The organism is Fusobacterium mortiferum ATCC 9817 (assembly GCF_000158195.2).
Taxonomy (GTDB): Bacteria; Fusobacteriota; Fusobacteriia; order Fusobacteriales; family Fusobacteriaceae; genus Fusobacterium_A; species Fusobacterium_A mortiferum.
In genome coordinates this window covers 662,975-705,746 of the sequence record NZ_GL987988.1, presented here as the reverse complement: position 1 = coordinate 705,746, position 42,772 = coordinate 662,975, and the positions used below count along the sequence as shown (strand labels likewise).

Genomic DNA, 42,772 nt, shown 5'->3' with positions numbered 1-42,772 from the left:
TATTTATTCTAGAAATATAAAAAAAGAACTTAAATTTATTATCTCTAAAATAAAAAAATATAAATTACAATATACTAAAACTACATTTTATCAACTAGAAATCTGGAAAACATTTGGAATAAATCCTTTCTATTGTTTTAATTGTAAAATTAAAATGAAAGTAAGAAGAATTTCATATTTTAATATATCAAAAGGCTCCATTTGTTGGAAAGAATATTGTTGGTAGCGCTGATTAAAATCAGCTTTTTTGTGTTACAAAAATATTTATTTTTTCTTATTTTATTAAACTTCTAATAGAAATATTAACTAATTCCTTATTTTTCTCTTAAAAAGTCAAATTATAATTTCCTTATGTATAAAAAAGTACCTGCTTTTACACAGGTACTAAAAATTCTTATTTAATTTTTTATGCTATTAGGATAAAACTAGAATGCTACGTTGAATCCTAATGCAGCATATGGTTGCCATCTCCAGTTAGTAGCATCATGTTCAGCTGTAACTGCAAAGTTTCCATACTCTGCTCCTAAAGTTCCATAAACTGAAACAAATTCAGTTGCTTGATATGTAGCAGTAATCCATTGGTCAGCTTTTAAATAATAAGCTCTATCATGAGTTCTCTTATTATAAGCATTATATGGATCATATCCCCACTCAGTTCCTAAATCAACACTCCATTTATCTTGAGTATATAAATTTGCATTATAATGTAAGTATAACTCTACATCAGTTTCTATATTATCTTTGTATGTATCAGGAGCTGTTCCTTGAGATGTTCCATAAGCTAAATAAGTATTATAAATATTTAACTCAATATCAAATCCATATGGGAATAAGTGTTTAGTTTCAATATCAAATCCATATCTTTGACTATAATCAGCATCATTTCCTTGTCCCCATCTATATCCAACTTTTGGAGCAACTATAAAATAATCTGTTTTAATAAAATCATTATCAAATAAATATGCTCCAAAATCAAATCTTGCTTGATATTCTACTCTTTGATCATTATCAGTATAATCAAAATACTCAACTCTTGATGCTAAATCAACTTTAGAATCTCCAATTAATCCATGATTATAATAGTATCTTAATCTTGTTTCAGTTCCAGTTTTTTCTTGATTTGGTCTAACTGGATTTGATGATGCATCTTGTAAATCATTGTAATCTCTTACTCTGAATTCAAATCTTTGGTTTTCAGTCATATTAACTGCTCCAGCAAGTTGTAATCTTGAATATTTATTTGCACCATTCCATGCACCATTATCTTTAGTTTCATTTAAATCATAATCTTGCCCTTCAGTTTCACCATAATATTTGTACTCTAATCCAATATTTCCATTTGGTCTGAATCCTTCTTCTTTATCTCTGTATACGATTACTTCTTTCTCTACTATTTGAACTGGAGCTTCCTCTACTACTACTGGAGCTGGTACAACTTCTTTAGCTGAAGCAGCTGCAGTTACTACTAATAAAGAACCTAATAAAAGTGCTAATCTTTTCATAATTATCTCTCCTTTTTTCATAAATTTTTCTCAAACCCATCACATAATGTGTCTGATATTCTCCCGTTGATATAAATATACCTTATTTTCCTTGATTTGTAAATAGTTTTTTTTATTATTTTATTTTTCAAACACTGATTTTTTCAATATTTTTAATCTAACTACCCTTTCAAATCCTTATTTATAGCCAATTTTGTCAAGTTTATTTTTTTTATTAAGTTGAAAAAACTTTTTTATTTTTTTATTATATGTTTCATTTTTAATTAATACTTATTTTATTTTACTAAATAAAAACAGGGATTGACCTATGTTAAGTCATATAGCCAATCCCTTTTTCATTTTTTTATATATTTTATACCATTTTATTAGTTTTTTAAATTTATTAAGAACTTTTTATAAAATTTCTTCAATTTTTTATGGTATATTTTTAATTTTAAATCCCACTAATTATTTTTTAGATTATTTTATAACTAGAAATTATAAGTCCATCCAATTCCAAAATCTGTATAATTTTCTTTAGAGTGATCATCTGTATATCCATTTTCTGTTTTCCATTCTCTAAATTCATATCCATAGTATCCATAAACTGTTAAAGCATCTGATACTTTATATGATGGTTTAATATAAAGTCTATTTCTTCCAAATTCATCATAATGTCTATAAGCTGGTTCTTTTCCTTCAAAACCATAATCAGCAGAAAGTGTGAATCTTCCTTCGAAATTTAATGTTAATTTTTCTCCTTTATATAAAGGGAAATATGCTCTAATTTGATGCTCTATATACTCATCATTTTTTGCTCCATTAACTTCGTCTGTATTTCCTACTGTAAAGTTATAGTTTAAGAAATATCCAACTTTTAAATTTCCAAATTTTACTCCTATTGGGAATACTTCTGTTTTTATCCAATCATTTTTTCCTGTATTTCCATCTTGGTTAGTTGCTTCATACCAAACATCTCCTGATGACCAGAACCAATTATTTGAATAATCCCATCTTACATAATGTCTATCATACTCATCTTGTGCTCTTAATCTATACCCAATTTTAAAATTATCTGCTACTTTTTTCCATACATCTATTTGTAATCTAGCATTAGTAGAATCTAATCCTCCACCATGACCATCATATGACCAGAATTTTCCTCCAGTAACTCCAAATGTATAATCACCATATTTTAATCCAACAGTATTTCCAAAGAAAATACTATCTAAATCAGGTCCACTTGCTTCATTTTCTATTTCTATCTCTTGATTAAAATGAGTTACTTCTAATTTTGGTGTTTCTGCCATAGCTCCTACTGAAATAATTCCCATAGCTGCTAATAATAATGCTAATCTTTTCATAATTTTATCCTCCCAAATTTTCTTTGAAATATTCTATGAAGAATTTATGTCTCCCAACTCATATTTTCCTCACAAATTAATCATAAACTATTTTTTTTAAAAAATCAAGTATTTTTTTTATTTTTTTTGTTTTTTTTACAATCATTTTACATTTTTTTTACACTATTTTAACTATATAACCTTTGTTATACTTATATTTATCTAATACAAGTCATTTGTTCATAATTTTCTATTTCACAGCTATAGTGTGTGTGTAATATAATCTTCTTGTACTAATTCTACTTGTATTATTTTCCTTCAGCTTTTTGCTTATAGCCCCTATATTTTTTTATCGAGAGTCTCTCAATAATTTTGTTAGCTTCCTCTCCATATTTTCTTTTGCCCTCTCCTCTTTTTTGAATTATTCCTACAAAAAAAGATGAGTCCACAAGAATTTTTAGACTCATCTCAAAAATTTTTATTCCTATCTTAATTTTATTTTTTATACCCTATCACTTTAAAATTTCTTTGATAGAATGACATTCCTACTAAGATAATATTTTCTATTCCTTTATCTCTTAACTCCACATCATATTTTTTACTCTCTATCTGTGCTAAGGCTTCTTCGCTTACTCTTACTAACTCTTCCTCATTTTCTGCTACCTTGAGCTCTATTATCAAGGCATTCTTTTCTTTGCTCTTATCTCGTGGTTCTATCATCAAATCATATCTTCCTCTCCTGCTCTCCCTATTTGAACGTACATAATATTTTCTTCTTAATCCCAACAACATTCCCAAGATAAATACATGATAATGGCTCTCCTTTGAACTTGAGTTAAAATCAAAACAACTTACATTTGTCAGCATAATATTTTCCAACTCATAGCTAAACTCTTCTAGATTTCCCTCTAATAGATACTCTAATGCCTTATCAAATCCATCTATACTTCCTAAAAAATTACTAATAAAATCTCTCTCAAAGAAATAGTGTACCTCTTCATTTGGTATCTTGATACTGTACTTTCCAAAATCTACCTCTTCTACTGGGGTTAAATATCCTGCATTTGTCAATAGATACCATATTTGCTCTGGATTTTTCAACTCATCAAAGTTTGAATATATATCTATTGTTTTATTTATAGTTTCTCTCTGAAATAGCTTTGATAACTCATCAAATATTAAACTATTTACTTCTCTTAAAACTTTATTTATCAAGCTATTACTTGAAGTATTTACCCAGTATGGCATTATCCTCTTTCTATCCAAAAAATTAGTTATACTAAAGGGATTATACACTCTTACTCCCCCAAAGTTATATCCATTATACCACTTTTGTACCTCTGGCAATCTCTCTTCTAGTTGATATTCCCTCAGAGAATTCTCTACCTCTTTCTCTGTTATCCCAAAATACTCTGCAAAATTTTCCTCCAGTATTGAGTTTACTTTGACATTATTCAATCCAGAAAATATATTTTCCTTAGATATTCTCATTATTCCAGTGAGTACCGCCTTCTTTAGAAAAGGATTTTCTTTCAAAGCACTCCCAAACAGTCCTGTAAAAAAATTCTTTACCTCATCATAATATCCACCCTCATAAGCTGATACCATTGGTGTGTCATATTCATCTATCAACAAAATCACATCTTGTTTGTAATACTCTTTTAAACATTTTGATAAAAAAATTAATGAACTACTGTAATCCTCTTCTTCTCTTTTCCAAATCCTATCAAAAATCTCTATGTTTCTCTCATCTAGACTCTCTCTAATATATTTATATTTCTCAAATAAGTCTGAAATAACTGACTTTATACATACAAACATCTTTTCAACATTGTCTGCCTTAATATCCTTAAAAGATAAAAATATTACTGGATATTTCCCTTGCTCCTCTATTACTGAAGAATTTTCTATATACAAACCTTCAAAAAGTTTTCTATTATTTTCTTTGTTCTCTATATCAAAAAAATATTTTAACATTGACATATTTAATGTCTTTCCAAATCTTCGTGGTCTTGTTATCAATTGAACTTTTGTTATATCTTTTACTATATCTTCTATAAATTTTGTCTTATCTACATAAAAACTCTTCTCTGTTATCAGCTCTTTAAAATCTGATAATCCTATACCTATCCCTCTCATTTTTCTCCCTCCTTCTCCCATATCCAACTATATTATATCATTTTCTCCCAAAAATAAAAAGATGTTAAAGAGTTTCATCTCCTTAACATCTTCTGTATTTTATTGTGATTTCTAATCACATACTAGGGTTTCTATATTATCAAATTAGAAAGTATATCTCCATCCAACTAAGATATCTTGATAGTTTTCTTTTCCTGCTCCAGCATAGAACTCTCTCTTATCTCCTTCTTGATAGTCGAAATCTCTCCACTCATAAGCATATTGTCCATAAACATTTAAGCTTTCTGTAACTTTATAATCAAATTTTACATAAAGTCTTGTTCTTCCAAAAGAATCATATTCTCTATATCCTGCATGCTTATCTGCTCTATCTTTTCCATCATTATTCCAATCTTGTTCTTCAGCTATTGTAAATCTACCTTCAAAAGATAATCCTAATTTTTCTCCTTGATATAGTGGTGCATATAATCTAATTTGATGTTCCATCTCTGATTCATAATGATTATCTGTTGCTTCTGAACTTCCTAAAGCTCCATAATATTGGAAATAATATCCAACTTTAACTGGTCCTACTTTAACTCCAATAGGTAAAGTTTCTGCTTTTATATAATCAGGTGTTCCATTTTTTCTTCCTACATCAGAATCATCATTATTTGATTCATACCATACATCTCCCCAAGAGAAGAACATGTTGTTGCTTCCATTGTAATCCCATCTTGCATAGTATCTATCATAATCATCTTGAAGTCTTAATCTTGTTCCTAATTTTAAATCTGGAGTTACTTTTTTCCACACATCCATTTGAAGTCTTCCATTATCACTGTGAGCTCCATCTCCATCAAAATCTACTGACCATTGTTTTCCTGCTGTTAATCCAAATTGCCAATCTCCATATTCTAAGTTTACATTATTCCATAGCCATACATCATCAAATGTTTGATTTCCATTTTCGTTTTCTATTTCGATTTCTTGTCCAATGCTTGTTACTTTTAATGTTGGTGCTTCCGCCATAGCTCCTACTGAAACTATTCCCATTGCTGCTAATAATAATGCTAATCTTTTCATATTATTCCCTCCATAATTCTTTCATTGCTTCCCAGCTAAGCCAATTTTATGAAATAAATGTGATAATAAATTACAATTTTTATGTTAAAATATTATTTTTTTGAACTTAATTTCAACATATTTTTTTCACTAAAGTATTTCTACCCTATATTTTTTCTATATTTTCATCACTATATTTACAAATTATTTTCCCTTAATTTTTTTATATAAAATGTACTTTTTTTAAAATAATTGTTGACTTACAAAATAAAATGAGGTATCATAATATTGTAAAAAGTAATGTTCACGAGTACAAAAATGTTTTTATTTGATGGAGGGGTATCATGAAAAAAATTTTATTTGCTGCAATAGTATCATCACTTATCTTAGCTGGATGTTCATCTACAAATGTTGTTGAGAGAAAAAATGTAGATAGAAAAATCACTTGGGAAGTAGGAGGACATTTACCAGCACAAAAAGGATATGAAAAAAATATAGGTACAGCTGGTGTACTATATGGTTCTCTTGAAGGAAAATACATAGTTGTTGGTGGAGGAGCTAATTTCCCTATAAAACCTGTTGCTCAAGGTGGACCTAAATTTTTATACTCAGATGTTTATGTATTAACAGAAAATAATGGAGAGGTTACAGTTGTAGAGCACACTAACCTACCTCACGAAATAGGATACGGAGCTTCTGTTACTACTCCTACAGGAATTTACTATATAGGTGGAGCAGCTAATGCTGAGCAAGATAACGATATCTGGTTCTTATCGATGAAAGATGGAAAATTAGATATGAAAAAAGTTGGAGATTTACCTTTCACATTCCAAAATGGTGGAGCTGTTGAAAAAGATGGAAAACTTTATGTACATACAGGTAAACAAGCTGGACAGGCTTCTAATAAATTCTACTCTTATGATTTAACTACTCAAGAAGTTAAAGAATTAGCTCCAGTTCCTGGAGAAACTAGAACTCAATCTGTTTCTCAATTATTAAATGGAGAGCTATATGTATTTGGTGGAGGAAACTCTAAAGCATTTGTAGATGGATACAAATATAATTTTGAAACTAATACTTGGACAGAAGTTGCTCCAGTTATAATCAATGGAAAAGAAGTATCAGTATTAGGAGCTAACTCTGTAAAATTAAATGAAAGTGAAATGATGGTAATTGGTGGATTTGAAAAACAACTTTGGAATGACGCTAACTACTATTTAGGAAACTTAAAAGGTGACGAATTAGCTAATTATAAAGCTGGATATTTCGGAGCTGATCCTTATGAGTTTGGATGGAATAGAGATGTATTAGTTTACAATGCTGATACTAATACTTGGAAAACTATTGGTGAAATTCCATTTGATGCACCTTGTGGAGAAGGGCTAGTTTTATTAGGAAATAAAATATTCTCTATCAATGGAGAAATCAAACCAGGAGTAAGAACTGACAGAGTATTTACTGGAACAATTATAGCTAAATAGGATTATTTTTTTATAAATCTCTCGTGAAAATAACTAGTTATTGTTAATCAATAGCTAGTTATTTTTTATTTTTTCAAATTTTATTCTTGTCTTTTTTTCATATTTAAATACTTATTTTTTCTTAGAAAAGAAAAAGAGATAGAGTTGACAACTAGGGTAATCAACTCTATCTCTGGGGGAGAGATTTTTATGTCTTTATATATTAATGTTATTATTAGCGTTTTTCCCTCTTGGGAGAGAGGGAATATATTTTATTGGGGAAAGTTTATGAAAAAATTATCATTATTATTATACTATTTAGACTTTATTAGTTATAAAAAAGTTTAAATATTTTTTATTTTTTTATAAGTAATTTACTTTTTTCTTATCTTTTATTACTTATACTATTTAGACTCAAGTAGTCTAAAAAAAGTTTAAAAGTTTTAAAAAAATTTTATAAAAAAACTCCAGCTTTTACACTGGAGATTTTTTATTATAATACATTATATTTTTCTATCATAGTTTTCATTCTATTTAATGTTCTTGTTTTTCCAATTATAAATAGAACGTTGTATAGGTCAGCACCTCTAGCTTGTCCTGTTATTACAGCTCTAAGTGGCATATAAACCTTAGCTGGTCCCTCTCCTATCTCTTCTAAAGTAGAGTGTAACATCTCTTTAGCTTCCTCGATAGTGAAATCTTCTTTTTCCCAAGCTTCAAGTTTTTTCATAAATAATTTTATAGACTCTTTTCCAACTGGGTCAAGTATAGACTCATTAAGTTTTTCTACACTTTTTCTCTCTTTTTTATTCATATCTTCAGTTACTACTGGAAGTTCAAATGTATCTTCAAAGTATACTGCAGATTCTTTAGCTATCTCTTTTAATGTTTGAGCTGATTCTCTTAAGATTTCTACTATCTTAACAAGAGCTCTATATTCATGCTCAGATACCTCTTCTCCTACATATCCTAATTGTCTAAAGAAAGGTATAGCTAAGTCTGTTAACTCATTTATATCTTTCATTCTCATATGATGATTGTTTACCCAACCAAGTTTTACAAGGTCAAATACTGGTCCTCCTAGAGAAACTTTATCTATGTTGAAGTTATCAACAAACTCTTGTAATGAGAATATCTCTTTATTTTCTCCAAATGAGTATCCCATTAATCCTAAGAAGTTTACTATTCCCTCTTTTAAGTATCCCTCTTCTTTATACCATATTAATGACACAGGATTTTTTCTCTTAGATATTTTTGTTCTATCAGCATTTCTAAGTAATGGCATATGGATAAACTCTGGTTGCTCCCATCCAAATGCTTTATATAATTGAATATGTTTAGGTGTAGAAGCTATCCATTCCTCAGCTCTTATAACGTGAGTTATTCCCATTAAGTGGTCATCTACTACGTTTGCTAGATGGTAAGTAGGGAATCCATCAGCTTTTAATAATACTTGGTCATCTATTTTATTGTTTTCAAATACTATATCCCCTCTTAATCTATCGTGGATAATTGTTTCTCCTTCATAAGGCATTTTTAATCTTATTACATATGGCTCTCCAGCATCTAATTTAGCTTGAATCTCTTCTGGAGTTAATGAACGACAGTGTCCATCATATCCAGGAGCTTTTCCCATAGCTTTTTGTCTCTCTCTTAATTTATCAAGTCTATCTTGAGTACAGAAACAATAGTAAGCTCCTCCTTGCTCTACAAGCTTTTTAGCATAGTCTCCATATAGGTGAAATCTCTCAGATTGTCTATATGGTCCATACTCTCCTCCTACATCTGGACCTTCTGCATAGTTTAATCCTAACCAGTGAAGAGCATCAAATATCATTTGCTCTGAACCTTCAGTATATCTATTTTGGTCTGTATCCTCTATTCTTAAGATAAACTCTCCATTGTTAGAATTAGCAAATGCTAAGTTGAATAGTGCTATATAAGCAGTTCCAACATGAGGGTCTCCAGTAGGTGATGGAGCTATTCTTGTTCTTACTTTTTTTTCCATTGTATCCTCTCCCATATAAATAATAAATAGTTTTCTCTAAATTTTATCACAATTTTTAATTTTTTTAAAGAGTTATTTCATTTTTTTAAGAAGAAATTGATAATAACCGTATTTCTAAGAAAAGAAAACTCAAAGAATTGTGAAAATTACGGAGAGAAGTTAGATTAACTCAGCGAAACTGAACGCTAAAAAACGCAACTGTTTGAACGAAGTGAGTTTTGCGTTTTTAGTGAAGTAAGCAATAGTTAATCAACTTCTTATAGTATGGAACAATTCTTAGTTTTCTTTTTAAGTTAGCTAAAAGAATTTTTTTATCTATTTTTATTCCATCTTAAATATCCATTAATAAAAATATCAATATCTCCATCCATTACAGCTTTAATATTTCCAGATTCACAATTTGTTCTGTGGTCTTTTACTAATGTATAAGGCTGGAATACATATGAACGTATTTGGTTTCCCCAACCTATATCACTTTGTTCTCCTTGTAACTTTTTAAGCTCTTCCTCTTTCTTTTTCATCTCTAACTCTATTAGTTTAGATTTTAAAAGCTTCATAGCAGTCTCTCTATTACTTAATTGAGATCTCTCTCTTTGGCAAGTAACAACTATGCCTGTTGGGAAATGTGTGATTCTGACAGCTGAGTCAGTCATATTTACGTGTTGTCCCCCTGCTCCACTAGCTCTATATGTATCTATTCTAATATCTGATGGGTCGATATTTACCTCAATACTATCATCTACCTCTGGTACTACCTCAACTGAAGCAAAGGAAGTATGTCTTTTTTTATTAGCATCAAAAGGAGATATTCTTACAAGTCTATGTACTCCCTTTTCACTCTTTAGATATCCAAAGGCATTCATTCCCTCTACCATAAAAGTTATTGATTTTATCCCTACGCTATCCCCAGGCATAAAATCCATCTCACTAATCTTATACTTTTTGTCACTACACCATCTTGAATACATTCTATATAGCATATCAGCCCAGTCACAAGCCTCTGTACCACCAGCTCCAGAATGTATAGTAACTATTGCATTATTTGAGTCATACTCCCCGTCTAATAGAAGTCTAGTATCAAAATGTTCTACATCTTTTCCTAAGATAATATGTTTCTCCTCTAGCTCCTCTTGAAAATCAGTTTCTCCCTGTTCTACAAACTCTATTAGTACCTCTTCATTTTCAAGCTCTGCCACCAAGTTTTTAAACTCAGCTACTAGCTCCTTCTCTCCATTCATCTCTTTTATTATAGCTGAACTTGTTCTCTTATCACTCCAAAAGTTATCCTCCATAGTTTTTTTCTCAAGCTCTGCTATCTTATTTTCTCTTTTTTCTAAGTCAAAGAGACCCCCTAATATCTTCTATCTTTTTTTTGTATTCAGAAAACTCTCTCTTTATATCTAGTATATCCAAAATATCCTCCTATAATCCTAATTTTCTTTTTACATCTTGTAAACTCATCAAGCTATAAATCTCTCCATCAATAGAAACATTTGGTCCCTTTGCACATCTTCCAAAGCATCTTTTATTTGAAAGCATAATCTTTCCATCTTTAGAAAGACCATTGCTGTCTACCTCTAATATTTTTACAAGTTCATTGTATATCTCTTGTCCACCAGCTGGTCCACAGCTCATACCAGTACAGACAGCAACCTCTTTTATATTACTTACTCTGTTTCTAAATTTAGGATAAAAATTTATAGTATTTTCAATGGAAATCTCCATAAGTCCTGTCTTATCAGCTATAAATTTTTGGACTTCTTTAGGGATAGAATCAATTTTTTCTATTACAAAATTAAGTATCTTTACATCATCTTTTTTATCTCTAAGGTTTTCAATAAACTCTTCTAATTCTTTATAAAACTCCTTATCTACCATAATTACTCCTCTCTTAAAATAATTGCCACAGCAGTAGCATACTCTCTTGAATGAGAGATAGATAGCTCTACTCTTTTACCTTTCATTTTATCTTTCAAATCATTTTTAAATACTACTAAAGGTTTTCCTATATCATCATTTAATATCTCTATATCTATGAGATTAAATCCTCTTACACCAGTACCCATAGCCTTTGATATAGCCTCCTTAGCTGAAAATCTTCCTGCATAACTAGCAATTTTTCCAGCTCCTTTTTTTTCTATAAGCTCTATCTCAGCCAGTGTATACACTCTTTTTTTAAAGCTCTCATTTTGTATAGCCTTCTCTATTCTAGCTATCTCTACAATATCATTTCCTATACCTAATATCATCTTATACCTTTTCAAATACATCAATATTTACATCAATAGTAATCTCTAAGTTATCTAAAGAGAACAATCTCTCTACTCCATCTTTTGGACTTCTCCACTTATATGGTGTCATATCAAAAAGATTTCTTATACTCTCATTTTCAGTAATAAAAGATTTTCCTGTACAGTTGACAGTTTTACAATGTTTAAATATTTTTAAATCTTCAACTGGAGAGTAAAAATCAGTTCTCACATTTTTATAGACTACCTCTTTTAATTCTATTAAGTGTTTTTCTCCAGTAGAAACTACTATCAACTTTCCACCATTTTTTAAAACTCTCATCTTCTCTTCTGGAACAATTTTAGCAAACATACAGATTACAAAGTCCATACTCTCATCAGCCAATGGAATATTCATAGCACTAGCCACTAGCCAATCTATATTTTTATATGTTTTAGCTGCACTTATGATAGCTTCCTTAGAGATATCTATCCCTATTATATTACTCTCTACTCCTAGATTTTCTAAAAACTTTTTAATATTACCTGTATAATACCCTTCACCACAACCAATATCTAAAATATCTACACTCTTTTTATCTCCTAGATTTTCAAGGATAAGAGAGTTTACTCTATCAGATATTATTTTGTAATAATCTTTTTCTAAAAATCTCTTTCTACTAAGTACCATCTCCTTGTCATCTCCAGGAGTTTTACTATGTTTTTGGTTAGAAAGCAATAGATTTAGATACCCTTGTTTTCCCATATCAAAAGAATGGTTATTTTCACATCTATAAGTTTTTTCATTTCTAATTAAATCTTTTTTACAAACAGGACAAATTATCATTTTTTCCCCTTATATCATCTTATAAGCTTTTTTAGTATTTTCATTAGTAGCTTTAGCTACCTCTTCTACAGAAATTCCCTTTATCTGTGCAATTTTTTCAGCTACATATTGAACATATATAGGTTCATTTCTCTTTCCTCTATGAGGAGTAGGAGCCATATATGGACAATCAGTTTCTAGTATCAATTTATCTAGTGAAATATTTTCTACAACTTTAACTAAAGTTTTAGCATTTTTAAAAGTAAGTACTCCACCTATTCCAAGATAATATCTATCTATTACCTCTTTAGCAGATTCTACTGAACCAGGATAGCAGTGGAATATTCCTCCCACATCTGGAAACTCTTTTAAAATAGTTAAAGTATCTTCCATAGCATCTCTAGAGTGTATTACAACAGGTTTTCCTACACGTCTAGCTAATTCCATCTGTCTTCTAAAAAATTTTTGTTGTACTTCTTTAGGTTGAGTCATCCAGTGATAATCCAGTCCTATCTCTCCTATTGCTAAAACTTTTTTATCACTAGCCAACTCTTCTAACTCTTTTTCTACCTCATCAGAATACCCCTCTATATCAATAGGGTGTACTCCAACTACTGCATATATAAAATCATTCTCATTGGCATATTTTACACTTCTTCTACTACTCTCTATATCATATCCAATATTTACAGCAAACTCTAAATTCTCCTTTATTCTCTCTAAAACCTCTGCTCTATCCTCATCAAATTGTTCATTATCTAAGTGAGCATGCGAATCTATCAACTTCATACTACTCTCCTAATGATTTTCTTAAACTGTCTAAAAATCTACAAAAATGAAATCCATCACAAACAGAATGATGTACCTGTATAGATATTGGCATTAAATATTTTTCTCCATCTTTAAAATATTTTCCAAGAGTAAAAATTGGAAGTAGATATCCATATCCCTTTTGTAGATTGAGATTAAAGCCCTCAAAACTTTCCCAAGGTATCATTGAAATGGGAAAACTGTTTATAGGAGTATTCGGCTTCCCTTCCATCTCCAAATTTTTCCCATATTTTTCAATATCATCTCTATAATTTTTACAAAATACCTCATAATCTTCTGAGTATTCAGTCCAAATATTTGAAAAAGTTTCACTCTCTTTATAAAAAACTGTATAGCAAGGTAACATCTCATCAAAATATCCTACTTTTCCCTCGCTATCTAATACAGTTCTAAACTCTTCATATCTATTTACTATTTTTGTTATATGGTAAAGCATAGTTGGATATATCTTTTTTTGCTCTGTCACTATCTTAGTAACATCTAATTTAGTTGTCATACTATAAGTACAAGGAATATCATCTAAATAGTGTCTATAGTGAGCTTTTCTCTTCCAATTCTCTATATCTATATAGTTAAATTTCATCCTCTTTCTCTCCAATAAATAATATTAAATAATTATTTAGCTTACATATCTTAATGAGAGAAAACTCAAAGAATTGTGGAAATTATGGAGAGAAGTTAGATTAACTCAGTGAAACTGAACGCTAAAAAACACAATAAGTCAAAGACTTAACCCTTGTGTTTTTAGTGAAGTAAGCCATAGTTAAACAACTTCTTGTAGTCTGGAACAATTCTTTGTTTTCTCTTCAAAAAAAGATAAATAATTATTTTAAAATCTCTGAAAAATCTTCCTCTTTAAATTTATATTTTTTTCCACAGAAGTGACACTCTGCTTCTAACTCTTTCTCTTTACTAAATATATCCTTTAATTGCTCTTTTCCTAAAGTTATAAGTCCTCTATAAAATTTATCACTTGAACAATTACAGCTATATTTTACATCTTTTTCTTCTAATATTTCATATGGCTCTACTAATCTTTCATAAGTTTCATCATTCATATCCTCATATAAAAGCTTTGCTATTCTCTTTATATCCATTCCACCAGCCATAAGTTCTGTCATAGGTCTAATAGCTCCTATTTTTTGCTCTAAAGCTGTTATAAATTCATCTTCTGCTCCTGGAAGAAGTTGAATCATATATCCCCCAGCATATTCTACTGTATTTTCATTTTTTAACTTTACTCCCAATGCTATTACAGTTGGAGTTTGTTCAGAGTTATAAAAATAATAAGCTAAATCTTGAGCTATCTCTCCAGAATTTATCTCTGATAATCCTACATATGGCTCTTTTAGTCCCATATCTTTGATTATTTTAAGTATTCCTTGTCCTACTAATCCTCCTACATCTGATTTTCCATTATCTTTTAAAGGGACATCAGCAATTGGATTTGATAAATACCCTTTTACTCCTCCATTGGCATCTGCAGTTACTACCATATTATTTAATAATCCATTTGTATCTGTTCTAAGAGTTAGTACATCATTACCTTTTAATGTACTTCCCATTATTACCCCTGCTGTAAGTAGTCTTCCAAAGGCATCAATAGCTGTCGGACTACACTTATGAATATTTTGTGCCTCTTGAACTATATCAGTTGTATCCACAACAAAAAATCTAGCGTTTTTACTTACTCCTCTTATTAGTTTTCCCATTCTTGTATCACTCTCTTTCTAAAATTTATCATATTTAATAATTGATTTATACTTTCTATAATTTTTTTCACTCAATACTTTCATCAAGTCTAAATTACTATTGATTCTACCATTTTTATTTAGGTATTTTCTAATATCTTTTATCTCTTTTTTATCAAACCCATAGTACTCTAAAAGAGTATCATTAGCTTCATTTATATAAAGAGGTTTTTTCTCTATCTGAGTCTTTATCATAAGTTTTTTTCTTAACTTATCAAAGGTAGCTTGTCCTATTCCTTTTATTCTTTTCAACTCATTTAGATTTTTAAATCCACCTGTCTGCTCTCTATACTCCACAATAAGCCTAGCTAACCTTGTTGTCACTCCAAAATTAGACATCTCCTCTTTAGATGCAGTATTTATATCTAAATACTTACTATTTTCATCTAAAACATTATCACTCATTATTATATCAAAACTCTCATTATTTTCAAAAGGATTTCCATATGTTATACTAAAATTTAAGAAAATAATAAATAAGATTCCTAAAATTTTTTTCATAGAACTCTCCTTATTTTTTTAATTTTAAAAATAAATCTTTCTTAGCTTCCATTCTCTCGCTCATCTCTCTAATATATAGAGCTGGGTCTTTAGGATTTACATATCTTTCAATATAATCTCTATACTCATTTTCAGGTATTACAATCTTAGTGATAGCTCCACCACCTAGTCCCATAGTAGATTGATTTTCTTCTATCATCTCTATGTTAAAAACTGATTCACAGCCAAGTTTTGAGTATCCAATATTCTCTCCCCACTCCATAATATTTTTCTGTCTGTACATATAGTAAGGATGTATATCTTTTTTCTCTACCAATCTCTTTATTGCCTCTGTGATAGTTTTTCCATCTAACTCCACTCTATCTTGGCTCTCCTTAAATAAGTTTGAAGCTCTTTTGAAAGCAAGAGTATGAATTGTCAAGTTCTCTATATCAAATTTTTCCAATTCTCCAAGAGTATATAGTATATCTTCAGTTGTTTCATCAGGAAGTCCTACAATAATATCCATATTTACAATAAATCCTAACTCTTTAGCTTTTTTAAAATATTTTTCAAAGTTTTCTCTATCAAACTTTCTATTTACCTTTCTAAGAGTTTCCACTTTAAATGTTTGAGGATTTAGGCTTATTCTATCCACTCCATATTTTTTAGCTATCTCTAATTTTTCATCAGTTAGAGTATCCTCTCTTCCAGCTTCAAATGTAAACTCTCTTACATCACTCATATCTATATGAGTATTTACAGCTTTCAATACATCTTCTAAATCCTTTTCAATAAGGGTACTTGGAGTTCCTCCCCCAATATATAGAGAAGAGATTTTAAAATTTTCCTCTCTTAAAAACTTTCCTGTAAGCTCTATCTCATCAAGGAGAGTCTTTACAAAATCATTGTAATATCTTCCAACTCCACTTCCTATCTCATATGAAGCAAAAGAGCAGTATTTACACTTTGTTGGACAAAATGGGATTCCAATATATAGATTAATATGTTTTCTATCTAAAAACTCTAACTCTTTTTTTACTATTTCAATAAGTAATTCTATCTTTTCTCTACTTACTAACAAAAACTCTTCCATTATCTTTTTTATCTCTTCATATCCATAACCTAATGCTAAAAGTCTTCTCACTACCTTAGTAGGTCTTACTCCCATTAGTCCACCCCAAGAGTATTTTTTACCAAAGAATTTTAGCATAAGTATCTTTGTCATTGTTATCTCTTGGTCTTCAAATTTTCCATTTTGGTCTGGATATCTAAAGAATTCTACTCTTCCATCTATCTCTAATCTAACTACTATATCTCCATTTTCTCTCTCTATCTCTATATCTAAATTTTTATCCAAAGCCTCAGGAACCATTACCCTTGCAAATTCCTCTATACTTCTATGATTCATTTGAAAATTTGAATTGATTATCACTTTCTCCTCCAACTACCTTAAATTATCTATATACTCTTCTTTGGAAATTATATTTTGAGAATATAAGTCCTCTAAATAATTTCTCATTAAAATCATTCCCATTTTTTTATTACTCTCTATCACACTATCTATTTGATTGAGCTTGTTTCCTAAAATTAAATTCGATACTGCTGGAATAGATAGCAATATCTCATAAGCCCCTCTTCTTCTCTCTTTAGTTCTTACTAATCTTTGACTAACTACTCCCTTTAATGTAGTAGCTAGTTTTACTCTTATCTCATTTTGCTCTTCAGTAGGAAAAACATCTACAATCCTACTTATAGTTTCACTAGCACTATTCGTATGCAATGTTCCTAACACTAAATGCCCTGTTTCACTAGCTGTAAGAGCTGCTGCTATACTCTCTCTATCTCTTAACTCTCCTACCATTATCACATCAGGGTCCTGCCTTAATACACTTTTTAGTCCTTGAGCAAAAGAGTGGGTATCTCTTCCAATCTCCCTCTGTCTAATAAGAGATTTTTTACTCTTAAAAAGATATTCTATAGGATCCTCCAATGTAATGATATTAAGGTTTTTAGTACTGTTTAGCTCCTCTACCATAGAAGCTAATGTTGTGCTTTTACCACTTCCACTAGGTCCTGTTATTAAAATAAGTCCCTTTTTACTCTCTATCAATTTTTTTAATATTTTAGGTAATCCTAACTCTTCCATAGATTTTATACTATTTTCAATGAGCCTTATAGATATTCCAATATTACCTCTCTCCCAATGAAAATTTCCTCTGTACCTTAAATTGTTAGAATCTTCAAAACTACAATCTAACTCCCTGTTTTGATAAAAAATATTTCTTTCTCTCTCACTTAAAACCAAATCTACAATAAGAGATAGAAATCTTTTATTTACAAGCTCATCTCCTATTTTAATAAGCTCGCCATTTACTCTAAATGTTGGTAATTCTCCATATACTAGGTGTATATCTGATGCTCTTTGTTCCCTTGCTGATGTTAAAAGTTCTTCAAATAACATATTACCCCTCCATTTATTCAGTTAGTGTGTAGACTTTACTCTATATTATACCATTTATTCTCCATTCTTCAAATAGAAAAAAAATTACTAATATGTTATAATAAAAATAAAAAATTGAGGTGGTACTTTGTCTTATAAAATTATTTTTACAGATTTAGATGATACTCTTTTAAATTCAGAGAAAAAAATCTCTCAAATTGATAAAGAAGCTATAATGAAGGCTCAAGAGGCTGGAATAAAATTTGTTCTTGCTTCTGGTAGACCTACTTTTGCTATGTATGATTTAGCTAAAGAGTTAGAGCTTGAAAAATATGGAAGTTTTATTCTATCTTTCAATGGTTCTATCATTACAAATTGTAAAAGTGGAGAGCATATTTTTGAAGAGAGTCTTACAAAAGAGGATTTACATTTGATGTACGACTTTGCTAAGGAAAACAGTTGTCATATCCTTACATATATTGATGATGAAATTATTTCTGAAACAGAAAGTGAATATATAGACGTAGAGGTTACTCTTACAAAAATGCCTCACAAAATTGTTAAAAATTTTAAAGAGGCTGTAAATAAACCAGCAGTAAAATGTATGATATTAGAAGAACCAAGTTATTTAAAAGAGGTAGAGAAAAAATTAAAAGAAAAGTATGGAGATAAATATAGTATAGCTATCTCTAAACCTTTTTTCTTAGAGGTTACAAAACTTGGAGTAGACAAGGGAGTTGCTCTAAAAAATTTAGTAGAAACTCTTGGTATGAAGATAGAAGAAAGTATTGCTGTAGGAGATTCATATAACGATTTACCTATGCTAAAAGCTGCTGGACTAGCTGCTTGTGTTGAAAATGCCAATGAGGATATCAAGAAAGTTTGCTCTTTCATATCTAAATCTAATGATGAAGGTGGAATGGCTTATTTAATTGAAAATTTAATTTTTAATAAGAGGTAAAAATGAAGATTAGATTATTAATAGAAAAAGATATAGATGAGATGGCTAAGCTTTATGTTAAGAGCTGGAGAGCTACATACAATGGAATAATTCCAGCTAAAATTTTAGATACTATTACTGTAAAAAAATTCAATCCTATTTGGAAAAATTATATAACAAAGGATAACAATGGTATTTTTGGAGCTTTTGAAGGAGATATTTTTTTAGGATTTGGTGCTTTTACTCCAGATAAAAATATGGAGTCTACTCTTTACTTAGATTCTTTACATATGAAAGATGAATATAAGGGAAAGGGAATAGGAACAAAAATAATAAATCAACTAAAAGATTATGCTAGAGAAAAAGGATACAAAGGTATCAGTGTTTCTGTAATGTGTGGAAATGATAGAGCTAAAAATCTCTATACAAAATTAGGAGCTATTCACTTAAATTACTATACTGGATATGAAATACAATGTGAAAAACTATACTGGGAACTATAAGAAAATTTTAAATTAAAATCTAAAAATAAAACAATTTAATAATTATTCAAATAATATTAACTAAAAAACTCAAAGAATTGTGTAATTTATGAAGAGAAGTTAGATTAACTCAGCGAAATCGAACACTAAAAAATGCAATAAGTCGAAGACTTAACTCTTACATTTTTAGTGAGATAAGCTCGTAGTTAATCAACTTCTTAAAATATGGAACAATTCTTAGTTTTCTTTTTTTTAATCTAAAGCAGATAAATAATCACAACAAAGTTAAGAAAAACGCCTTTATCAATCCACCTACATCTATTCCAAACATAGATTCAGCTATCATTTTCACTAAAACTATTGAAGTTACAATTAAAAACATTGGTTTTATAAATTTAGTTCCCTTTGTAACAGCTGTCTTAGCTCCCAAAGTAGCTCCAAATATCATAATTATTCCAATTGGAACTGAGTAGAAAAAATTAACTTTTCCAAGGAAAATAAATAAGAACATACTAGCAAGATTACTTGTAAGGTTTAAAATTTTTGCATTTCCACTGGCATTAGTAAAATCTAGTTTAAAAATTCTAATCAGAGCAAAAATTAAAAAAGAACCTGTTCCTGGACCAAAAAATCCATCATAAAATCCCATTGTAAGTCCCATCACTCTCCCAGCATTAACATTTCCTTTATTTAATCCTTGGAAATTATTCTCTTCTCCCATTTTTTTATTAACCAAAGTATAGATTAAAACTAAAAGTAATAATACTATCGCTATTGGGTAAAGATATTTTGAATCTATTAATACTACTGTCTTCACTCCCAATAAAGCTCCAACTAAAGAAAATGGCATTATTTTTTTTGAAAGTTCCCAATTGACTTTTCCAGAAGTAGCAAATTTTAAAGCACTTGCCACTGTTCCTATACTTGAAGATACCTTATTAGTCCCTAGAGCTATATGAGGTGGTATTCCAGAAGCTAAATAAGCAGGGACAGTGATAAGCCCTCCTCCACCAGCAACTGCATCTATAAATGCTGCTATAAAACAAGCTATTCCTAAAAATATAAAAGTTCCAATATCTACATTACTTAAAAATTCCTCTAACATCTATCCTCCAACAGTTTTTATTTTTCAAAAAAGTAAGAGTTGCTATATAACAACTCTTTAATTTTTTCTATTTTCTATATATAGGTACTATCTCTTCCTCTTCATCATAACTTTCACTTCTTACTTTATAATCAAGTATGTGATTTTTATTTTTAGGTATAGTACAGAATATATTCTCTCCAGGATTTACTATCTCTCCCTCTTTGATATATACAGCTCCAGAGATATAATCTAATATTCTTTGAGACTCTTTAGCATCTAAGTCCATTAAATTTATATGAACTATCTTATCTTTTTTTATATACTCTACACACTTTTTACAATCTTCATATTTTTTAGGCTTTACAAATACAATATCAAAATCCTTTTCCATAATACTCTCCTTTTTATTTTAATTTTACCACAGCTGGAACTGAAAAGTCTACACCATTATATATTAAAGAAGCAGCTTCATTTCCTATATAAGAATCTACTATTGCAGTTCCTACTAGATTTTCTTCATAACCTAATATTTCCCCTCTATATTCTATTGCTTTTCCTTGCTTATAAACATTCATTTGAGTTCCTATTTTTAGATTATTATCAGAGCCAGAATTAATTATTATTCTTTTTCCATCTTTTTTTACTACAGCAGCTGTCCAAGGCATACTATCTATTTTCTTTACTATTTTTTCTACTCCTTGTATTACAGCAGCTCTAAAAGCTTCTTGTTCAAGGCTTCCATAAGAACCATATGTTCCTGCTCCTAATACTGTTCCAAATTTTACACTGGCACTTCCCTCTCCAGTTTCTGTCCAAACTTTTCCATTTAAAACATCTATTACTTTTAGCTCTATTACAGCTTCAGCTCTTTGCTCTTTACTCTTTGAAAAAAGCGATTTACTTCCAGTAGTATTAAGTTCATACTTAGTAACACTTCCTACTACTATAAAATCTGTATCTAAAAATTTCTGTTTTGCTAAAATTGATTTTTCTCCTAAAGAGTTAGAGAAAGCTAACTCTTCCATTACAGAGTCTAAATCCTCTCTCTCTAATACGTTAAATCTTCCAGAATTAGCAAATTCTGATATTAATATATCCTTTGTTATACTATCTGTTCTTTGAGTACCAAACCTTGTATAATTTTTTACTTTTCCTATAACTACTCTTCTTTTAGGAGCAAGATTCTCTTTATAAGTATTATAATCTCTTAAAGTAGAGATATTATCCTCTTTTTTTACTGTACTTCTTATCTCTTTGTTACTACAACTCACTAAAAATAAAGCAGCTAAAAAAATTCCCATATATTTTTTCATACTTATCACCTACAATCTTTCAAGTACTTTTTTAATTATCTCTTCAGCTGAAAGCTCGCTTGTAAAACCAGCAGCTTTACGATGTCCTCCACCACCAAAAATTGAAGCTATCTCATTTACATCTATATCATGTTTACTTCTCATACTTCCTTTGATTACTCCAATTTTATCCTCTCTTAAAAAAAGTGAAACCTCAGCCTCTTTGAAGGAGATTAATTTTTCTACTATTCCTTCAGTATCCTCTTTTCTCCCATTATATTTATCTAGAGTCTCTTTAGACATAAAATAATAAGCTAATTTTTTATTTTCATTATACTCCATCTCATACATAGCTATCCCTAAAAGCTTTATAGCTGGTAAAGATTTTGTATTGAAAAATTCTCTAACTACTTTAGAGTTACTTGCACCTATTCTTTTTAACTCTGCTGCCATCTCAAAAGTTTTTTCTGTTACATTGTCATGAGAAAAATTTCCAGTATCATTTACAAGTCCTGTATATAGAGCTTCAGCCATATTTATATCTATATCTATTTCACAAAATTTTAAAAATTTATATATTAGCTCACTTGTTGATGAAATCTCTTCTACATAATTTAATTTCCCATATAATGTATTACTAATATGATGGTCTATATTTATTACAAATCTATTTTTTAACAACTCTTTAGCTTTTCCAAGTCTATCATCAGTTGCCCCATCTACACAGATAGCCAAATCAAATTTATATTCATTATTTTCGTTATATTGTTCTACAATATTTATCTCATTTAAAAATTTTACACTATCAGGATATTTATCTTGTAATATAAATCTTACATTTTTTCCTATTTTCTTTAGTCCTAGAGTTAAAGCTAATCCTGAACCAATAGCATCTCCATCTGGATTAACATGAGAGATTACTACAATATTATCCTCTGAAAATATTTTGTCTCTTATTTCTAAAAATGTATTCAAATTTCACCCTCCACTCCTAAAACTTTTCTCTCTTCCTCTGTCATTCTTTTCAAACCTTCTCTATATAATTTTTCTGGATCATGACCAAGTTTAGTAGCCATAAGATTCATTACAGCTATCTCTACCATAGCTGCAGCATTTCTTCCTGAAGATATATAAAGAGTCATCTTAGGAATATTATTTCCTAGTATTTCTGTTACACCATTTTGATAATCCACTGCTGTTAAATAATCATTTTCACTCTCTTGTTCTTTTAGTTCAATTACAATATCGAGTTTTTTGTTTATTCTTACAGCACCAAGTCCATATAGAGTTTTGATATCTATTATTCCCAATCCTCTTATCTCCATAAAATATGGTAGATTTGCAGCACTTCCAACTATATCTCCACCTGTATCTTTTACAAATTTTACTAAATCATCTGCTATTAACCTATGACCTCTATGAACTAGTTCAAGAGCTGTTTCACTTTTCCCTACTCCACTTTTTCCACTTAATAATACTCCAAAACCATATAACTCTAAAAATACTCCATGTACTGAAATATTTGGGGTAAAATGTGTTTCCAAATAACTATTAAAATTTGCTATCATTTGAGATGCTTTTTTATATGAACTTCTACACAATATCATATTTCTTTCTTTTACCATATTATAAAAATACTCAGGCACTTCCACATCTGCTGTTAAAACCAATACTGGCAGTTTAAATTGAAGATAATTTTCTAAGTTTTTTATTCTTACCTCTTCTGGTAATATACTTAAAAATTTAAATTCTGCTTTAGAAAAAATTTGTACTCCATTGTAAGCAGCATCTTTATAATTTTCTACATATCCAGCTAAAGCAAGGGAAGGTCTATGTATACTCGTCGTTTCTATTACAGTATCATCAAGATTCTCTTCTCCTAAAAGAACTTTTAAATTAAATTGATTTTTTAATTGTTTTACTGTAAGTACTTTTCCATTGTTCATACATTTATCACCTTGCTTTTTCTTATTAGATTTTATTAACTTTTGAGATTCTCTCATAAAATATTCAGCAGAGTTTACTCCCATCATTTTCAATCTATAATTTAGAGCTGCTGTTTCTATTATTATTGCTAGATTTCTTCCTCTTCTTACTGGTATAGTAAGCTTCGGTATTTTCCCACCTAAAAATTCTTCATATACCTCATCTAATCCCAATCTGTCATAGAATTTTTTCTCATTCCACTCCTCAAGAACAATTAAAAAATCTATTCTTTTCATTTTTCTTGTAGCTTTTATTCCAAAGAGAGTAGTTACATCTATCTTACTTCCATCTTTTAAGTTATCCAAGAAAAAATGACTATCCATTATAGTTTTATCTACTCTATTATATCCCTCTAAATCATTTTCTGCCACTCTTTTCATCATAAGATGGTTATCAGTTATTAGACGATGACCTCTTTCTAAAAGTTCAATAGTTACTCCTAATTTTGCATCTTCATATCCAGTTAGTAATACTCCTATTCCCATTACATCTAAGAATATATAACCATCTACCATCTGTTCCTCTCCTAATCTCTTAGAAAGGAAAAACTTTGCTTCCCTTATTGTTGCAGACGTTCTTCTATGGCTTTTTAACAGAGTTTTATTATTTTCCTTTGCACTCTCTATCATCTCTGGAAAAATTATACTCTCATTTGTTGCTATCAACGCTGGAAAATTATATTTAAAATACTCATCAAATATTTTTTTTCTCTCTTCTTGTGAAAATTTAGAAAGATATCTTGCTTCTTTTCTTCCATAGATATGAATATAATTATTCAATTCTTCATCAACTTCAAAAAAACCTATTAACTCATACCCTATCTGATATATACTTGGATATTTTACCTGAAATTCTAAATCTCCTTCATTTATTATATCCAAATCCAAATGCTCTTTTAAATCCCTAATAGTCACTTTTTCTCTAGTTATTGCTACTGTATTCATTATTTCCCCCTTCCTCTAAGGAGTTTTCCTCTAACAACTCTTGCTTTTTAAGATTTTCTAATTTTTTTTCGTAATCTCTATCTAAATAAAAATCCTCTTTTCTTAAAAGAAAAGCTCTTTTTATCTCATTAGTTTTCTCTTCTCTTATTTTATCCCTAATATTTTTTTCTTGAGAGTATTTTTGATATAATCCATATTCATAATAACCAAATATCCCCAAAGCTATCAAATATATTATATATTTTATCCCATTATTTTTTTTAGCCATCTATCTCCTCTTTAAATTTACTTAAAGTATAAAAAGACCCACAGACTACTATAATTTTTTTATTATAACTTTTAGCTAATTCATAAGCTTTCTTCATATTGTTTTCTACTATACAACCTTTTTTATCCTCTAATTGTTCAAAGATCTTTTCTCCATTAGTTCCTCTTGGATTTTCTTCAAGAGAAGTAAAAATAATATTATCTGCTATTTTTCTCATTAAACCTAACATATGTTTTACATCTTTATCCTTTAGTATAGATGTAATGATTACTACCTCTTCACTTTTGTACCCTTGTTCTATAATTTTGCAAAGCTCTCTCATTCCATCTTCATTATGAGCTCCATCTAATACTACTAATGGATTTTGACAATATCTTTCAAATCTACATTGCCATACAACCTTCTTACTAGCTCTTTTTATTATCTCCTTATCTATACCCAATTGAATAGCTACTTCATAAGCTGTTAAGAAATTTTTAAACTGATAGTTTCCAAAAAGGGAAAAATTATATTTTTCAGCTCCTAAATCTATCTTAGTTATAAATTTTTCAAAATCCAACTCCATAGTTGTATTTTTATATTTTTCTAAAACATTTATAATCTCAGCTTTTTCTTCAGAGATAGCTTTTAAAAATTCTGGGTTACTATCTGCTACTACTACTCTTGAAGTATTTTTTATAATTCCAGCTTTTTCCTTAGCTATTTTATAAATAGTATCTCCTAAATACTCTGTATGGTCTAAACTAACATTAGTAATTACACAAAGCTCAGCTTCACATACGTTAGTAGCATCAAATCTTCCACCCATACCAGTTTCCAATACTACATAATCCAATCCTAAGTCTGAAAAATATTTAAACATCATAGCTGTTGTTACCTCAAAAAATGTAGGTCTTATTCCTGTTTTAGCTATAACTTCCTTAACTATTTGATAATATTTTACTATCTCCTCATCACTTATATCCTGTCCATTAGCTCTTATTCTCTCATTAAATTTTAAAATATGTGGAGAAGTATATTTTCCTACCTTATAACCTGCTTCTAATAATATTGTTTCTATTGTAGTAGAGGTTGAACCTTTTCCATTTGTTCCAGCTATATGAATTACTTTATAATTTTTTTGTGGCTCTCCTAGCTCTCTACAAAGAGTTTTTATATTTTCAAGCCCTAATTTTATCCCATGCATAGAGTAAGAGTATAACTCATCTAATAATTTCTCTATCTCCATCTTCTCACCTATATTCTTTCTAAAATTCCCTCTATTATTGTTTTAGAATTTTTAGCTGCTAATTTTACAAATTCTGGATAATCCATTTTAGCATCATCATCTGCCTTATCTGAAATAGCTCTTATTACTAAGAATGGTAATTCAAATATATGACATACATGAGCTACTGCTGCTCCTTCCATCTCTGTACAATATCCATTGAATGTTTCTCTCAACCATTTTATTTTTTCTGGAGAAGCTACAAACTGATCTCCACTTACTATTCTTCCCTCCCAAACTCTCTCTTTTCCAAAAGCTTCAATAGCTACTTCCATAGCTATCTTTCTCAAATTTTCATCAGCTTTAAACTGATACTCATCCATTCTTGGTATTTTCCCTAACTCATATCCAAAAGCACTGCAATCAAAATCATGTTCTACCAAGTCTGTTCCTATAACTATATCTCCTATATTGATATCTGGATTTACTCCTCCTGCTACTCCAGTAAACAAAAGTCTATCTACATTAAAATGATTTTTCATAAGTGTAGCACATATAGCTCCGTTTACTTTTCCTATTCCCCCCTCTACAAGTACTACATTTTTATCTTTTAATTTTCCTTTAAAAAAAAGTAATCCTCCTAATTTTTCTTCTACTATCTCTGTCATTATAGCTTTTAATTCTATAATCTCTTCATTCATTGCTCCTATTATTCCTATTACCATAAATTTAATTCACCTCTATTATAAAATTTTACTTTACTAAAAAATTATACCACATAGTTAGCTAGTAAGCAATTTAATAAACTCCTATTTTTTAATTATATATGTTATTTTTTTATATTTTATGTTATAATAGTATTGCTAAAATTTAATTAGGGAGTTCAGAATGAAAAATTTTTCTTATAAAATACAATTTATTATTATTATATTTTTTTACAAGTTATTACTTTTATTTCCAGAAAAGATGAGATTTAAGTTTGGAGATCTTTTAGGAATACTTATGTACAAACTTATAAAAAAAAGAAGATTAATTGCTCTTGCAAACCTTAAAATGGCTTTTCCTGAAAAAGACACTCAAGAAATTGAGCATATAGCAATAGAGTCTTTCAAAATTATGATAAAAGCTTTTTTGTGTACTCTTTGGTTTAATACCTATTTAAAAGATCCAAAAAAAGTTTTTGTTATAAATAGAGAAGTTGTAGATGAAGCTTATAATCAAAATAAAGGGGTAATAGCTGCACTTATGCATATGGGAAATATGGAAGCTATTATTAAAGCTGCTGAAGGTTACAATGTAGTTACTGTAGCTAAAGAGCAAAGAAATCCATACTTAAACAAATTTATCAATGAGAGTAGAAAAAATGATTTAAATTTAACTGTATTTCCTAAAAGTAAATCTACAAGCAAAGAACTAATTAAGCGTCTAAATAATAAAGAAATTTTTGCTCTCTTTAGTGATCATAGAGATAAGGGAGCATTAGTCAATTTCTTTGGAATGGAAGCAAAAGCTCCAACTGGTGCTATATCACTTGCACTAAAATTTGATATTCCTCTAATCTGGGGATATAACTATTTTAATTCTGATAACAGTTGTACTTCTGTTGTTGAAAAATTTGAAATGGTTAAGACAGGCAATTTTAAAGAGGATGTATTAAATAATACTCAAAGATTGATTAAGAATATGGAAGAAGTTATCAGAAAACATCCAGAACAGTGGATGTGGTTCCACGATAGATGGAGTTTATATAGTAAACTTTATAAGGGAAAGAGAAAATAAATCTCTTTCTCTTTTTTATTATATATTTAATTTTATAAGTGTTCTTTTTTTATTTTAAAAAAATTTGACTTTTAGATAAAAAAGTGATATCATAATTGTAAGGATTACAATTCAAAATAATTGTATAAGTTTAAGGAGGTTATTATGGAATTAAAAGGAAGTAAAACTGAAAAAAATCTTATGACAGCATTTGCTGGTGAGTCAGAAGCTAGAAATAAATACACTTATTATGCATCTAAAGCTAAAAAAGATGGATATGAGCAAATAGCAAAAATATTTGAAGAAACTGCTAACAACGAAAAAGAGCATGCTAAACTTTGGTTTAAATTATTAAAGGGAGGAAGTGTTCCTTCTACAATAGATAACCTTTTAGATGCTGCTCAAGGAGAAAATTACGAGTGGACTGATATGTATGCTAAATTTGCTGAAGAAGCAAGAGAAGAGGGATTCCTTGACATAGCTAGAACTATGGAAGGAGTGGCCAAAATAGAAAAAAGACATGAAGAAAGATATAGAAAACTACTTGAAAATATCAAAAAAGATATGGTATTTGAAAGAGAAGAAGAAGTAGCTTGGGAATGTATGAACTGTGGACATATTCACTATGGTAAAAAAGCTCCTAAGGAATGTCCTGTATGTAAGCATCCTGGTGGATACTTTATGATTGAGCCTAAAAACTACTAATAAATTAAAAATTTCAAAGAGAGGTTATAAGCCTCTCTTTTTTCTTCTCAACAATTTTTTCTAAATTAATATCTTCTTCTCAAGAAAAATTTACAAATTTTTCTACAATTTTAAAAACTGTAATATTTCTCTTTCTTAGACACCATTATTTAATTATTGATTAATAAGAATTGACTCCTATATTCTGCAGGTGTTAATCCTTTTAATTTTATTTTTATCCTTTTCGGCCTTCAAATACACAATTCCTTTTTATAATCCTTTAATTTTTTCTTCATTAGTTGATGATTTTCTAGTTTACACATTTAACCTTTTCTCATAAATTTCAATTTTTTGTTCTTTTGCTAATTTAGCCATAAAAAAACTACACCCTCCATCTTAGATGTCTAAGATTTTGGGTGTAGTACAATTTTTTCCCCTCTTTAATTTAAACTATTTATCTAGCTCTTCTCCACATCTCTTTAGTAGTCTTTCCCATCTTAAATCTACATTTGCTTGGATTCTATCTATGATGTGTCTATTTTCTGGTTTGAATAAATGTTTAAATCTTCCTTGTTTTTTCAAGAACTCTTCTATTGGTAATTTTTTCTTAGGTCTGTAATTTAACTTCCATTCTCCATTTATTACTTCAAATAATGGCCAGTAACAAGTTTCTACTGCTAATTTACATATTTCCATTAAATCTTCACTTTCGTATCTCCATCCTCTTGGACATGGTGCTAATACGTTTAAGAATGCTGCTCCCTCTGTATAGATAGCTTTTTCTGCTTTCTCATGTAAGTCTTTAAAGTTTCCTATAAATGTTGTTTGTGCAACATATGGTACATTATGAGCTGCTATTACATCAGTTAAATCTTTTCTTCCTTGTGGTTTTCCTGCACTTTCTTTTCCTATTGGAGTTGTTGTTGTATCTGCTCCTACTGGTGTTGCTGATGATCTTTGAATACCTGTATTCATGTATGCTTCATTATCATAACATACATAAACCATGTCATGTCCTCTCTCCATAGCTCCTGATAATGATTGGAATCCTATATCATAAGTTCCTCCATCTCCTCCAAAAGCTATAAATTTATATGTCTCATCTATTTTACCTTTTTTCTTTAATACTCTATAAGCTGTTTGTGCTCCACTTATTGTTGCTCCAGCATTTTCAAATGCTGAGTGAATAAATGAATCCTTCCATGCTGTATATGGATATAGGAAAGTTGATACTTCCAAGCAGCTTGTTGCACTACATATTACAGCGTGGTCTTCTGGTTTTAATGCTCTTAATACTCCTCTTACTGCTACTGGTGCTCCACATCCAGCACACATTCTATGTCCACCAGTTAATCTTTCTGGTTTTTCCATCTCTTTTTTGAAATTATATGCCATATTTATTGCCTCCTACCCTCTTACACCAAAATGTCTATATGTATCTTTTACTTCTCCATCTTTTTCTCTTAATAGAGTTTCAAATATTTCTCTGATATGAGCCACTGTTACGTCTCTTCCTCCAAGTCCATATACATAGTTTACCATTTTAGGTCTTGGGTTGCAGTCATATAATGCTGATCTTACCTCTGCGAATACTGGTCCTCCAGCTGCTGAGAATCCTTCAGATTTATCCATTACTGCTACCATTTTTACATGTTTTAGAGCTTCTGCGATTTCTTCCATTGGGAATGGTCTAAATACTCTTATTTTTAATAATCCTACTTTTTTACCTTCTTTTCTCATTTCATCTATTGCAGTTTTTGCTGTTCCTGCTGTTGAGTTAATTACTACGATTGCTACTTCAGCATCATCTAGTTTATACTCTTCAAATAATCCATATTTTCTTCCTGTCATTTTTTCAAACTCTGCCGCTACTTCTAAGATTACTTTCTTAGCATTTTTCATAGCATTAGCTTGTTGCACTTTATGTTCCATATAGTAAGATACTATATCATATGGTCCTACTGCTATTGGTCTTTCTGCATTTAATAGATAGTCTTCTGGTTTATATTCTCCTACAAATGCTTTTGCTTTATCATCTTCTACTAATTCTATATTTTCAACAGCATGGCTTGTAATAAATCCATCTTGACATACCATTACTGGAAGTTGTACATCTGGGTGTTCTCCAATTCTATTAGCTTGTAACATATTGTCATAAGCTTCTTGGTTAGTTTCACTATATAATTGAATCCATCCAGCATCTCTTGCTCCCATAGAGTCACTGTGGTCAGCATTAATATTAATAGGTCCAGTTAATGCTCTGTTTACACATGCTAATGTAACTGGTAATCTTGCTGATGCCACTACATATAGCATCTCCCACATAAGTGCAAGTCCACAAGATGAAGTCGCAGTCATTGTTCTTGCTCCTGCTGCTTGAGAACCCATAGCTGCTGACATAGCACTATGTTCTGATTCTACTGGAATAAATTCTGTATCAACACTTCCATCTGCTACAAATTTAGAGAAATATTGTGGTATCTCTGTAGATGGAGTTATTGGGAATGCTGGTACTACATCTGGATTTATTTGCTTCATAGCTATTGCAATAGCTTCGTTTCCTGACATTCTTTCTCTTATACTCATTAATTTCTACCTCCAAATTACTCTTTTACCATTTCTATTGCATTGAAAGGACATGCTTTTGAGCAAACTCCACAACCTTTACAGTGGTCCATATCAAACTCTAATCTTTTTCCCTCTTTTACAGGAATAGCTGAGTCTGGGCAACAAGGAACACATAATAAACATTGTTTACAATTCTCTGCTATAAATACTGGCTTATTTGATCTCCAATCCCCTGTTCTAAATTGTGCAGCACTTCCTGCTTCATATACAACTCCTCCAGGAGTGATGTCTTGCCATTTTATATCTTCAACTATTGGTAATCCTGCTTTATTTTTCATTACTCTTTCACCTCATTCATAGAACGAATTAATGCGTCCATATTTCCTTTTAATACTTCTGGTTTACTTGCAAATTTATGTTTGAAAGATTCTTCCATAGCTTCTAAGAAAGCTTTTTCTTCCATAACTCCGCTAACTTTTACAACAGCTCCAAGCATAGGAGTATTAGGGAAATTTTTACCTAAAGTCTCTTCTGAAATAGTTCTAGCATCACAAGTGAATACTTTTCCTTTATATCCTTTTAAGAAAGGTACAAATTCAGAAGCAGGTTTAGAACTATTAATAATTATAGCTCCATCCTCTTTTAATCCTTTTGTAACATCAACACTTTCTATTAGAGTTTCATCAACAACAACAACAAAATCAGGCTCATAAATATTAGAGTGAACTCTTACTGGATTTTTAGAGATACGATTGTAAGCAGTAATAGGCGCTCCCATTCTTTCAGGACCATACTCAGGGAATCCTTGTACATACATACCACCACTAAAAGCAGCATCAGCAAGAAGTAAAGATGCAGTTTTAGCTCCTTGTCCTCCTCTTCCATGCCATCTGATTTCAAATATTTCTCTCATAATCTACCTTCCTTTCTTTATCAAATAACTGCTGAAATTAATATTTCAGCAGTTATTCATTATATTTTACTTTACTGACATTTATATGATTAAGCTTTTTTTTCTAGCTTAAATCCTGCTATTTTATTTACCATTATAGCTATTGCACCGTCTCCTGTTACATTACATGCAGTTCCAAAACTATCTTGAGTTAAATATAAAGCTATCATTAATGATTGTAATTCAGGACCAAATCCTAACATACTCTCTAATAATCCAAGTGCTGCCATAACTGCTCCACCAGGTACTCCAGGTGCTGCTACCATTGTTACTCCTAACATTAAGATAAATCCAAACATTCCTGAGAATGTAATAGGCATTCCATTTAACATCATTACTGCCATTGAACAGCTTACTAATGCAATTGTACTTCCTGATAAGTGAATAGTTGCACATAATGGAATTGTAAAGTCTGCTATACCATCATTTACTCCATTTTCTTTAGTTTGTCTTAAAGTTACTGGAATAGTAGCTGCTGATGATTGAGTTCCTATAGCTGTAAAATATGCTGGTAACATTTTTCTAATTAGTGCTATTGGATTTGCTCCACCCATTGTTCCTGCAACTGTATATTGAACTAATAAAATTACATAGTGTAATACAATAATTATTCCAAATACTTTAGCAAATACTGACATTATTTTTACTATTTCTCCTGCATAAGTCATATTTGCAAATATTCCTGCTACATATAGAGGTAAGAATGGGATAACTATATTTGTAATAATTTTCTCAACAATTGTTTGTATCTCATTCATAAAGTTTTTAAGAGTATTTCCTTCAACTATTGCAATTCCAATACCTATAATAAATGCCATTAAAAGAGCTGTCATAACTCCCATAATTGGAGGCATTTCAACTGTTAAATATCCAGTTAATAATCCAGCTTCCGGACTATTTTCAGCTATTGTATGAGCTGCTGTTGGAAGTATTTTTTTAAGCATTATTGAGTTTGTAAAATATGCCACACTTCCAGATACAATTGTTGAACCATAAGCTAAAACTGTTGTTATTGCTAAAAGTTTTCCAGCTTTTTTACCTAAATCTCCAATACCTGGTGCTACGAATCCAATGATTATTAATGGTATTACGAATTGTAAAAAGTTTCCGAAGATTCCATTAAAAGTTATCATTATTCTAAGCAATGGAACAAAACCTATCTTTCCTAAAATAATTCCTGCAATTAGACCTAGTATAAGTCTTGGTAGTAATCCTAATTTTTTCATAATGTCCACTTCCCTTTTTTATTTTTATTTTATTAATCCTTAAATTAAACCCCTATTTTATTTCGTATCTAGCTTCTTTAATTTTATTTATAACCTCATCTCTATGAGCCATATCACTACATTCTATTACCAAAGTTACTTCTTGCATAGTAATTCCTAAATCTCCATTATACATACTTTGTGTTATATGAAGGATATTTGCTCTATTGGCTGTTAATAATCCTAATAATTTTTCAACTTCTCCAAACTTATCTTGAATTTTTACTTTGAATTGATGTCTTCTTCCTTTATTGATTAATGCTCTATTTAAAACTCTTTCAACTAAGTTAATATCAATATTTCCTCCAGAAACTACTGCACATGTTTTCTTACCTTTACAATCAACTTTTCCAGATAAGATAGCTGCTACTGGAGTTGCTCCTGCTCCTTCTGCTACTACTTTACTTCTTTCCATCAAGAATAAAATTGCATCAGCTATTTCTGCTTCTGAAACAGTAACTACTTCATCAACATATTTTTTTACTAACTCTAAAGTTTTACATCCTACTTTTTTAACAGCTATACCATCTGCTATTGTAGGAGTTGCACAAACTTCACAACATTCTCCTTTTGCTAAAGCAGCTGTCATTGAAGCAGCATTTTCTGCTTCTACACCTATTACTTTTACCTTTGGATTCATTCCTTTTATAGCAGTAGCTATTCCAGCAAGGATTCCTCCTCCTCCAATTGGTACTAATACTGTATCTATATCTGCCATATCTTCTAATATTTCTATCCCAATAGTTCCTTGTCCTGCTATTACATACTCATCATCAAATGGATGTAAAAATACTGCTCCTGTTGCTTTTTGAATTTCACAAGCTTTTGCAAAAGCATCATCATATACTGCACCATGTAATACTACTTCAGCTCCATATCCTTTAGTAGCAGAAACCTTTGCTATTGGTGCTGTTTCTGGCATTACTATTGTAGATTTTATTCCTTGAGCTGTAGCCCCTAATGCTATCCCTTGTGCGTGGTTACCAGCTGATGAAGCAATTACACCTTTCTTTTTTTCTTCTTCAGTAAGATTTGCTATTCTATTTAAAGCACCTCTTACTTTGAAAGAACCTGTTTTTTGAAGGTTTTCCAATTTAAAATATACCTTTCCCCCTAATTCTTTCTCCAATGTTGGGCACTCAATTAATGGTGTTCTTTTAACTGAGTTCTCAATTGTTTTTTTAGCCTCTTTAATAGTTTCTAATGTTACTGTCATAATTTTCCCTCCTTAGAGAATACATCATTTAAAAAGTTGTTATCAGCTTCTTATTTCGATATAATTATACTACTATATTATAATTTAGTCAAATTTAAAACATTAAAAAAGTTTTTTTAAATGTTTTTTATATCAAAAAAATCATATAAATAAATATTTTGTTGAAATTTTATTTATTTTATAAATATTATTGTTATTTCCTTACTTTTTTAGTAATTTTTTTGTCTTTAGTCTCTAATATTGCTGTTTTTAGTTTAAAGATTTTTCTATAAAAAATTTTGTTTTTATACTTTTTTAAATTTCTTTCTTTCTTTTTTTATATAGTTATTATTAAAATAAATAATAATTTTTTTATTTTTGTAAACAAAAAGGAGAAAATCTTTTAATTATAATATTTTAAATATTACTATTATAATTAAGTTTTTCTCCTTATATTTTAATTTATTAAATATTTCTCGTATATTTCTTCAACCATTCTTTTTCTTCTAAAGTTAAATATGGTGATATCTTATCATATACAATTTTATGGTAATTATTTAAAAACTCTATTTCTTCAAAAGAAAGTAATTCCTTTTTAACTCCATCTAAATCTAAAGGAACATAAGTCATTGTTTCAAATTTCATAAACTGTCCAAATTGAGTTTTTTCATCTTTTTGTACAATCAATTCATTCTCTAATCTTATTCCATGAGAACCTTCTATATACACTCCAGGCTCATTTGTTACATTCATTCCCTCTTCAAGAACTTGTGGATTATATTGAACTCTTATACCTTGTGGCCCTTCATGTACATTCAATAAAAAACCTACTCCATGACCAGTTCCACATTTATAATCTAACCCTATATTCCAAAGAGCTTGTCTTGCTAAAACATCTAAATTCGTTCCTGTCACTCCATATAAAAATTTTACTTTTGATAGATTTATCATTCCTTTTAACACTAAAGTAAAATGTCTTTTTAACTCTTCCGAACACTCTCCTAAAACAAATGTTCTAGTGATATCAGTAGTTCCATCAAAATACTGTCCTCCTGAATCAACTAAAAACATATTTTTAGCCTCTAATTTTTTATCAGAAATATTAGTTGCTTTATAGTGCATCATAGCTGCATTTGCTTCATAAGCTGCTATCGTATCAAAACTTGGCTCTATATATAAATCTTGTGCTTTTCTAAAACTTTCCAGTTTTTCACTAGCTGATATCTCTGTAATCTCCTCTCTTCCTAAAGAATTTTTTAACCAATACATGAACTTAGTAACAGCTACTCCATCTCTTATATGGCACTCTCTTAAATTCTCAAGTTCTATTTTATTTTTACAAGCCTTCATTAATGTACTAGGATTAGCTTTGTCTAATACTTTTATTTCTGAATTTAAATTTCTATAAATACTATAATTTACTTTATTTAAATCCATCATAATTACATTAGAATTAGAAATTCTTTGCATATCTTCATAAATTTCAAAATAATCTCTTACTTCTACTTTATTTTTATAAAGATATCTTTCTACTTCGCTATTTAATTTTTTTTCATTTATATACAATACTACCTTATCTAATGTTATTGCTGCATAAGCTAAATTCACTGGATTATTTTTTACATCATTCCCTCTTATATTAAATATCCAAGCAATATCATCTAAAGAAGTTATAATGTTTATATCACAATTCTCTTTCTCAAGAGATTCTCTTATTCTATTTAATTTACTTTCAGTACCTTCTCCTGAATATTTCTCTCCTAAAATAAATGCTTGGCTCTCTGGTAAAGTAGGTCTATTCTCCCATAGTTCTCCTACTAAATCGAATTCTCCTACTATTTTAATATTTTTTTCTTTGCACTGCTTTTCTAAATCTAAAATAGTCCTTGTAGCTATAACTTTACCGTCAAATCCTAGTGTTTCTTCTTTTCCAATATTTTTCACAATATACTCTATAAAAGTAGGAACTCCTTCTTCTCCCATTTTAAAAAGTTTAATTCCACTTCCTACTAACTGTTTTTCTGCTTGAATAAAATATCTTCCATCAGTCCAAAGTCCAACCTCTTTTTCTGATACTACAACAGTTCCTGCAGAACCTGTAAATCCTGATATCCATTCTCTTCCCTTAAAATACTCTCCCACATACTCACTTTGATGATAATCTGAAGATGGAATAATGTAATAATCTATTCCCCTTTCTTTCATTAATTTTTTTAATTTTACAATTTTCTCTGCAACTTCCACAGTATCACCTCTTTTTATTCTACTGTAACAGATTTTGCCAGATTTCTTGGTTTATCTACATCCAATCCTTTCTCTACTGCTGTATAGTAAGCTAACAACTGCAAAACTATATTAGCTACAGTTGGTGCTAGTATATCTTCTATATTTTCAATAGTTATAATCTCATCTGAAATCTCTGCTACATTTTTATATTTTTCCTTTGTTAAAGTTATAACATATGCTCCTCTTGCCTTAACTTCTTTTATATTAGATATCATCTTTTCTAACATATCCTCTTGAGTAGCTATAGCAACTACCATTGTTCCTTCTTCTATTAGAGCTATTGTTCCATGTTTTAACTCCCCTGCAGAAAAAGCTTCAGTATGAATATAAGTAATCTCCTTCATCTTTAAAGAACCTTCTCTTGCACATTTATCATCTATTCCTCTTCCTATAAAAAATCCATTCATTTTATTTTTTATTTTTTTAGCTACCTCTCTTACATTCTCCTTATTTTCTATAACCTTTTCCACTTCGTTTGATAATTTATGAAGTATATCAAGATAACTATTATAGAAATTAGATGTAATACTTCTTTTTCTCTCGCCAAAATAAAGAGCTAATAGATAAAATAAAGTAACTTGAGCAGTATAAGCCTTTGTTGAAGCAACAGATATCTCTGGGCCAGCTAAAGTATATATTACCATATCTACCTCTCTTGAAATAGTAGACCCCAATACATTAGTTATAGCTAAAGTTTTAGCTCCCTTGCTCTTAGCCATTTTCATAGCCATAATTGTATCTAAAGTTTCTCCTGATTGACTAATAAAGATTACTAAACTTTTTTCATCAATGAAAGGATCGCTATATCTAAATTCTGAAGCTATATCCACATCTGTTTTTATTCCAGAAATTTTTTTAAAAAAATATGCTCCTTGTAATCCTGCATGATATGCAGTACCACAAGCAACAATATAAATCTCTTCAATTTTTGATAAATCCAACTCTTTCAAAGAACTACTAAAATCAACTTTTCCATCATAATTTGTATATACTTCTAAAGTTTTTTCTATTACATTTGGTTGTTCTTCTATCTCTTTTAACATAAAATGTGGATAACCACCTTTACTCGCTTGTTCCATATCCCATTCTATTTTAGTTATAGATTTTTCTAACTTCTTCCCTTGAGAATTATAGACACTCACTCTATCTTTCTCAATAATTGCCATCTCATTATTCTCTAAAAATATAACTTCTCTAGTATATTTTAAAATAGCTGGTACATCAGAAGCAATAAAGTTCTTTCCATCACCTAATCCTATAATTAAAGGACTCTCTTTTCTTGTACATACTAATTTATCTGGATTTTCACTATCTATTATTCCAAGAGCATAACTTCCTCTAATTTTTTCTCTTACTTTCATCATTGTCTCTAGCATATCACCACTATAATATTTAGAAAATAAGTGTGCAACTACTTCACTATCTGTCTGCGAATTAAAATTATATCCCTCTTTTATCAATTCTTCTTTTAGCTCTAAATAGTTTTCTATAATTCCATTATGTACTACTGCTACTTTTCTATCATTACTAAAATGAGGATGTGAATTTTTATCAGTTGGGTTTCCATGTGTCGCCCATCTAGTATGTCCTATCCCTATATAAGCTTTCTCTTCTTTTTTCTCCAAAGCTTGTTTAAGATTTTCTAATTTACCACTTTTTTTCTCAATGAAAATCTTTCCATCTTCAATGATAGCTAATCCTGCTGAGTCATATCCTCTATACTCAAGCTTACTAAGTCCATCTAGGATTACCTCCATAGCTTTTTGCTCATCTCCTACATAACCAATTATTCCGCACATATGAATCCTCCTATATAATATTTAATTTTTAATGTTCATAGGAGATTGCTACTTATTACCCCTTTGTCCTTTAGGTTATCCTAAAGTTTTGTATTGGTAATGGCTGTAACCACCTCTGGAGTATCCGCCGAATTTTCGATAAACTCCAGTCCTCGTCAACTTTATTTAGAAAGATCTTTATCTCTATAAATAAATCTCTTCTCTAAGAAAGCTCTGGCGCTCTTAAATCTAATCTCCTGTCTCGCTCTCTATTATAACTGATAAAAAAAAGCTGGTCAAGTATTATTTTGACCAGCCTTCAATATTTTTACTATCTAGACTCTTTTGCTTTCTTTAAAGCTTCTAATAATTGAACAGCTATTTTGTTAGCATCTCCAACTATTCCTAAATCAGCTATGCTGAATATAGGAGCTTCCTTATCTTTGTTGATAGCTACAATATACTCTGATTCTTCCATACCTGCAACGTGTTGGATTGCTCCAGAAATTCCACATGCAAAGTAAATATCAGGTCTAACTGTTTTACCAGTTTGTCCTACTTGTCTATCGTGAGAAATGAATCCAGCATCTACTGCTGCTCTTGATGCAGATACAGTAGCTCCTAATTCTTTAGCAACTGATTCTAAAGCTGCAAAATTTTCAGCTGAACCAATTCCTCTTCCTCCAGAAACAAGTATTTTAGCTTCTGAAATATCAACTTTATTCTTAGTTTCTTTAACTACTTGTAAGATTTTTACTTTCATTTTTGAAGTATCTAAAGTAACAGAGAAGTTTTCTACTTCTGCTCTTCTTCCTTCTTCTTTAGGAGCTTTTTGCATAACTCCTGGTCTTACTGTTGACATTTGTGGTCTGTGGTCAGGACAAATGATTGTTGCCATTAAGTTTCCACCAAATGCAGGTCTTGTCATTTCAAGTCCTTTTGTTTCCTCGTTTATCTCAAGTTTTGTACAGTCAGCTGTTAATCCTGTATTCATTCTTGAAGATACTCTTGGTGCTAAATCTCTTCCTAAAGTAGTAGCTCCAAATAATACTATTTCAGGTTTTTTAGCATCTATTATCGCTTTAAATACTTGTGCATAAGCTTCTGTATCATATAATTCTAATTTTGGTTGGTCTACAACTATTACTTTATCTGCACCATATTCTCCTAAAGTATCAGCTAATTTCCCTACATTATATCCTATTAAAGCTGCTGTTACTGGTACATCTAAGCTTTTTGCTAATTCTTTAGCTTTTCCTACTAATTCAAGTCCAACGTTTTGAAGTACCCCATCTCTTTGTTCTGCAAATACTAATATTCCTTTATAATCATTTAAATTCATTCTCTTATCTCCTTTATCCTAAGGTTATCAAGGTTATCATTTAAATTTAGATAACAAATTTTTCTTTTAATTTCTCAACAATTAACTCAACAGCTTCTTTAGTATCTAATTCAAATACTTTTCCAGCTTGTTTAGCTCCTTTTGTAAATGATTTCTTAACTTTTGTAGGTGAACCTTTTAATCCGATTATTTCTGGATTAATTTCTATATTATCAAATGTCCAAGTTTCAATTTCTCTATCAAATGCTTCAACTATTCCTTTAACTCTCATATATCTTGGAGCATTAGCTTCAGTTAATACTGTTACTAAAGCTGGTAGTTGAACATTTACTAGATAATATCCATCTTCTACAACTCTTTTTATTGTTAAACTGTTATCTTTTTCATCATATTGCATTTCTTTTACATAAGATACTTGTGGTAATCCAAGGTGTTCAGCAATTTGAGGTCCTACTTGTGCAGTATCTCCATCTATTGCTTGTCTTCCTGCTATTATTAAGTCTGCATCTAATTTTCTTAATGCTGCAGCTATTGTATTAGAAGTTGCTAAAGTATCAGCTCCTCCAAATCTTCTATCTGTTAATAATATTGCTCTATCTGCACCCATAGCATAAGCTTCTCTTAAAATAGCCTCTGCTTGAGGTGGTCCCATTGTAATTACTGTTACATGAGCATTATATTTATCTTTTAATCTAAGTGCTTCTTCTAATCCAGCTTTATCATCTGGGTTCATGATACTAGGAACTCCATCTCTTATTAATGTTCCTGTTACTGGATCTAATTTTATCTCAGTTGTATCTGGAACTTGCTTTATACAAACTACTATTTTCATCTTGCATCCTCCATATATTAATTCCTGAACTTTCAATTTCTCAAATTATTTAAAGTTAACTATTTTAAAAGATTTCCAGAGATTACCATTCTTTGAACTTCTGATGTTCCTTCATAGATTTCAGTAATCTTAGCATCTCTCATCATTCTTTCTACTGGATATTCTCTAGTGTATCCATATCCTCCGTGTAGTTGAACTGCTTTTGTAGTTACTTCCATTGCAGTTTCAGCAGCAAATAGTTTTGCTCTAGCAGCATCTACTGTATATGGTAGGTTGTTGCTTTCTCTCCATGCAGCTTTATAAACAAGAAGTCTTGCAGCTTCTACTTTTACTTCTAAGTCTGCTAATTGGAATTGAGTATTTTGGAATTGAGCTATTGCTCTCTTGAATTGTTTTCTTTCTTTTACATAGTTTACAGTTTCATCTAAAGCACCTTGTGCTATTCCTAATGCTTGAGAAGCAATTCCTATTCTTCCTCCATCAAGAGTCATCATAGCAATTTTAAATCCTTTTCCTATTTGTCCAAGTAAATTTTCTTTAGGAATTCTTGCATCTTCAAATATTAATTCACAAGTTGAAGAACCTTTAATTCCAAGTTTTTTCTCTTTTTTACCTACTGTAAATCCAGGTGTTCCAGCTTCAATTATAAATGCAGATATTCCTTTTAATCCTAGTGATTTATCTGTCATAGCAAATATTACATATACATCTGCATATCCAGCATTTGTTATGAATATTTTTGAACCATTGATTACCCATTCATTTGTTGCTTCATCTAAAACAGCAGTAGTTTGTTGTCCAGCAGCATCTGTTCCTGCATTTGGTTCAGTTAATCCAAATGCTCCTAGCCACTCTCCACTAGCTAATTTTGGAACATATTTTTGTTTTTGCTCTTCAGTACCAAATTTTAAAATTGGCCAAGTTCCTAGTGAAGTATGTGCTGATACAATAACTCCTGTTGTTGCACAAACTCTAGAAAGCTCTTCTACAGCCATTGCATACATTACATTATCTCCACCAGCTCCTCCATACTCTTTTGGAATAGGGATACCCATTAATCCAATTTCAGCCATTTTCTTAACTGTTTCAATTGGAAATCTTTCTTCTTCATCTACTTCAGCAGCTAGAGGTTTTACCTCTTTTTCAGCAAACTCTCTTATCATTTGTCTGAAAAGTTCATGTGTCTTAGGCATATTAAATTCCATTCTTTTAATCCTCCTACAAAAAATTTACTTTTTCATTATTTTTGCTTGACCTTTTAATACTACTTTTCCATCTTGATTTGTACAAATTGTTGATAATATTACTCTGTTTTTTTCTGGTATTAATTCTATAATTTCAGCTGTTGCTGTAATAGTATCTCCAAAATATACAGGAGCTGTAAAAGTTAAATCTTGCCCCATGTAAATACTTCCTTCTCCTGGAAGTTTTGTCCCTAGCACTGCTGATACTAAGCCAGCAGTTAACATTCCATGTGCTATTCTATGCTTGAACATAGTTTTTTTAGCATGTTCTTCATTTAAATGTGCTGGATTAACATCCAATGTAATACCTGCATATAATACTACATCTGTTTCTGTTATTGTTTTTGAGACCTCTGCTTTCATTCCTACTTTTAATTCTTCAAATCTCATATTTAATCCGCTATCACTATTAAATAAAATATCAACTATTTTAGTTCAATTATTTCCTAATTTTCACTATAAACATTCCTATTTTCTTGAAAAATATCACAAAATATTTTTTGGAAAAATTAGTATCTATTGAACTTTTTACAAACAAGTAGTCTAGCCATAGGACTTATATTATAAGTTATATCAGTATTTAGCTGCAATGTCAAGAATATATTAATATTTATTTAAATATTCTCAA

40 protein-coding genes and 1 pseudogene are annotated in these 42,772 nt (G+C 30.0%); 5 read left to right on the top strand and 36 right to left on the bottom strand.

Annotated features, from left to right (window positions below):
• Positions 1-425: 425 nt before the first annotated feature.
• From fomA to FMAG_RS04330, 4 genes are all read right to left on the bottom strand, one after another.
• Positions 426-1,502: a major outer membrane protein FomA gene (gene fomA / locus FMAG_RS04345; RefSeq protein ID WP_005884391.1), complete on the bottom strand. Its 1,077-nt coding sequence runs from the start codon at positions 1,500-1,502 to the stop codon at positions 426-428.
• A 470-nt stretch (positions 1,503-1,972) separates the two neighbouring features.
• The gene (locus FMAG_RS04340) at positions 1,973-2,845 is read right to left on the bottom strand and encodes a hypothetical protein (protein WP_005884390.1); all 873 of its coding nucleotides are present in this window, start codon (positions 2,843-2,845) and stop codon (positions 1,973-1,975) included.
• A 474-nt stretch (positions 2,846-3,319) separates the two neighbouring features.
• The gene (locus tag FMAG_RS04335) at positions 3,320-4,963 is read right to left on the bottom strand and encodes an AAA family ATPase (RefSeq protein ID WP_005884389.1); all 1,644 of its coding nucleotides are present in this window, start codon (positions 4,961-4,963) and stop codon (positions 3,320-3,322) included.
• Positions 4,964-5,107: 144 nt separating this feature from the next.
• On the bottom strand, positions 5,108-6,028 hold the full coding sequence (locus tag FMAG_RS04330; protein ID WP_005884388.1) for a hypothetical protein: 921 nt from the start codon (positions 6,026-6,028) through the stop codon (positions 5,108-5,110).
• A gap of 323 nt (positions 6,029-6,351) precedes the next feature.
• On the opposite strand from FMAG_RS04330, the gene FMAG_RS04325 reads away from it, so the two are divergent.
• Entirely contained in the window at positions 6,352-7,488 is a 1,137-nt protein-coding gene (locus FMAG_RS04325) for a cyclically-permuted mutarotase family protein (protein ID WP_005884387.1), read from the top strand.
• 472 nt (positions 7,489-7,960) lie between these two features.
• On the opposite strand, the gene gltX is transcribed toward FMAG_RS04325, so the two are convergent.
• From gltX to FMAG_RS04270, 11 genes are all read right to left on the bottom strand, one after another.
• Positions 7,961-9,475 (bottom strand): glutamate--tRNA ligase, encoded by a 1,515-nt coding sequence (gltX, locus tag FMAG_RS04320; protein WP_005884386.1) that lies wholly within the window; start codon positions 9,473-9,475, stop codon positions 7,961-7,963.
• A gap of 311 nt (positions 9,476-9,786) precedes the next feature.
• Positions 9,787-10,888, bottom strand: a protein-coding gene (gene prfB, locus FMAG_RS04315; protein ID WP_187073658.1) for a peptide chain release factor 2 whose coding sequence is annotated in 2 segments (ribosomal slippage) — positions 9,787-10,815 and positions 10,817-10,888 — 1,101 coding nt in all. Because the reading frame shifts where the segments join, the coding sequence is not laid out codon by codon here.
• Positions 10,889-10,897: 9 nt separating this feature from the next.
• Positions 10,898-11,353 carry an NADH-quinone oxidoreductase subunit NuoE family protein gene (locus tag FMAG_RS04310; protein WP_005884382.1) on the bottom strand — a complete coding sequence of 152 codons (456 nt, stop codon included), beginning with the start codon at positions 11,351-11,353 and terminating at the stop codon, positions 10,898-10,900.
• 2 nt (positions 11,354-11,355) lie between these two features.
• Entirely contained in the window at positions 11,356-11,724 is a 369-nt protein-coding gene (gene acpS, locus FMAG_RS04305; protein WP_005884379.1) for a holo-ACP synthase, read from the bottom strand.
• Between the two features lies 1 nt (position 11,725).
• Positions 11,726-12,550 (bottom strand): putative RNA methyltransferase, encoded by an 825-nt coding sequence (locus tag FMAG_RS04300; RefSeq protein ID WP_005884378.1) that lies wholly within the window; start codon positions 12,548-12,550, stop codon positions 11,726-11,728.
• A gap of 9 nt (positions 12,551-12,559) precedes the next feature.
• Positions 12,560-13,318, bottom strand: a complete 759-nt coding sequence (locus FMAG_RS04295; RefSeq protein ID WP_005884376.1) for a TatD family hydrolase — start codon at positions 13,316-13,318, stop codon at positions 12,560-12,562.
• A 1-nt stretch (position 13,319) separates the two neighbouring features.
• Positions 13,320-13,943, bottom strand: a complete 624-nt coding sequence (gene catA, locus FMAG_RS04290) for a type A chloramphenicol O-acetyltransferase (protein ID WP_005884374.1) — start codon at positions 13,941-13,943, stop codon at positions 13,320-13,322.
• Between the two features lie 241 nt (positions 13,944-14,184).
• Positions 14,185-15,072: an Hsp33 family molecular chaperone HslO gene (hslO, locus tag FMAG_RS04285; RefSeq protein ID WP_005884372.1), complete on the bottom strand. Its 888-nt coding sequence runs from the start codon at positions 15,070-15,072 to the stop codon at positions 14,185-14,187.
• An 18-nt stretch (positions 15,073-15,090) separates the two neighbouring features.
• The gene (locus FMAG_RS04280; RefSeq protein WP_005884370.1) at positions 15,091-15,612 is read right to left on the bottom strand and encodes a ComEA family DNA-binding protein; all 522 of its coding nucleotides are present in this window, start codon (positions 15,610-15,612) and stop codon (positions 15,091-15,093) included.
• Between the two features lie 10 nt (positions 15,613-15,622).
• On the bottom strand, positions 15,623-17,026 hold the full coding sequence (locus FMAG_RS04275; protein ID WP_005884368.1) for a coproporphyrinogen III oxidase: 1,404 nt from the start codon (positions 17,024-17,026) through the stop codon (positions 15,623-15,625).
• A 12-nt stretch (positions 17,027-17,038) separates the two neighbouring features.
• Positions 17,039-18,055 carry a type IV pilus twitching motility protein PilT gene (locus tag FMAG_RS04270; RefSeq protein WP_005884366.1) on the bottom strand — a complete coding sequence of 339 codons (1,017 nt, stop codon included), beginning with the start codon at positions 18,053-18,055 and terminating at the stop codon, positions 17,039-17,041.
• Positions 18,056-18,182: 127 nt separating this feature from the next.
• Here FMAG_RS04270 and FMAG_RS04265 point away from each other — a divergent pair, with 127 nt between their 5' ends.
• Together FMAG_RS04265 and FMAG_RS04260 are read left to right on the top strand one after the other, a co-directional pair.
• Entirely contained in the window at positions 18,183-18,995 is an 813-nt protein-coding gene (locus tag FMAG_RS04265; RefSeq protein WP_005884365.1) for a Cof-type HAD-IIB family hydrolase, read from the top strand.
• A gap of 2 nt (positions 18,996-18,997) precedes the next feature.
• The gene (locus FMAG_RS04260; RefSeq protein ID WP_005884364.1) at positions 18,998-19,477 is read left to right on the top strand and encodes a GNAT family N-acetyltransferase; all 480 of its coding nucleotides are present in this window, start codon (positions 18,998-19,000) and stop codon (positions 19,475-19,477) included.
• A 253-nt stretch (positions 19,478-19,730) separates the two neighbouring features.
• Here the strand turns inward: FMAG_RS04260 and FMAG_RS04255 are convergent, their stop codons facing one another.
• From FMAG_RS04255 to FMAG_RS04220, 8 genes are all read right to left on the bottom strand, one after another.
• Positions 19,731-20,561, bottom strand: coding sequence for a sulfite exporter TauE/SafE family protein (locus FMAG_RS04255; RefSeq protein WP_005884363.1), 831 nt, complete (start codon positions 20,559-20,561; stop codon positions 19,731-19,733).
• Positions 20,562-20,628: 67 nt separating this feature from the next.
• A complete protein-coding gene (locus FMAG_RS04250) occupies positions 20,629-20,934 on the bottom strand; it encodes a cell division protein SepF (protein ID WP_005884362.1) in 306 nt (101 codons plus the stop codon).
• A 13-nt stretch (positions 20,935-20,947) separates the two neighbouring features.
• Complete coding sequence (locus FMAG_RS04245; RefSeq protein ID WP_005884361.1) at positions 20,948-21,856, bottom strand: CsgG/HfaB family protein; 909 nt, start codon at positions 21,854-21,856, stop codon at positions 20,948-20,950.
• A gap of 9 nt (positions 21,857-21,865) precedes the next feature.
• A complete protein-coding gene (locus FMAG_RS04240; RefSeq protein ID WP_005884359.1) occupies positions 21,866-22,810 on the bottom strand; it encodes a DHH family phosphoesterase in 945 nt (314 codons plus the stop codon).
• Entirely contained in the window at positions 22,807-24,765 is a 1,959-nt protein-coding gene (hprK, locus tag FMAG_RS04235; protein WP_005884357.1) for an HPr(Ser) kinase/phosphatase, read from the bottom strand. The genes FMAG_RS04240 and hprK overlap by 4 nt, the downstream gene beginning before the upstream one ends.
• Entirely contained in the window at positions 24,743-25,033 is a 291-nt protein-coding gene (locus tag FMAG_RS04230; RefSeq protein ID WP_005884356.1) for a hypothetical protein, read from the bottom strand. Before FMAG_RS04230 ends, hprK begins: the two co-directional genes overlap by 23 nt.
• A complete protein-coding gene (locus FMAG_RS04225; RefSeq protein WP_005884355.1) occupies positions 25,026-26,261 on the bottom strand; it encodes a bifunctional folylpolyglutamate synthase/dihydrofolate synthase in 1,236 nt (411 codons plus the stop codon). Before FMAG_RS04225 ends, FMAG_RS04230 begins: the two co-directional genes overlap by 8 nt.
• 8 nt (positions 26,262-26,269) lie before the next feature.
• Positions 26,270-26,965 carry a 5'-methylthioadenosine/adenosylhomocysteine nucleosidase gene (locus FMAG_RS04220; protein WP_005884354.1) on the bottom strand — a complete coding sequence of 232 codons (696 nt, stop codon included), beginning with the start codon at positions 26,963-26,965 and terminating at the stop codon, positions 26,270-26,272.
• A gap of 163 nt (positions 26,966-27,128) precedes the next feature.
• Between FMAG_RS04220 and FMAG_RS04215 the strand changes: the two genes are divergently transcribed.
• Both FMAG_RS04215 and rbr read left to right on the top strand, forming a co-directional pair.
• Positions 27,129-28,019, top strand: a complete 891-nt coding sequence (locus tag FMAG_RS04215; protein ID WP_005884353.1) for a lysophospholipid acyltransferase family protein — start codon at positions 27,129-27,131, stop codon at positions 28,017-28,019.
• A gap of 144 nt (positions 28,020-28,163) precedes the next feature.
• Positions 28,164-28,703 (top strand): rubrerythrin, encoded by a 540-nt coding sequence (gene rbr, locus FMAG_RS04210; protein WP_005884352.1) that lies wholly within the window; start codon positions 28,164-28,166, stop codon positions 28,701-28,703.
• A gap of 149 nt (positions 28,704-28,852) precedes the next feature.
• Here the strand turns inward: rbr and FMAG_RS14260 are convergent.
• The 13 genes and pseudogenes from FMAG_RS14260 to FMAG_RS04150 form a co-directional block, all read right to left on the bottom strand.
• A pseudogene (locus FMAG_RS14260) lies at positions 28,853-28,924 on the bottom strand (IS3 family transposase); the annotation flags it as partial.
• 208 nt (positions 28,925-29,132) lie between these two features.
• Positions 29,133-30,077 carry a thiamine pyrophosphate-dependent enzyme gene (locus FMAG_RS04205; protein WP_005884351.1) on the bottom strand — a complete coding sequence of 315 codons (945 nt, stop codon included), beginning with the start codon at positions 30,075-30,077 and terminating at the stop codon, positions 29,133-29,135.
• Positions 30,078-30,089: 12 nt separating this feature from the next.
• Positions 30,090-31,268 (bottom strand): 2-ketoisovalerate ferredoxin oxidoreductase subunit alpha, encoded by a 1,179-nt coding sequence (gene porA / locus FMAG_RS04200; protein WP_005884350.1) that lies wholly within the window; start codon positions 31,266-31,268, stop codon positions 30,090-30,092.
• 17 nt (positions 31,269-31,285) lie between these two features.
• Positions 31,286-31,588 carry a 4Fe-4S binding protein gene (locus FMAG_RS04195; RefSeq protein ID WP_005884348.1) on the bottom strand — a complete coding sequence of 101 codons (303 nt, stop codon included), beginning with the start codon at positions 31,586-31,588 and terminating at the stop codon, positions 31,286-31,288.
• A complete protein-coding gene (locus FMAG_RS04190) occupies positions 31,588-32,163 on the bottom strand; it encodes a 2-oxoacid:acceptor oxidoreductase family protein (protein ID WP_005884346.1) in 576 nt (191 codons plus the stop codon). The genes FMAG_RS04195 and FMAG_RS04190 overlap by 1 nt, the downstream gene beginning before the upstream one ends.
• An 89-nt stretch (positions 32,164-32,252) precedes the next feature.
• Positions 32,253-33,428 carry a dicarboxylate/amino acid:cation symporter gene (locus FMAG_RS04185; protein ID WP_005884344.1) on the bottom strand — a complete coding sequence of 392 codons (1,176 nt, stop codon included), beginning with the start codon at positions 33,426-33,428 and terminating at the stop codon, positions 32,253-32,255.
• 52 nt (positions 33,429-33,480) lie between these two features.
• On the bottom strand, positions 33,481-34,683 hold the full coding sequence (gene ilvA / locus FMAG_RS04180; RefSeq protein ID WP_005884342.1) for a threonine ammonia-lyase: 1,203 nt from the start codon (positions 34,681-34,683) through the stop codon (positions 33,481-33,483).
• A 444-nt stretch (positions 34,684-35,127) separates the two neighbouring features.
• The gene (locus tag FMAG_RS04175; RefSeq protein WP_005884340.1) at positions 35,128-36,906 is read right to left on the bottom strand and encodes an aminopeptidase P family protein; all 1,779 of its coding nucleotides are present in this window, start codon (positions 36,904-36,906) and stop codon (positions 35,128-35,130) included.
• A gap of 14 nt (positions 36,907-36,920) precedes the next feature.
• Positions 36,921-38,747, bottom strand: a complete 1,827-nt coding sequence (gene glmS / locus FMAG_RS04170) for a glutamine--fructose-6-phosphate transaminase (isomerizing) (protein WP_005884339.1) — start codon at positions 38,745-38,747, stop codon at positions 36,921-36,923.
• Positions 38,748-39,057: 310 nt separating this feature from the next.
• Positions 39,058-40,068 (bottom strand): electron transfer flavoprotein subunit alpha/FixB family protein, encoded by a 1,011-nt coding sequence (locus FMAG_RS04165; RefSeq protein WP_005884337.1) that lies wholly within the window; start codon positions 40,066-40,068, stop codon positions 39,058-39,060.
• Between the two features lie 46 nt (positions 40,069-40,114).
• Positions 40,115-40,900 carry an electron transfer flavoprotein subunit beta/FixA family protein gene (locus FMAG_RS04160; protein ID WP_005884335.1) on the bottom strand — a complete coding sequence of 262 codons (786 nt, stop codon included), beginning with the start codon at positions 40,898-40,900 and terminating at the stop codon, positions 40,115-40,117.
• A gap of 59 nt (positions 40,901-40,959) precedes the next feature.
• Complete coding sequence (locus tag FMAG_RS04155) at positions 40,960-42,105, bottom strand: acyl-CoA dehydrogenase (protein WP_005884333.1); 1,146 nt, start codon at positions 42,103-42,105, stop codon at positions 40,960-40,962.
• Between the two features lie 24 nt (positions 42,106-42,129).
• The gene (locus FMAG_RS04150) at positions 42,130-42,534 is read right to left on the bottom strand and encodes a MaoC family dehydratase (protein ID WP_005884330.1); all 405 of its coding nucleotides are present in this window, start codon (positions 42,532-42,534) and stop codon (positions 42,130-42,132) included.
• Positions 42,535-42,772: the final 238 nt, after the last annotated feature.

Bases quoted from the DNA above. Each gene is read 5' to 3' on its own strand.
- fomA (WP_005884391.1), bottom strand. From the start codon at position 1,502: ATGAAAAGATTAGCACTTTTATTAGGTTCTTTATTAGTAGTAACTGCA.
- FMAG_RS04340 (WP_005884390.1), bottom strand. From the start codon at position 2,845: ATGAAAAGATTAGCATTATTATTAGCAGCTATGGGAATTATTTCAGTA.
- FMAG_RS04335 (WP_005884389.1), bottom strand. From the start codon at position 4,963: ATGAGAGGGATAGGTATAGGATTATCAGATTTTAAAGAGCTGATAACA.
- FMAG_RS04330 (WP_005884388.1), bottom strand. From the start codon at position 6,028: ATGAAAAGATTAGCATTATTATTAGCAGCAATGGGAATAGTTTCAGTA.
- FMAG_RS04325 (WP_005884387.1), top strand. From the start codon at position 6,352: ATGAAAAAAATTTTATTTGCTGCAATAGTATCATCACTTATCTTAGCT.
- gltX (WP_005884386.1), bottom strand. From the start codon at position 9,475: ATGGAAAAAAAAGTAAGAACAAGAATAGCTCCATCACCTACTGGAGAC.
- FMAG_RS04310 (WP_005884382.1), bottom strand. From the start codon at position 11,353: ATGGTAGATAAGGAGTTTTATAAAGAATTAGAAGAGTTTATTGAAAAC.
- acpS (WP_005884379.1), bottom strand. From the start codon at position 11,724: ATGATATTAGGTATAGGAAATGATATTGTAGAGATAGCTAGAATAGAG.
- FMAG_RS04300 (WP_005884378.1), bottom strand. From the start codon at position 12,550: ATGATAATTTGTCCTGTTTGTAAAAAAGATTTAATTAGAAATGAAAAA.
- FMAG_RS04295 (WP_005884376.1), bottom strand. From the start codon at position 13,318: ATGAAGTTGATAGATTCGCATGCTCACTTAGATAATGAACAATTTGAT.
- catA (WP_005884374.1), bottom strand. From the start codon at position 13,943: ATGAAATTTAACTATATAGATATAGAGAATTGGAAGAGAAAAGCTCAC.
- hslO (WP_005884372.1), bottom strand. From the start codon at position 15,072: ATGGGAAAACTAATAAGAGGAGTAAGTAAAAACGCTAGATTTTTTGTT.
- FMAG_RS04280 (WP_005884370.1), bottom strand. From the start codon at position 15,612: ATGAAAAAAATTTTAGGAATCTTATTTATTATTTTCTTAAATTTTAGT.
- FMAG_RS04270 (WP_005884366.1), bottom strand. From the start codon at position 18,055: ATGTTATTTGAAGAACTTTTAACATCAGCAAGGGAACAAAGAGCATCA.
- FMAG_RS04260 (WP_005884364.1), top strand. From the start codon at position 18,998: ATGAAGATTAGATTATTAATAGAAAAAGATATAGATGAGATGGCTAAG.
- FMAG_RS04255 (WP_005884363.1), bottom strand. From the start codon at position 20,561: ATGTTAGAGGAATTTTTAAGTAATGTAGATATTGGAACTTTTATATTT.
- FMAG_RS04250 (WP_005884362.1), bottom strand. From the start codon at position 20,934: ATGGAAAAGGATTTTGATATTGTATTTGTAAAGCCTAAAAAATATGAA.
- FMAG_RS04245 (WP_005884361.1), bottom strand. From the start codon at position 21,856: ATGAAAAAATATATGGGAATTTTTTTAGCTGCTTTATTTTTAGTGAGT.
- hprK (WP_005884357.1), bottom strand. From the start codon at position 24,765: ATGAATACAGTAGCAATAACTAGAGAAAAAGTGACTATTAGGGATTTA.
- FMAG_RS04230 (WP_005884356.1), bottom strand. From the start codon at position 25,033: ATGGCTAAAAAAAATAATGGGATAAAATATATAATATATTTGATAGCT.
- FMAG_RS04225 (WP_005884355.1), bottom strand. From the start codon at position 26,261: ATGGAGATAGAGAAATTATTAGATGAGTTATACTCTTACTCTATGCAT.
- FMAG_RS04220 (WP_005884354.1), bottom strand. From the start codon at position 26,965: ATGGTAATAGGAATAATAGGAGCAATGAATGAAGAGATTATAGAATTA.
- FMAG_RS04215 (WP_005884353.1), top strand. From the start codon at position 27,129: ATGAAAAATTTTTCTTATAAAATACAATTTATTATTATTATATTTTTT.
- rbr (WP_005884352.1), top strand. From the start codon at position 28,164: ATGGAATTAAAAGGAAGTAAAACTGAAAAAAATCTTATGACAGCATTT.
- FMAG_RS04205 (WP_005884351.1), bottom strand. From the start codon at position 30,077: ATGGCATATAATTTCAAAAAAGAGATGGAAAAACCAGAAAGATTAACT.
- porA (WP_005884350.1), bottom strand. From the start codon at position 31,268: ATGAGTATAAGAGAAAGAATGTCAGGAAACGAAGCTATTGCAATAGCT.
- FMAG_RS04195 (WP_005884348.1), bottom strand. From the start codon at position 31,588: ATGAAAAATAAAGCAGGATTACCAATAGTTGAAGATATAAAATGGCAA.
- FMAG_RS04190 (WP_005884346.1), bottom strand. From the start codon at position 32,163: ATGAGAGAAATATTTGAAATCAGATGGCATGGAAGAGGAGGACAAGGA.
- FMAG_RS04185 (WP_005884344.1), bottom strand. From the start codon at position 33,428: ATGAAAAAATTAGGATTACTACCAAGACTTATACTAGGTCTAATTGCA.
- ilvA (WP_005884342.1), bottom strand. From the start codon at position 34,683: ATGACAGTAACATTAGAAACTATTAAAGAGGCTAAAAAAACAATTGAG.
- glmS (WP_005884339.1), bottom strand. From the start codon at position 38,747: ATGTGCGGAATAATTGGTTATGTAGGAGATGAGCAAAAAGCTATGGAG.
- FMAG_RS04165 (WP_005884337.1), bottom strand. From the start codon at position 40,068: ATGAATTTAAATGATTATAAAGGAATATTAGTATTTGCAGAACAAAGA.
- FMAG_RS04160 (WP_005884335.1), bottom strand. From the start codon at position 40,900: ATGAAAATAGTAGTTTGTATAAAGCAAGTTCCAGATACAACTGAGATA.
- FMAG_RS04155 (WP_005884333.1), bottom strand. From the start codon at position 42,105: ATGGAATTTAATATGCCTAAGACACATGAACTTTTCAGACAAATGATA.
- FMAG_RS04150 (WP_005884330.1), bottom strand. From the start codon at position 42,534: ATGAGATTTGAAGAATTAAAAGTAGGAATGAAAGCAGAGGTCTCAAAA.